59 protein-coding genes and 1 tRNA gene (1 of these 60 only partly in view) are annotated in these 53,378 nt (G+C 65.3%); 36 read left to right on the forward strand and 24 right to left on the reverse strand.

Translation table 11 applies throughout. The features are described 5' to 3' along the window. The 3 genes from ACNI3R_RS13955 to ACNI3R_RS13965 form a co-directional block, all read right to left on the reverse strand. On the reverse strand, positions 1–202 hold the start of the coding sequence (locus ACNI3R_RS13955; RefSeq protein WP_426184321.1) for an RcnB family protein. The gene continues 275 nt to the left of window position 1, outside the view; 202 of the gene's 477 nt are visible here — the first part of the coding sequence; it begins with the start codon at positions 200–202; its stop codon lies beyond the left edge, outside the window. 219 nt (positions 203–421) lie between these two features. Further along, positions 422–1,435 (reverse strand): RcnB family protein, encoded by a 1,014-nt coding sequence (locus tag ACNI3R_RS13960; RefSeq protein ID WP_426184323.1) that lies wholly within the window; start codon positions 1,433–1,435, stop codon positions 422–424. A gap of 118 nt (positions 1,436–1,553) precedes the next feature. Then, entirely contained in the window at positions 1,554–2,099 is a 546-nt protein-coding gene (locus ACNI3R_RS13965) for a (2Fe-2S)-binding protein (protein WP_426184325.1), read from the reverse strand. 207 nt (positions 2,100–2,306) lie between these two features. Between ACNI3R_RS13965 and rpsU the strand changes: the two genes are divergently transcribed. The 3 genes from rpsU to ACNI3R_RS13980 all read left to right on the forward strand — a co-directional run bounded on the left by rpsU (position 2,307) and on the right by ACNI3R_RS13980 (position 3,810). Continuing rightward, entirely contained in the window at positions 2,307–2,513 is a 207-nt protein-coding gene (gene rpsU / locus ACNI3R_RS13970) for a 30S ribosomal protein S21 (protein ID WP_029548939.1), read from the forward strand. A gap of 70 nt (positions 2,514–2,583) precedes the next feature. Then, a complete protein-coding gene (locus ACNI3R_RS13975; RefSeq protein WP_426184327.1) occupies positions 2,584–3,150 on the forward strand; it encodes an FKBP-type peptidyl-prolyl cis-trans isomerase in 567 nt (188 codons plus the stop codon). A gap of 111 nt (positions 3,151–3,261) precedes the next feature. Then, entirely contained in the window at positions 3,262–3,810 is a 549-nt protein-coding gene (locus ACNI3R_RS13980) for a hypothetical protein (RefSeq protein WP_426184329.1), read from the forward strand. Between the two features lie 30 nt (positions 3,811–3,840). Here ACNI3R_RS13980 and lepB read toward each other — a convergent pair whose 3' ends face one another. Genes lepB through pyrE form a run of 4 tightly spaced genes read right to left on the reverse strand, consistent with a single transcriptional unit; the run spans position 3,841 to position 6,474 of the window. Next, positions 3,841–4,713, reverse strand: coding sequence for a signal peptidase I (gene lepB, locus ACNI3R_RS13985; RefSeq protein WP_426184689.1), 873 nt, complete (start codon positions 4,711–4,713; stop codon positions 3,841–3,843). Between the two features lie 36 nt (positions 4,714–4,749). Beyond that, on the reverse strand, positions 4,750–5,151 hold the full coding sequence (acpS, locus tag ACNI3R_RS13990) for a holo-ACP synthase (RefSeq protein ID WP_426184332.1): 402 nt from the start codon (positions 5,149–5,151) through the stop codon (positions 4,750–4,752). Continuing rightward, entirely contained in the window at positions 5,148–5,882 is a 735-nt protein-coding gene (locus ACNI3R_RS13995; RefSeq protein WP_426184334.1) for a pyridoxine 5'-phosphate synthase, read from the reverse strand. Before ACNI3R_RS13995 ends, acpS begins: the two co-directional genes overlap by 4 nt. 1 nt (position 5,883) lies before the next feature. Next, a complete protein-coding gene (gene pyrE / locus ACNI3R_RS14000) occupies positions 5,884–6,474 on the reverse strand; it encodes an orotate phosphoribosyltransferase (protein WP_426184336.1) in 591 nt (196 codons plus the stop codon). 192 nt (positions 6,475–6,666) lie between these two features. On the opposite strand from pyrE, the gene coxB reads away from it, so the two are divergent. From coxB to ACNI3R_RS14050, 10 genes are all read left to right on the forward strand, one after another. After that, positions 6,667–7,677: a cytochrome c oxidase subunit II gene (gene coxB, locus ACNI3R_RS14005; protein ID WP_426184339.1), complete on the forward strand. Its 1,011-nt coding sequence runs from the start codon at positions 6,667–6,669 to the stop codon at positions 7,675–7,677. 11 nt (positions 7,678–7,688) lie between these two features. Then, a complete protein-coding gene (ctaD, locus tag ACNI3R_RS14010; protein WP_426184341.1) occupies positions 7,689–9,377 on the forward strand; it encodes a cytochrome c oxidase subunit I in 1,689 nt (562 codons plus the stop codon). Positions 9,378–9,461: 84 nt separating this feature from the next. Then, complete coding sequence (locus ACNI3R_RS14015; protein WP_426184343.1) at positions 9,462–10,370, forward strand: heme o synthase; 909 nt, start codon at positions 9,462–9,464, stop codon at positions 10,368–10,370. Next, positions 10,367–10,495, forward strand: a complete 129-nt coding sequence (locus ACNI3R_RS14020) for a hypothetical protein (protein WP_426184346.1) — start codon at positions 10,367–10,369, stop codon at positions 10,493–10,495. Before ACNI3R_RS14015 ends, ACNI3R_RS14020 begins: the two co-directional genes overlap by 4 nt. After that, on the forward strand, positions 10,492–11,058 hold the full coding sequence (locus ACNI3R_RS14025; protein WP_426184349.1) for a cytochrome c oxidase assembly protein: 567 nt from the start codon (positions 10,492–10,494) through the stop codon (positions 11,056–11,058). The genes ACNI3R_RS14020 and ACNI3R_RS14025 overlap by 4 nt, the downstream gene beginning before the upstream one ends. A 33-nt stretch (positions 11,059–11,091) precedes the next feature. Beyond that, positions 11,092–11,958: a cytochrome c oxidase subunit 3 gene (locus ACNI3R_RS14030; RefSeq protein WP_426184352.1), complete on the forward strand. Its 867-nt coding sequence runs from the start codon at positions 11,092–11,094 to the stop codon at positions 11,956–11,958. A 76-nt stretch (positions 11,959–12,034) separates the two neighbouring features. Continuing rightward, the gene (locus ACNI3R_RS14035; RefSeq protein ID WP_426184354.1) at positions 12,035–12,418 is read left to right on the forward strand and encodes a DUF983 domain-containing protein; all 384 of its coding nucleotides are present in this window, start codon (positions 12,035–12,037) and stop codon (positions 12,416–12,418) included. Then, positions 12,418–13,041: an SURF1 family protein gene (locus ACNI3R_RS14040; RefSeq protein WP_426184357.1), complete on the forward strand. Its 624-nt coding sequence runs from the start codon at positions 12,418–12,420 to the stop codon at positions 13,039–13,041. The genes ACNI3R_RS14035 and ACNI3R_RS14040 overlap by 1 nt, the downstream gene beginning before the upstream one ends. After that, a complete protein-coding gene (gene glf, locus ACNI3R_RS14045; RefSeq protein WP_426184360.1) occupies positions 13,026–14,171 on the forward strand; it encodes a UDP-galactopyranose mutase in 1,146 nt (381 codons plus the stop codon). The genes ACNI3R_RS14040 and glf overlap by 16 nt, the downstream gene beginning before the upstream one ends. A gap of 83 nt (positions 14,172–14,254) precedes the next feature. After that, a complete protein-coding gene (locus ACNI3R_RS14050; protein WP_426184363.1) occupies positions 14,255–15,322 on the forward strand; it encodes a glycosyltransferase in 1,068 nt (355 codons plus the stop codon). Between the two features lie 133 nt (positions 15,323–15,455). On the opposite strand, the gene ACNI3R_RS14055 is transcribed toward ACNI3R_RS14050, so the two are convergent. Continuing rightward, on the reverse strand, positions 15,456–18,158 hold the full coding sequence (locus ACNI3R_RS14055; protein ID WP_426184365.1) for an ATP-binding domain-containing protein: 2,703 nt from the start codon (positions 18,156–18,158) through the stop codon (positions 15,456–15,458). A 149-nt stretch (positions 18,159–18,307) separates the two neighbouring features. Next, positions 18,308–18,397 (reverse strand) — tRNA-Ser (locus ACNI3R_RS14060). Between the two features lie 148 nt (positions 18,398–18,545). On the opposite strand from ACNI3R_RS14060, the gene hspQ reads away from it, so the two are divergent. The 8 genes from hspQ (at position 18,546) to ACNI3R_RS14100 (ending at position 24,335) form a co-directional block, all read left to right on the forward strand. Beyond that, complete coding sequence (gene hspQ, locus ACNI3R_RS14065) at positions 18,546–18,914, forward strand: heat shock protein HspQ (RefSeq protein ID WP_426184691.1); 369 nt, start codon at positions 18,546–18,548, stop codon at positions 18,912–18,914. 161 nt (positions 18,915–19,075) lie between these two features. After that, positions 19,076–19,435, forward strand: a complete 360-nt coding sequence (gene rplU / locus ACNI3R_RS14070; RefSeq protein ID WP_426184368.1) for a 50S ribosomal protein L21 — start codon at positions 19,076–19,078, stop codon at positions 19,433–19,435. A gap of 27 nt (positions 19,436–19,462) precedes the next feature. Continuing rightward, complete coding sequence (rpmA, locus tag ACNI3R_RS14075) at positions 19,463–19,732, forward strand: 50S ribosomal protein L27 (RefSeq protein ID WP_165322770.1); 270 nt, start codon at positions 19,463–19,465, stop codon at positions 19,730–19,732. A gap of 175 nt (positions 19,733–19,907) precedes the next feature. Then, positions 19,908–20,480 (forward strand): GNAT family N-acetyltransferase, encoded by a 573-nt coding sequence (locus ACNI3R_RS14080; protein WP_426184372.1) that lies wholly within the window; start codon positions 19,908–19,910, stop codon positions 20,478–20,480. Positions 20,481–20,626: 146 nt separating this feature from the next. Beyond that, complete coding sequence (locus ACNI3R_RS14085) at positions 20,627–21,196, forward strand: TetR family transcriptional regulator (RefSeq protein ID WP_426184374.1); 570 nt, start codon at positions 20,627–20,629, stop codon at positions 21,194–21,196. A gap of 72 nt (positions 21,197–21,268) precedes the next feature. Further along, the gene (obgE, locus tag ACNI3R_RS14090; protein WP_426184377.1) at positions 21,269–22,306 is read left to right on the forward strand and encodes a GTPase ObgE; all 1,038 of its coding nucleotides are present in this window, start codon (positions 21,269–21,271) and stop codon (positions 22,304–22,306) included. Positions 22,307–22,308: 2 nt separating this feature from the next. Then, positions 22,309–23,433 (forward strand): glutamate 5-kinase, encoded by a 1,125-nt coding sequence (gene proB, locus ACNI3R_RS14095; protein ID WP_426184380.1) that lies wholly within the window; start codon positions 22,309–22,311, stop codon positions 23,431–23,433. Beyond that, on the forward strand, positions 23,430–24,335 hold the full coding sequence (locus tag ACNI3R_RS14100) for an NAD-dependent epimerase/dehydratase family protein (protein WP_426184383.1): 906 nt from the start codon (positions 23,430–23,432) through the stop codon (positions 24,333–24,335). The genes proB and ACNI3R_RS14100 overlap by 4 nt, the downstream gene beginning before the upstream one ends. A gap of 9 nt (positions 24,336–24,344) precedes the next feature. On the opposite strand, the gene ACNI3R_RS14105 is transcribed toward ACNI3R_RS14100, so the two are convergent. After that, entirely contained in the window at positions 24,345–24,887 is a 543-nt protein-coding gene (locus tag ACNI3R_RS14105) for a Pycsar system effector family protein (RefSeq protein ID WP_426184386.1), read from the reverse strand. Between the two features lie 259 nt (positions 24,888–25,146). On the opposite strand from ACNI3R_RS14105, the gene ACNI3R_RS14110 reads away from it, so the two are divergent. The 3 genes from ACNI3R_RS14110 to ACNI3R_RS14120 all read left to right on the forward strand — a co-directional run bounded on the left by ACNI3R_RS14110 (position 25,147) and on the right by ACNI3R_RS14120 (position 28,644). Continuing rightward, positions 25,147–25,389, forward strand: a complete 243-nt coding sequence (locus ACNI3R_RS14110) for an acyl carrier protein (protein WP_165325042.1) — start codon at positions 25,147–25,149, stop codon at positions 25,387–25,389. Continuing rightward, positions 25,386–26,597, forward strand: a complete 1,212-nt coding sequence (gene spt, locus ACNI3R_RS14115; RefSeq protein WP_426184693.1) for a serine palmitoyltransferase — start codon at positions 25,386–25,388, stop codon at positions 26,595–26,597. Before ACNI3R_RS14110 ends, spt begins: the two co-directional genes overlap by 4 nt. A gap of 61 nt (positions 26,598–26,658) precedes the next feature. Continuing rightward, positions 26,659–28,644: a response regulator gene (locus tag ACNI3R_RS14120; RefSeq protein WP_426184389.1), complete on the forward strand. Its 1,986-nt coding sequence runs from the start codon at positions 26,659–26,661 to the stop codon at positions 28,642–28,644. A 22-nt stretch (positions 28,645–28,666) separates the two neighbouring features. Here the strand turns inward: ACNI3R_RS14120 and ACNI3R_RS14125 are convergent, their stop codons facing one another. The 3 genes from ACNI3R_RS14125 to ACNI3R_RS14135 are packed head-to-tail and all read right to left on the reverse strand — an operon-like array spanning position 28,667 to position 31,094. Continuing rightward, a complete protein-coding gene (locus tag ACNI3R_RS14125) occupies positions 28,667–29,590 on the reverse strand; it encodes a hypothetical protein (protein ID WP_426184392.1) in 924 nt (307 codons plus the stop codon). 10 nt (positions 29,591–29,600) lie between these two features. Further along, entirely contained in the window at positions 29,601–30,572 is a 972-nt protein-coding gene (locus ACNI3R_RS14130) for a diacylglycerol/lipid kinase family protein (RefSeq protein WP_426184394.1), read from the reverse strand. Positions 30,573–30,575: 3 nt separating this feature from the next. Continuing rightward, positions 30,576–31,094: a DUF2141 domain-containing protein gene (locus ACNI3R_RS14135; protein WP_426184398.1), complete on the reverse strand. Its 519-nt coding sequence runs from the start codon at positions 31,092–31,094 to the stop codon at positions 30,576–30,578. Positions 31,095–31,211: 117 nt separating this feature from the next. Between ACNI3R_RS14135 and lptF the strand changes: the two genes are divergently transcribed. The 6 genes from lptF to ACNI3R_RS14165 all read left to right on the forward strand — a co-directional run bounded on the left by lptF (position 31,212) and on the right by ACNI3R_RS14165 (position 36,524). Beyond that, positions 31,212–32,417 carry an LPS export ABC transporter permease LptF gene (lptF, locus tag ACNI3R_RS14140; RefSeq protein WP_426184401.1) on the forward strand — a complete coding sequence of 402 codons (1,206 nt, stop codon included), beginning with the start codon at positions 31,212–31,214 and terminating at the stop codon, positions 32,415–32,417. After that, a complete protein-coding gene (lptG, locus tag ACNI3R_RS14145) occupies positions 32,414–33,511 on the forward strand; it encodes an LPS export ABC transporter permease LptG (RefSeq protein WP_426184404.1) in 1,098 nt (365 codons plus the stop codon). The genes lptF and lptG overlap by 4 nt, the downstream gene beginning before the upstream one ends. A gap of 158 nt (positions 33,512–33,669) precedes the next feature. Further along, a complete protein-coding gene (locus ACNI3R_RS14150) occupies positions 33,670–34,377 on the forward strand; it encodes a sterol desaturase family protein (RefSeq protein WP_426184695.1) in 708 nt (235 codons plus the stop codon). After that, the gene (locus ACNI3R_RS14155; RefSeq protein ID WP_426184407.1) at positions 34,377–35,525 is read left to right on the forward strand and encodes an N-acetyltransferase; all 1,149 of its coding nucleotides are present in this window, start codon (positions 34,377–34,379) and stop codon (positions 35,523–35,525) included. The genes ACNI3R_RS14150 and ACNI3R_RS14155 overlap by 1 nt, the downstream gene beginning before the upstream one ends. 44 nt (positions 35,526–35,569) lie before the next feature. Beyond that, positions 35,570–36,202 carry a LysE family translocator gene (locus ACNI3R_RS14160; protein ID WP_426184410.1) on the forward strand — a complete coding sequence of 211 codons (633 nt, stop codon included), beginning with the start codon at positions 35,570–35,572 and terminating at the stop codon, positions 36,200–36,202. A gap of 25 nt (positions 36,203–36,227) precedes the next feature. Beyond that, complete coding sequence (locus ACNI3R_RS14165) at positions 36,228–36,524, forward strand: DUF1244 domain-containing protein (RefSeq protein ID WP_426184412.1); 297 nt, start codon at positions 36,228–36,230, stop codon at positions 36,522–36,524. Positions 36,525–36,528: 4 nt separating this feature from the next. Here the strand turns inward: ACNI3R_RS14165 and ACNI3R_RS14170 are convergent, their stop codons facing one another. The 6 genes from ACNI3R_RS14170 to ACNI3R_RS14195 all read right to left on the reverse strand — a co-directional run bounded on the left by ACNI3R_RS14170 (position 36,529) and on the right by ACNI3R_RS14195 (position 41,101). After that, positions 36,529–37,266: a hypothetical protein gene (locus tag ACNI3R_RS14170; RefSeq protein WP_426184414.1), complete on the reverse strand. Its 738-nt coding sequence runs from the start codon at positions 37,264–37,266 to the stop codon at positions 36,529–36,531. 84 nt (positions 37,267–37,350) lie between these two features. Beyond that, positions 37,351–38,127 (reverse strand): exodeoxyribonuclease III, encoded by a 777-nt coding sequence (gene xth, locus ACNI3R_RS14175; protein WP_426184416.1) that lies wholly within the window; start codon positions 38,125–38,127, stop codon positions 37,351–37,353. A 59-nt stretch (positions 38,128–38,186) separates the two neighbouring features. Then, positions 38,187–38,522: an iron-sulfur cluster insertion protein ErpA gene (gene erpA, locus ACNI3R_RS14180; RefSeq protein ID WP_374649504.1), complete on the reverse strand. Its 336-nt coding sequence runs from the start codon at positions 38,520–38,522 to the stop codon at positions 38,187–38,189. 74 nt (positions 38,523–38,596) lie between these two features. Beyond that, on the reverse strand, positions 38,597–39,283 hold the full coding sequence (locus ACNI3R_RS14185) for a M23 family metallopeptidase (RefSeq protein ID WP_426184418.1): 687 nt from the start codon (positions 39,281–39,283) through the stop codon (positions 38,597–38,599). A gap of 76 nt (positions 39,284–39,359) precedes the next feature. Then, positions 39,360–40,190 carry a ferritin-like domain-containing protein gene (locus tag ACNI3R_RS14190; protein WP_426184420.1) on the reverse strand — a complete coding sequence of 277 codons (831 nt, stop codon included), beginning with the start codon at positions 40,188–40,190 and terminating at the stop codon, positions 39,360–39,362. Beyond that, on the reverse strand, positions 40,187–41,101 hold the full coding sequence (locus tag ACNI3R_RS14195; RefSeq protein WP_426184422.1) for a histone deacetylase family protein: 915 nt from the start codon (positions 41,099–41,101) through the stop codon (positions 40,187–40,189). Before ACNI3R_RS14195 ends, ACNI3R_RS14190 begins: the two co-directional genes overlap by 4 nt. Before the next feature lie 35 nt (positions 41,102–41,136). Between ACNI3R_RS14195 and ACNI3R_RS14200 the strand changes: the two genes are divergently transcribed. From ACNI3R_RS14200 to ACNI3R_RS14215, 4 genes are all read left to right on the forward strand, one after another. Beyond that, entirely contained in the window at positions 41,137–42,087 is a 951-nt protein-coding gene (locus ACNI3R_RS14200) for an alpha/beta hydrolase (RefSeq protein WP_426184424.1), read from the forward strand. Next, a complete protein-coding gene (locus ACNI3R_RS14205; RefSeq protein WP_426184426.1) occupies positions 42,084–42,557 on the forward strand; it encodes an RNA pyrophosphohydrolase in 474 nt (157 codons plus the stop codon). The genes ACNI3R_RS14200 and ACNI3R_RS14205 overlap by 4 nt, the downstream gene beginning before the upstream one ends. 70 nt (positions 42,558–42,627) lie before the next feature. Continuing rightward, positions 42,628–44,787 carry a TonB-dependent receptor gene (locus ACNI3R_RS14210; RefSeq protein ID WP_426184428.1) on the forward strand — a complete coding sequence of 720 codons (2,160 nt, stop codon included), beginning with the start codon at positions 42,628–42,630 and terminating at the stop codon, positions 44,785–44,787. Beyond that, on the forward strand, positions 44,784–45,848 hold the full coding sequence (locus ACNI3R_RS14215; protein WP_426184697.1) for a PepSY-associated TM helix domain-containing protein: 1,065 nt from the start codon (positions 44,784–44,786) through the stop codon (positions 45,846–45,848). Before ACNI3R_RS14210 ends, ACNI3R_RS14215 begins: the two co-directional genes overlap by 4 nt. Positions 45,849–45,853: 5 nt before the next feature. On the opposite strand, the gene ACNI3R_RS14220 is transcribed toward ACNI3R_RS14215, so the two are convergent. The 5 genes from ACNI3R_RS14220 to ACNI3R_RS14240 all read right to left on the reverse strand — a co-directional run bounded on the left by ACNI3R_RS14220 (position 45,854) and on the right by ACNI3R_RS14240 (position 51,518). Then, a complete protein-coding gene (locus ACNI3R_RS14220; RefSeq protein ID WP_426184430.1) occupies positions 45,854–46,315 on the reverse strand; it encodes a peroxiredoxin in 462 nt (153 codons plus the stop codon). 315 nt (positions 46,316–46,630) lie between these two features. Further along, positions 46,631–49,327, reverse strand: coding sequence for a bifunctional [glutamine synthetase] adenylyltransferase/[glutamine synthetase]-adenylyl-L-tyrosine phosphorylase (locus ACNI3R_RS14225; protein ID WP_426184432.1), 2,697 nt, complete (start codon positions 49,325–49,327; stop codon positions 46,631–46,633). Positions 49,328–49,648: 321 nt separating this feature from the next. Further along, positions 49,649–50,278, reverse strand: coding sequence for a sigma-70 family RNA polymerase sigma factor (locus tag ACNI3R_RS14230; protein ID WP_426184434.1), 630 nt, complete (start codon positions 50,276–50,278; stop codon positions 49,649–49,651). Between the two features lie 161 nt (positions 50,279–50,439). Next, positions 50,440–51,240: a response regulator gene (locus ACNI3R_RS14235; protein WP_426184436.1), complete on the reverse strand. Its 801-nt coding sequence runs from the start codon at positions 51,238–51,240 to the stop codon at positions 50,440–50,442. Positions 51,241–51,245: 5 nt separating this feature from the next. After that, complete coding sequence (locus tag ACNI3R_RS14240; RefSeq protein ID WP_426184438.1) at positions 51,246–51,518, reverse strand: hypothetical protein; 273 nt, start codon at positions 51,516–51,518, stop codon at positions 51,246–51,248. Between ACNI3R_RS14240 and ACNI3R_RS14245 the strand changes: the two genes are divergently transcribed. Further along, entirely contained in the window at positions 51,517–51,723 is a 207-nt protein-coding gene (locus ACNI3R_RS14245; protein WP_426184440.1) for a NepR family anti-sigma factor, read from the forward strand. The two genes, ACNI3R_RS14240 and ACNI3R_RS14245, sit on opposite strands and share 2 nt — an antisense overlap. Positions 51,724–51,784: 61 nt before the next feature. Beyond that, positions 51,785–53,329 carry a sensor histidine kinase gene (locus ACNI3R_RS14250; RefSeq protein ID WP_426184442.1) on the forward strand — a complete coding sequence of 515 codons (1,545 nt, stop codon included), beginning with the start codon at positions 51,785–51,787 and terminating at the stop codon, positions 53,327–53,329. Positions 53,330–53,378: the final 49 nt, after the last annotated feature.

The following is a 53,378-nucleotide window of genomic DNA, read 5'->3' on the forward strand; positions in this document are numbered from 1 at the left end:
GCGCTTCCTGACGTGCGTCGCGCAGCTCTTCGCGGGCCTCGCGCACGTCGCGGCGGTCGCCGTAACGCTGGGCTTCGCGCACATCGCGCTGCGCCTCACGAACGTCGCGCTGGCTTTCCCGCGCTTCGCGCAGCGACTGGGCCGACGCCATCGAAGGAATGGCCACGGCAGCGAGCAGGGCCAGGATGATCGGTTTACGCATGAGATATACTCCTCTCGAAATTCGCTTCGTCAAGACTCCGTGACGGGGGCCCTGTTCCTCCTCCGGCACTGGCATCTGATTCGCACAGGGGCGATGAACCGGGCGCGAACCCGATCGTCAGCGAAATGAAAGGTTGGGGTCGGCGACGGGACGCAACGAAAAGGGCCCGGCGGACGTGCCGCCGGGCCCCTCTCGGCCACTCTCTTGCCGGAGCCGTGATCAGAAGAAGACGTCGTAGATTATGTCGACGATCTCGCCCGACCGGAGGTCGACCAGAACCGCGTCGTCATAATAGCGCACCCAGCGATAGTCGCCGTAGGCCGGCGGCAGGCGATATTGCCACGGGTTGCCGATCCAGTAGCTCGACCCGTAGAACCAGGGATCGAAGCGATAGCCCGGGTACCAGCGTCGGTAACCGAAGCCGGCTCGAGGCGCGACATAGCGCGGCAGGCGATAGACGTTGCGATGGCTGTCCCGATAACCACGCCAGTCATAGCGGCGGTCGTCGCGCCAGGCGCGATCCCAGCGACGATCGTCGCGGCGTCCGTCATTCCTGTCCCACGAACGGCCATCGCGGTCGTGATCGGCATGGTCCCAGCCGCGGTCGTTCCGATCCCGCAATTCCCGGTCGCGGTCCCGGCGATCCTGTTCGAGGCGATCGGCGCCGCGGCCGTCCCAGCCTCGTCCTTCCCCGGCACGTCCGTCACGTCCGTCACGGTCGCGCCCATCCCAATTGCGCCCGTCGCGGTCGCGGCGGTCGCCGCCATTGTCCGGCGATCCGGGCGGAGGGGGCGTCGGGCGTCCGTCGCGCCGATCCTCACCGCCCCAGCGGCTACGATCGGTCGACCAGTTGCGGTCGCCGTCCCTGTCCCAGGTGCGGCGGTCCGAGGACCAGTTACGGTCGGGGGGCGTCGTGCCAGCTCCGGGGCGCGGGGTCGACGTCGCCTGCACAGGGGGTGCCGGGTGGCGGTCATCGCGGTTGCCTTCGCGATTCCAGTCGCGGGACGGGGCGGCCGGCGCAGGGGCCGGGCGGGGCTGCTCGGGCGCGCCCTGAGAGGCGCGATAGCGCTCCATTGCCTCGCGGCGGCTGTCGGCGTTCATCATCGCACCGCGCATGTCGCCCTGCCCGGCACGCGGACGGGGCGGCGGCGCATCCTGGGCGGCGGCCAAGGACGGAAGGACCAGGGCGGAACCTAGCAACAGGCCGGTCATCACCCGCGAAACGCTACGCATCGAAACATCTCCCGACGGCCGGCGCGATGCCTGCCTGATCTTCTTCTAACGGCGCGGGGCTTAGCGCCGGCTGAACCCGTGCGTCAGCCTGCCGAAAGAATCGGAGTCGGTTACGACCTCATTCGGTCGGCCTTGAATCGAGCGCCGGTACCGCCCGCGCGGCGTCGGCAGGGTCGATGCCGGGGGGCGGGGCGGCGGCGACCGTCTCTTCGCCTCTGCGAATCCGCGCGGCACGGCCGATCGCCCGACGGATGCGGGGATAGGTGCCGCAGCGGCAGATATTGGTGATCGCGGCATCGATCTCCGCATCGCTGGGCGAGGCGTTGCTTTCGAGCAGAGCCGCCGCCGCCATGATCATGCCCGGTTGGCAATAGCCGCACTGGGGCAGGTTTTCCGCGACCCAGGCCTGCTGCACCGGATGGCTGCGGTCGCGCGACAGTGCCTCGATGGTGGTCACGAAACTACCCTCGATCGAACCGATCGGCACGCTGCACGATCGCACCGCCTGGCCGTCGATATGGACCGTGCAGGCGCCGCACAGGCCTGCGCCGCAGCCATATTTGGTGCCGGTCATGTTGGAGGCATCGCGCAGCGCCCACAGTAGCGGGGTCGACGGATCCATCTTGTAATGGACGGGCTGGCCATTGACGGTGAACCTGGTCATGGCCCCTCATAACCCAGCGCCTGCGGGGACATAGCGAAAAAAGACATGCTTTCGCTTGAAGAATCACGGCTCCCTTGATAGGGGCCGCTCTTCACGGCGCGGAAAAAGCTTCCGCGACGACTAATGTTTTTGCGTCGTAGCTGGAGACTCCGTCGGATCGGCGGCGTGGATGGCTCGCTCCGCAGGATTTTGGAGACCGGTTTTTTTATGCAGATCATCGTTCGCGACAACAATGTCGATCAGGCCCTCCGCGCGCTCAAGAAGAAGCTGCAGCGTGAAGGCGTGTACCGCGAGATGAAGCTGCGTCGTCATTACGAGAAGCCATCCGAGAAGCGTGCCCGCGAGCGCGCCGCTGCGATCCGCCGCGCCCGCAAGCTGGAGCGCAAGCGGATGGAGCGTGACGGCGTTCGGTAAGAACGCTGTCGGGAGGCAGGCCCTGCCGCGCCTCCCTTTCTACATTCATGGCTGAGAGAGCGAAGCGTCTATGTCGGAAGTAACCGCCGTCCCCCTTCGTCCGATCGCGAAGGGATCGCTTACCAAATTGTGGGTAGGCATCGCGGCGGTCGTCGCTCTCGCCGTGGGTGCTGCTTATGTCAGCACCCAGAGCCAGGTCGTCATGGCGATGACCCCGGAAGAGTTTCTGGCATCGAATCGCGGCGGCAACGTCGTCGAGACGGCGTCCGGCCTTCAATATCGCGTGCTCGAAGAGGGCAGCGGTCGCAAACCGACGGTCAACGATCTCGTCCTCGTCGATTTCGAGGGCAAGCTCCCCAATGGCGACGTGTTCGAATCGAGCGCGCGCCATGGCGGTCCGTCGCCGATGCCGCTTCAGGGCATGATCGGTGGCTGGACCGAGGGGCTCCAACTGATGAACAGCGGCGCCAAATATCGCTTCTGGATGAAGCCCGAGCTGGCCTTCGGCCCCGGTGGCATTCCCGGCAAGGTTCCGCCGAACTCGATCGTCGTGTTCGACGTCAAGCTCAAGGAAGTGCTTTCGCCCGAGACGCTCGGCATGGGTGGCATGATGCCGCCCGGCCATGGCGGCATGTGAGGCCTGCCACTTCCATCGGATAGGAGAGGACGGGGGTCGCAGCGATGCGGCCCCTTTCTTTTTTCGCCTCTCGCCATCGCCTCCAGGTTGGCGGGGCTCACGGAGCACGCCATGTCGTTCATTATTCAGCGCCTCCCCATCGCCCTGTCCGTTCTCGCGGTGGCTTTGCCTGCCCGGGCGGCGGAGGCGCCGCTCCTGCCTGTGGTCTTGCGGGCGATCGACGGCTGCTGGACGGGCGAGGGACATGTGATGGGCAAGTCGGTGACAATGGCGATCCGGGCCCGGCCCGTCGCGCTCGACGCCTTGATGGTCGTGGACGCGGAGAGCCGTGCCATCGACGATCCCGCCGATCGCTACGCTGCGCATTTGACGCTGGGCGCTTCGGCGTCCGGAGGCGAAAAGGCCCAATCCCTGCTGACCGGCTATTGGGCCGACAGTTTCGGCGGGGGCTATGCCGCTGCCGGGCGCGGCATCGTCCGGGATGACGGGTTCGACATCGACTATGCCTATCCCGATGCGATCTTCGTCAATCGCTGGCGCCCGCAGGGTCAGACGCTGAGATGGGAGATCGTCGCGCGCTCGCCGGACGGCAGGGAAAAGCCCTTCGCGAACTATATGGTCCGCAAGACTGTCTGCGCGGAGACGGCGAAGAGCGAATGACGGCGGTCCGTGAGGACCGCCGCGACGCCGTCAGCGGCTTTCCTGCGGGTGCAGGCTGGTACCGGCGCGGCCACCGCGCAGGGCGGTAAACCAGCTGATCGGGTTCCACAGCTTGGTGCTGCCGTCGAGCGAGAAGGTGATGAACTCGGCGCGGCCGCCGATATTCTCGAACGGCACCGGACCGTCGAGGCCATTGCGATAGGCAGGCACGCGGCTGTCGGCCGACTGGTCGCGATTGTCGCCCATCACGAAGATATGGTCGGCCGGGATGGTGATCGCCGGATAATCGTCGATCGACTTATCATATCCAAGATCGAGCGTGTCGTAGCTGCGACCATTGGGCAGCGTTTCGCGGAAGCGGGGCAGCGCGCAATAAAGCTTGCCATCGGGCCCGACCGTGCGAAAGCCTGCGACTGCCGGGTCGCTGCAGCTGACATTGGCGTCGACCGCAATCATCGCCGGGCTTTCGGGCACCCGCTTCACGGGAACGCCGTTGAGCACGACCACGCCGCCGCGCACCTCGAGACGGTCGCCGGGCAGGCCGATGACGCGCTTGATGAAGTCGGTGTCCGACTGCGGCGGCTTGAGAATCACGATATCGCCACGTTCGGGCAGACGCCCGAACAGCCGTCCCTTGATGAAGGGCAGGATGTGGAAGCTGGGCGAGACATAGGACCAGCCATAGGGATATTTCGTCACCACAAGACGGTCGCCGGTGATCAGCGTCGGCATCATCGATTCGGACGGAATGTAGAAAGGCTTGGCGATGAAGCTGTGAAAGCCCAGCACCGCGAGGATCAGCCAGAAGATGCCGCGAATCTCGGCCCACCAGTCGGTACCCTCCTTCTTCGGCGCGGCCGGAGCCTCCACCGTGGGAACGGGAACGTCGCTGGCATTGTCCATGGGGTCACTCGGTCGATCGCTCACGCGATCTCCTCCTCACAAGGGGCGGGCATAGAGGATGACGAACGCCTGCGCCCAGGGATGATCGTCCGTCATCGTAAGGTGAACGTCCACGGCGTGGCCCGGCGGCGTCAACGCGTCAAGCCTTGCCTTGGCGCCGCCGGTCAAAACCAGCGTCGGCGCGCCGCTCGGCAGATTGGCGACGCCGATGTCCTTCATGAACACCCCCGCCTTGAAGCCGGTGCCGACAGCCTTGGAGAAGGCTTCCTTGGCCGCGAATCGCTTCGCATAGGTCGCGGCGCGGGTCAGGAGGCGGCGCTCGGCCTTGGCGCGTTCGGTATCGGTGAAGACCCGATTGACGAACCGCTCGCCGAACCGGTCCAGCGAGCCCTGGATGCGCTCGATGTTGCAGAGATCGGATCCGATCCCGACGATCACCGCGCCTCGTCCATCAACTGACGCATGCGCTGGACGACGGGGCCAAGCCCCTCGAAGATCGCCTCTCCGATCAGGAAATGGCCGATGTTGAGCTCGGCGATGTGGGGGATGGCGGCGATCGGCGTTACATTGTCGAAGGTCAGCCCGTGGCCGGCATGGGGCTCGATGCCGTTCTTGACGGCGAGCGCTGCGGCCTCCGTGATGCGCCGCAACTCCACCGCGCGCTCGTCGCCCTCGCTATGGGCGTAGCGTCCGGTGTGGAATTCGACGACCTGCGCTCCCAGCGAGGCCGCAGCGTCGAGCTGCCGGGCGTCGGGCTCGATGAACAGGCTGACGCGGATGCCTGCGGCGCGCAGTTCCGAGATCAGCGGCTTGAGGTGATTGTGCTGGCCAGCGGCGTCGAGCCCGCCTTCGGTCGTGACCTCCTCGCGGCGTTCGGGAACGATGCAGGCGGCATGCGGGCGGTGGCGCAGCGCGATCGCCACCATCTCTTCGGTCGCCGCCATTTCGAGGTTGAGGGGCAGGGCGATGCCGCCGATCAGCCCCGCAATGTCCTCGTCCATGATGTGGCGACGGTCCTCGCGCAGATGCGCGGTGATTCCGTCGGCCCCGGCCGCGCTGGCGATCTGGGCCGCACGGATCGGATCGGGATGAAGCCCGCCACGCGCATTGCGGATGGTGGCGACATGATCGATGTTGACGCCCAGGCGCAGCCGGTTCAACGCGGCCATGTCAGGCGGCCACCGCGGCGCGGCTGCCAGGCTTCACCGCAGGGATGGCGGCAAGCTCGGGCGGCAGTGCATCCGCCGAATAGGTGGGCACGTCGAGCCTGATCAGCGGGAAGAAGGGCACGCCCAGGTCGGCAGTACCGTTCGAGCGGTCGACCAGCGACGCGGCGGCGATGACCTCGCCCCCCGCCTCGGCGACAGCCTTGATGGCTTCCCTTGAGGACAGTCCCGTGGTCACGACATCCTCCATCAGCAGCACCTTCTGGCCGGGCTCGAGCCGGAAGCCGCGACGCAGATGGAAGACCCCGTCGGGCCGTTCGACGAACATCGCATCGAGCCCCAGCGCGCGTCCCATCTCATGTCCTGCGATCACGCCGCCCATCGCCGGCGCGACGACGGCACCCAGCTGAATCTTGATTTTATCGGGGATTTTCAGAGACAAAGCCTCTGCAAGGCGCGCCGCGCGTGCGGGGTTCATAAGCACCCGCGCGCATTGGAGATAGCGCGGGCTACGCAGTCCCGACGACAGGATGAAGTGGCCTTCGAGGAGCGCCTCGGCGGCCCGAAATTCGGCCAGCACCTGTTCGTCGTTCATTGTCGGGATCCTGTCTTGTGCTGCGAGCGCGCAGCAATGCGTCCAGATAGTGAGATGATATTATCGCTTCAACTGCTTGCATTCGGAGCCAAGCGGTGCTTGAGGCTGCGGGGAGCCGTGCCTATAAGGCACCGGAATTCGTAGGGCCCGACAACAGGATGGCACGCAAATGTCGTGCTTCACGGGGGTGAAATGAAGACGTTGAAGACTATCATGATGGCGCTCTCGCTGGCTTCGACGCCGGCGGCGCTGTACGCGCAGGAGGCAGCTCCGGCGGTGGCGACCACCGCCGAGGCGGCAGCGCCTGCCGCTGCGGCTCCGGCCGCCCCGGCTTTCCAGCATCGTGCGCCGGAAGCCGATATCGGCCAGCCGATCCCCGGCGGTTTCAAGCTTCAGCCCCAGGTGACGAAGGTCGGCGAAGACGCACAATGGCTGCATGACAGCCTGCTGATGCCGATCATCACGATCATCACGATCTTCGTTCTCCTGCTGCTGGTCTATGCGGTGATTCGTTTCCGCGCGAAGGCCAATCCGGTGCCGTCCAGGACGTCGCACAACACCATGATCGAGATCGTCTGGACGCTCGTCCCGGTTCTGATTCTGCTGGTGATCGCGGTTCCGTCGATCCGCCTGGTGGCCGCGCAATATGCCCAGCCCAAGGCCGACCTCACCATCAAGGCGATCGGCAACCAGTGGTACTGGACCTACCAGTATCCGGATAATGGCGACTTCGAGCTCGTCTCGAACATGCTGCCCGACGCCGAAGCCAAGAAGCGTGGCGAGCCGCGCATGCTGGCCGTCGACGAGCGTGTCGTCGTTCCGGTCAATTCGGTCGTGAAGATGATCGTCACGTCGAATGACGTCATCCACAGCTGGGCGGTTCCCGCCTTCTGGACCAAGATGGACGCCGTTCCCGGCCGTCTGAACGAAACCTGGTTCAAGGCCGATCGCGAAGGCCTCTATTACGGGCAGTGTTCGGAGCTCTGCGGTGCCCGCCACGGCTATATGCCGATCGCGGTCGAGGTGGTCTCCAAGGAAAAATTCGCGGAATGGGTCCGCTCCAAGGGTGGTTCGCTGCCGGGTGAGAAGGTCGCCGAGGCGACCGTCCCGGCGGTCCCCGCCGCTGCCGAGCCGGCCGCGCCCGCCACCGAAGCCGCTCCGGCGGCTCCGGCGACGTCCCAGCCTGCAACCGCGCAGAACTAAGGCACGATCCGATGACTGACATCACCGCAAACGCATCGCATTTCCAGGCGCATGACGATCATGCGCACCATGATGCCGATCACAAGCCGGCGTTCTTCCAGCGCTGGTTCATGTCCACCAACCACAAGGACATCGGTACGCTCTACCTGATCTTCGCGATCTTCGCCGGCATCGTCGGTGGCGCGATCTCGGGTCTGATGCGCGCCGAGCTCGCGCACCCCGGCATCCAGTTCCTGCCGATCTGGACGCAAATGATGGGCGGCGCGCCGGATATGGACACCGCGCTCCACATGTGGAACGTGCTGATCACCGCGCACGGCCTGATCATGGTCTTCTTCATGGTCATGCCCGCGATCATCGGCGGCTTCGGCAACTGGTTCGTTCCGATCATGATCGGCGCGCCGGACATGGCCTTCCCGCGCATGAACAACATCAGCTTCTGGCTGATGATCCCGGCCTTCACGCTGCTGCTCGGTTCGACCTTCTTTGCGGGCGGCACCGGTAACGGCGCGGGCACGGGCTGGACGGTCTATGCTCCGTTGTCGACCAGCGGCTCGGTCGGTCCGGCCGTCGACATGGGCATCCTCGCCCTCCACCTTGCCGGCGCCTCGTCGATCCTCGGTGCGATCAACTTCATCACCACCATCTTCAACATGCGCGCGCCGGGCATGACCCTGCACAAGATGCCGCTGTTCGTCTGGTCGGTGCTGGTCACCGCCTTCCTGCTGCTGCTGGCCCTTCCGGTCCTCGCTGCCGCGATCACGATGCTTCTGACCGACCGCAACTTCGGCACGACCTTCTATGACGCGTCGGGCGGTGGCGATCCGGTCCTGTACCAGCACCTCTTCTGGTTCTTCGGTCACCCCGAAGTGTACATCATGATCCTGCCGGGCTTCGGTATCGTCAGCCACATCATCTCGACCTTCTCGAAGAAGCCGATCTTCGGCTATCTCGGCATGGCCTATGCCATGGTCGCGATCGGCGTCGTCGGCTTCGTCGTGTGGGCGCACCACATGTTCACGACCGGTCTGTCGGTCGACACCAAGATGTACTTCACCGCCGCGACGATGGTCATCGCGGTTCCGACCGGCATCAAGATCTTCTCGTGGATCGCGACGATGTGGGGCGGCTCGATGACCTTCAAGACGCCGATGCTCTGGGCGATCGGCTTCATCTTCCTGTTCACCGTCGGCGGCGTCACGGGCGTCGTCCTCGCGAACGGCGGCGTCGACAACTATATGCACGATACCTATTATGTGGTCGCGCACTTCCACTATGTGCTGTCGCTGGGCGCGGTCTTCTCGCTCTTCGCCGGCTTCTACTACTGGTTCGGCAAGATGTCGGGCCGCATGTACAACGAGTTCCTGGGCCAGGTTCACTTCTGGCTGTTCTTCGTCGGCGTGAACGTCCTGTTCTTCCCGATGCACTTCCTGGGTCTCGATGGCATGCCGCGTCGTATTCCGGACTATCCGGATGCGTTCGAGAAGTGGAACTCGCTCGCGACCCACGGCTATGAGATCATGGCGTTCAGCATGATCTTCTTCTTCATCAACGTCTTCTGGTCGTTGTTCGCGGGCAAGAAGGCCGAGGGCAATTATTGGGGCGAAGGCGCGACCACGCTCGAGTGGACGCTGTCGAGCCCGCCCCCTTACCACCAGTTCGAGAAGCTGCCGCAGATCGGGGACGATCACGGCCACTGATCGACGGTGATTTCCTGACGATGAACCGCCGCTTCGACCTCCAGCGTCAGAGCGGCGGTTTCATGTAACGATGATTGAAGAGCAATGGCGAGCAAGGCTTTCCCGATAGACATGGTCGCAACGGCCGAGTGGCGCGATTTCCTTGCGCTAACCAAGCCGCGCGTGTTGACGCTCGTAGTCTTCACCGGCCTCTGCGGCCTGCTGGCCGCGCCGCAGGCGATCCATCCCGTGCTCGCCTTCACCGCCGTGCTCTGCATCGCGCTGGGCGCCGGTGCGGCGGGGGCGCTCAACCAATGGTACGAAGCCGACATCGACGCGATGATGGCGCGCACGGCACGCCGTCCGCTGCCGTCGGGCCGGATGGATCCCCAGTCGGCGCTGCACTTCGGCGTTGGTCTGGCCTGTTTCTCGGTCCTGCTGATGGGGCTGGCGGTCAACCTGCTGGCTGCGTTCATCCTGCTGGTGTCGATCCTGTTCTACGTCGTGGTGTACACCGTCTGGCTGAAGCGCCGGACCCCGCAGAACATCGTCATCGGCGGTGCGGCCGGCGCCTTCCCGGCGCTGATCGGCTGGGCAGCGGCGACGGGGCGTGTCGATACGCTTCCGGTCCTGCTGTTCTTCCTCGTATTCCTGTGGACCCCGCCGCATTTCTGGGCGCTCGCGCTGTTCGTGAACCCCGACTATGCCCGCGCCGGTGTGCCGATGCTGCCGGCTGTCGTCGGCCAGCGCGTCACGCGGCTGCAGATCATGCTCTATACCGTACCGATGGCGGCCACCGCCGTGGCGCCCTGGCCGCTCGGGCTGGCCGGCGCGATCTACGGCGTCGGTGCTTCGTTGCTGTCGGCCTTCTTCCTGCTGCTCGCCGTTCGCGTGGGGCTCAGCCGCGAAGCCGATCCCGCGAAGATGAAGGCGGAGCGCCGGCTGTTCGGCTTTTCGATCCTCTATCTGTTCATCATCTTCGGCCTGCTCGTGGCCGACAAGGTGCTGGCGTGAGCTTCACCCCTGAAGAGCAGAAGGAAATCCAGCGGCGGCAGAAGTCGCGCGCGCTGGTGACCGCCCTGATCCTGGGCGGCATGGTGGTCCTCTTCTACGCGATCTCGATCGCGAAGATGCTGTGATCGCGCCGGAAGCCCGTAACAAGCGCGTGGGCGCGATCGCGCTCATGATCGCGCTCGGCATGCTGGCGCTCGGCTATGCATCGGTGCCGCTCTACCGGATGTTTTGCCAGGCGACCGGCTTCGGCGGTACGACCCAGCGCAGCGAAACGGGGGTCGCGCCCGGCGCGGTCGTGGGCAAGCTGATCGACGTCCGCTTCGATGCCAATGTCTCGCCCAGCCTGCCCTGGCAGTTCGGACCGGAAAAGAAGGTCGCCCGCGTCGCCATCGGTGCGCGCCAGATGGCCTTCTTCACCGCGACCAATCTCAGCGACCACGCGATCACCGGCACCGCTGCGTTCAATGTCACGCCCGAGATTGCCGGTGCCTATTTCACGAAGATCCAATGCTTCTGCTTTACGCAGCAGACTCTGAAGCCCGGCGAGACGATCCGCATGCCGGTGATCTATTATGTCGACCCCGCCATCCTGACCGACAAGGAAGCCGGGAAACTCAACGAAATCACGCTGTCCTACACCTTCTACCCCGACAAATCCGCTGTGGATTCCGGACGGGTGGGCGGTTAAGGACGTTCCAGCAAAATATCAGGGGCACGGAAAATGGCCGGAGCGAAGAGCCACGATTATCATATCCTACCGCCTAGCATCTGGCCGTTTTTCGGCTCGATGTCGGCGCTGGTCATGGCGTCGGGCGGGATCATGTGGATGCACAAGGCTGCCTTTGGCGGCTATGTCTTTTTCGCCGGGCTGCTCGGCGTCCTGTTCACCATGTACAGCTGGTGGGCGGAGGTCGTTCGCGAGGCGCATGCCGGCGACCACACCCCGGTCGTCCAGCTCCACCTGCGCTATGGCATGATCCTGTTCATCGCCTCCGAGGTGATGTTCTTCGTCGGCTGGTTCTGGGCCTGGTTCGACTTCTCGCTCTTTCCGGTCGCCCTCGAATATAATGAGGGTGTTACCTCGATCATCGCCGGTCCGAACAGCGTGACCCAGGCTGCCGGCCTGTGGCCGCCGAAGGGCCTCGAGGTCATCGACGCCTTCCATCTGCCGCTGCTCAATACGCTGCTGCTGCTCTGCTCGGGCACCACGGTGACCTGGGCGCACCACGCGTTGCTGCACGGCGATCGCGACGGCCTCAAGAAGGGCCTGTGGCTGACGATCATCCTCGGCCTCGTGTTCAGTTCGGTGCAGGCCTATGAGTACATGCACGCGCCGTTCGTCTTCAAAGGCCTGAACTACAGCGCCGCCTTTTTCATGGCGACCGGCTTCCACGGCTTCCACGTGCTGATCGGCACGATCTTCCTGATCGTCTGCCTCGTCCGCGCCTATAAGGGCCACTTCACCCCGCAGCAGCATTTCGGGTTCGAAGCAGCTGCCTGGTATTGGCACTTCGTCGACGTCGTGTGGCTGTTCCTCTTCATCGTCGTCTATGTGTGGGGCGGCTGGGGCGCGCCGGTTCACGGCTGATCCGACGCTTGTCGAACAAGGGGCGCGGCGGCGGGGCAACCTGTCGCCGCGCCTTTTCTATTTGCGGGGTAAGCGAATGATCGAGCCGTCCGAGGGCACGGCGCCACAGCCGCTTCAAGCTGCCCTGCGCGGGCTCTGTCCGCGATGCGGCAGCCCGGGCCTGTTTGCCGGAATGCTGCGCTTCTCCGAGCGCTGCCCGCGATGCGGTCTCGATTATGGTTCGTTCAACGTCGGCGACGGTGCCGCCGCCTTCCTCATCCTGATCGTGGGTGCCGTGGTCAGCCTGCTCGCCATCCTCGTCGAGCTGCGCTGGGAGCCGCCTTTTGTGGTCCACCTCATCCTGTGGCTTCCGCTCACTCTGGGATTGACGGTGGTGCTGATGCGCTTTGCCAAGGGACTGCTGCTCGCGCTGGAGTTTCGCAACGCCGCGCGCGAGGGGCGGATCGTGAAGGACGATTGATGCGCAGACTTCCGATCCTGCCGACGCTGGTCGTCCTGCTCGCCGTCGGCGCGATGATCGGGCTCGGCCTGTGGCAATTGCAGCGCGCCGAGTGGAAGGAGGGGCTGCTTGCCCGATATCGCGCGGCCGCGACCGCACCGCCGCTCGCCGGACTGCCGGCCGGGACTTTGCCCGATTCGCTCGGCTTCCGGAGGGCGTCGCTGGACTGCGTCGTGGCCGGCGCCCCGATCCAGCTCGGCGGGCAGGGGCCGGATGGCGCTCCTGGCTTCCGTTCGATCCTGCCCTGCCGTCTGGCCGATGGTCGCGAGATGCTGGCCGATATCGGATGGCAGCGGGTCGGCAGCGCGCTTCCTGCTCCGGCTTCGGGCGCGACGCTGTCGGCGGCCGGCGTGCTGGTTCCTGACGAAGTGCTTGCAGAGCGTTTTGCCGGTCGCCCTGTCGGGCCGATGCCCTGGCTGATCGTGCTCGAAACACCGCTGCCCGGCTATGCGCCCAGCAAGCCGCCCGCTATCGAGACGATCCCGAACAACCATCGCGGTTATGCGGTGCAATGGTTCCTGTTCGCCACCGTGGCGCTGGGCATCTACGGTCTGGCGATCAGAAGACGGTGGCTCGACCGGTGATGCGGCGCGTCAGCCAGGCGGAGATCGGTGATCGGCGATGGGATGTGCTCGTCGTCGGGGCGGGCTTCGCCGGGGCGGTGATGGCGGAACGCTTCGCCGCCGATGCGGGGCTGAGCGTTCTGGTCATCGACCGGCGCGAGCATGTCGGCGGCAATGCCTATGACGAGCGCGACGCTGCCGGAATCCTCGTCCATCGCTATGGCCCGCATATCTTCCATACCAACAGCCGCGATGTGTTCGACTATCTCTCGGCCTTCACCGACTGGCGTCCCTATGAGCACCGCGTGCTGGCCGAGGTCGATGGCCGCTGCCTGCCTTTCCCGATCAACCGGACGACGCTGAACCTGCTCGAAGGCCTGTCGCTGACATCCGACGACGAAGCGGAGGCCTATCTCCAGACCATCGCGGAACCGGTGGAGCCGGTGCGGACGTCGAAGGACGTCGTGGTCGGGCGGATAGGGCGCGCGCTCTACGAACGCTTTTTCCGGGGCTACACGCGCAAGCAATGGGGGCTCGACCCGTCCGAACTCGATGCCTCGGTCACGGCGCGTGTCCCGGTGCGGACCAATGACGACGATCGCTATTTCACCGACAGCTTTCAGGCGATGCCGGCCGATGGCTATACGGCGCTGTTCGAGCGTATGCTCGACCATCCGAATATCGCGGTGGCGACGGGCGTCGACTTCTTCCGAATCAGGGCCCAGCTTCGCTTCGACCGTCTCGTCTACACCGGCCCGATCGACGAATATTTCGGCCGCTGCCACGGGCCGCTGCCCTATCGCTCGCTCAGTTTCCGGCACGAGACGCTCCCCGTCGAGCGCTTCCAGGCGGCGGCGGTGGTCAACTATCCCGATGAGGCCGTCCCCTACACCCGGATCACCGAGTATAAATATCTGACCGGGCAGCAGTCGCCTTCCACCAGCATCAGCTACGAATATCCGTCGGCCGAGGGCGATCCTTATTATCCGGTGCCCCGGCCGGAGAATCAGGCGCGCTTCCGCGCCTATCAGGCAATGGCCGATGCCTTGCCGGATGTCCTGTTCGTCGGCCGGCTGGCGACCTATCGCTATTATAATATGGACCAGGTGGTGGCGCAGGCGCTCGCCAGCTATCGCCGCGCGCGCCGGTGACTCCGGCACGCGAGCGCCTGCGCCGGTCGTTCGGTGGCGTCATGGCTTTGGCCGGTGCCGGATTCGTCCGGCCCAGGACCCGGATGCTCCTGCTCAGCGATGGCCGTGAATATACCAGCGAGCAGCAATTCGCGCCGATCTGGCGTCATCGCACCCGCCTGCGTCGCGACCTGGGGCTGGCGGTCGACTGGCGGCTGCTCGAAGGGCAGGGGCACGCGGTCGGTCCCGGCCTTGCCGGCTATGACGTCATCGGGCTCAAGCTCTCCTTCCGCTGCCGCGGAACTGAGGTGCTGGATATCGTCCGCCAGCTCCGCGAGGCCATCGGCCCCGGCAGCGATACCCGCCTCGTCTATTTCGACGGCGACGATGACAGCGCGGTGCTGTGGCCTGAACTGGTCGAGCGGGTCGACCTCTATGTGAAGAAGCATCTCTTCGCGGACCTGGCCGACTACCGGCGCGCCTTCATCGGCAAGAGCAACCTGACCGACCATGCGGCGCGAATCGCAGGCCTGTCCTTCGCCGACGACATCATCCCGGTCGGACAGCCGCAGCCGGTCACGACGCCAGCCAAGCTTCACCTTGGCTGGAACATCGCGCTCGACGACAAGATCGCCGGGCTGCCCGCCGTCTCGCCCGCCATATCGCGCGAGATCGACATTTGCGGGCGCGTGCATGTGTCGCCGGACAGCTGGCTCGGCGCCCTGCGCGCGCCCGCCATCGCCGCGCTCGAATCACTCGCGGGGCGTTGGCGGGTTGCCGTTCCGCGCGAGCGCGTTTCCCAGGCCGCTTACGATGCCGAACTGCGCGCGGCGCGAATCTGTGTCAGCCCCTTCGGCTATGGCGAACTGTGCTGGCGCGATTTCGAGGCGATCCAGGCGGGCTGCCTGCTGGTGAAACCCGACATGGGCCATATCCGCACCGCGCCCGACCTGTTCGAGGCTGGCGTCACCTATGCGCCCGTTCGCTGGGACTATGCCGATCTGGAAGAGGTCTGCTCACGCTACCTGTCCGACGAGGGCGCACGGATCGCGGTCGTCGAGGAGGGGCAGCGCCGCCTGCGCGAATCGCTCGGTCCGCGATGGTTCGTGAGCTGTGCGCGGGCATTTCTTGCTGCGCTCGATCCGCCGGCGCGCAATAGGACCCGAAAATAAGGGAATATGGCGGGTCACACCCGATGAAGATGAGCACTATACCTACGCTATTGCACTACGATAGACCGAGTGGGCCTCATATCACGGTTAGGCGGAAAGGCGGATGCATACCTTCTTGGCCCGCTTGTCCCTGCTAGATCGGCTTCCAGTCCGTCGACAGGAGTCCCCTGAGCACCTCAAGGCGACTCGGCAAATGCCGATTGCACGTGATGCCCAGATAGGTCGCGGCGCGCGTCGCGCCGACGTAGAGATATTTGTCGAACAGATCAGGCTTCGCATCGGCCAGCGCATCGATCGCCACGAAGAAGACCGCCTCGAACTCAAGCCCCTTGATGTGCTTGACATCGAAGACCCTGATTTCATCGTCGTTGCCGATGATCCGGCCATCGACGCAAGCAATGGCGCGCAGGTTGGTGTCGGTGAAGGCGCGGTTCAGGGCGTCGGTCATCGGCCGGACGGCCGCTTCCTCGTGCACGAGCACCGCGACGGTCGGCAGGGGTTCCCCCTTCATTGCGCCTTCGATCTCGGCAATTCGGGCAAACAGCCAGGCAGCGACGTCGTCTAGGTCTGGCGTGTCGAGCAGCAGGATTGGATCGACGGCGTCGTTGTTCATTTCGGGAGGCAGTTCGACCTCGCCGTGGTTTTCGAACAGCGCTGCAAGCGCGCGGGCGAAGTCGAACAACTGCCGGCTCTGCCGATACGAGATCGACACCGGTCTTATCTCGATCCCGGGGCTGACCCATTCAAGGTCGGAGCGACGCTTGCTGCCCCAGGGCGTTATCCGCTGATCGAAGTCGCCGCACGCGAAGAAGGAGTTCGTCCGGTATGAGGCGAGCGCCCGCATGCAGCCGAGCTGGACGGGCGAGAAATCGGTCGCTTCATCTACGAGGATCTGGTTGCGCTGCGCGCCTAGCATTGACGCGAGCGCCGCATAGGCCGGTTGGTCGGCTGCGCGTGAGATACGCGCGTCGGCGAGCAGGCCGTTGGCGGCGCGAAGGATCGCCAGCAGGATGATGTCGATCTCGAAGTCGTCAGCGAGGCGCCCGGCGCCGGCCTCGGTGTACCAGCGATTCTCCGAGCGGCGGATTCGGCGAAAGCGTGCGTATCGCGTTGCTACGCCGCGCACGAGGGCGCGCACTGGGTTGGAGAACCGGCGCAGTGCCTGGAGCAGAAGTAAAGTGCGGCCGACGGTCTCGCGCTCGCCCTCGGCGAAGCCGCGGTCTCCGAGCCATTCGAGCACCTGAGCAGCTACGCTCCGTCCCGGACGGCGGCGGGTGACGTGCTGGCGGGCCTGCCTGCGCAGTGCGTCGTTGAAAGCCTTTCGCGCCGCAGCCGGGCCGGTGACGGCCCGGGCGGGTTCTTCCTCGTCTTCGTCACCGTCATCATCGTCGGCGTCGTCGATCTGATCGCCCACGTCGGCCAAGCCGTTCATAAATTCGGTCAGCTTGGCGAAGAACTGCGGATCGGTGCGCATTTGCGCGGTAAGCGCGCGCTTATAGGCCTCATCAATTTCGCTGTTGAGCTGCTCAATGAGGATTCGGATTTCGGCATTGAAGCTGACGAGCGCGATGATCGTCGATGGCGTATCGGTCGTGGCCGTGCGACCGAGAATGGCCTTCAACCTGCCTCCAATGGACGAGACATCGTTGGCGCTCGCCTCGGCTAGAAGATCGGCGGCGGTCGACAGATCGGCCCAAAACGCCTCGGTCTGCCACGTGTTGAAGTCTTCGAACCAGGCGATCTGGTCGGCCGCGTCCGGCAGAAGCGTCCCGGCGTTCTCGCGCGCGATGAAGCGGCCGCCACTGCCGCCGCTGGTCCTCAAGAGTGAGAAGCTGTTGCCAGCGAGGTCGCGCCGATGGACCGTCCAGGTCCGGACGACGTTGTCGCTTGCCGGTACGTTCTCGCGGCTGAACGCTTCCTTCAGATAGGAGCGCAGCAGATCGGTCGGCGTGAACATGATCCAGCTGCTGCCGTGCGGCACGACCGAGGCGGCAGTATCGATCGTCGCCTTCTCCTCTTCAGGCAACTCCACATAGTTGAGCTTCTGGCCGAGCCGCCTGATCAGTGTCGTGGTCTTGCCCGTGCCGGGACTTCCAAGGATCACCAACTGGCTGTCGATGGGAAGACGGAATATCTCGCTCTGGTACCGGTCGAGGACAGCCTGGTCGCGCAGTTCCGCTTTTCTGATAATGTTGCGGACCCGCCCCTCGATGACATTGTCGCCAGCCTCGGCCGCCGCGATCAGCTTTTCGATCGCGGCCAGCGGATCATCTTCCGGCAGTGCCTCTGTGAGCAGGCGGAGCAACGATTGTATCGTGATCGTCCCAAGCTGATCGGCCTGGAATTCGGTGTCGAACGAATCCCAGCCGTCGCCGGTCTCGGACGGATGGAGGAGCGTGCGCTCGATGACCTCAAGCGTTACGACCCGATCGCCCTTGCGCAGGTCCAGCGTTTCTCCGGGGGGTATCGAGGCCAGCCCGCCGGCGGGCGCGTAGTGACTGCAATAGTGCTGGCGGCCCTCCGATTTCATTGAGGATGCGCCACGTGAGATGAAATAGATGGCCTCATTGTCTTCGTCGTCGACCGCGACTACACGCGCGATAGCCGGTTCCTCGGCGAGGCGCGCATTGCTTTCGGCGACTTCGCGCGCGATCCGATTGAAGGAATCGATCGTAGCGGGCGTATTGAGCGTATTGCCTTGCGCTAGCTTGTCGGCCGAAATAGCGTTGCGCTTACGAAGCTGTTCGCGGGCTTCTTCGGCGATCCGCTTGAGGATCTGCAGTATATCGGCCGACAGGATCTTGATTTGCTCTTGCCGCTGCTCGTCCAATGCCATCATTTCCCCCTTTGTCGATGAAGGTATGATGGTTTGGCTGCGCTACCGAATCTAGTGATTAATCGAATCAAATGGTCGCGCCTGCCGCGTCGGCGTAGCCGCTGTGGCCCATGAGCGGGAAATGGCGGGATACGACGACAAATGGTGGCTGGCGGAGAGGGTGGGATTCGAACCCACGGTACGGTTGCCCGCACAACGGTTTTCGAGACCGCCCCGATCGACCACTCCGGCACCTCTCCGCAGAGGTGGAACGAACGGGCCGTGAAGCCGTCCGCCAGTCGACAGGGGCGGGCCATTAGCCCAGAGTTTCGCGCTTGCCAAGCGCCTGCTTGCATGTGGAGGAGACTTCCCTACATTATTCCTGTGATTGAGAAGACCATTTCCGCCATGCCGACCCCCGGCATCCTTCCCCAGGGAATTACGCCTCCGCCCGTGGCGCACGCCCGTTTCGCGATCGGCGACGTGGTCCGGCACCGGCTGTTCGAGTTTCGCGGAGTCGTGTTCGACGTCGATCCGGTGTTCGCCAACACGGACGAATGGTACGAATCGATTCCCGCCGACATGCGGCCGGCCAAGGACCAACCCTTCTACCATCTGTTCGCCGAGAACAGCGACAGCAGCTACATTGCCTATGTCAGCCAGCAGAATCTGATGCGCGACGACAGCGACGAACTGGTCGACCACCCGGCGATCGCGGGGCTGTTCGAGGGTTTCTCGGAAGGGCGCTATCAGCTGCGTCGCCAGCACCGGCACTGATTCGCTGAGGCCGGGCCAAGGGCCTGCGGGGTTTTTGCCGGAGAGTCGCATAAAGGTTGACTTTCCGACGTCCCACCTCTAGCGAGCCGCTTTCCTGTGTGGGGTGATGGCCTGGTGTCTTCGCATCCGCGCTAACAGCTTTTGAAGAAGTGATGAGGGCCATGTTCGCTATCGTGCGCACGGGCGGCAAGCAGTATCGCGTTGCCGCGGGAGACAAGATCGTCGTGGAGAAGATTCCGGGTGACGCGGGTTCGACCGTGTCGCTGGACGACGTTCTTCTCGCGGGTGAGGGTGCTGAGCTGAAGGACGTGAAGGGCCTCAGCGTTTCGGCGGAAATCATCGCTCAGGCGAAGGCCGAGAAGGTCATCGTCTTCAAGAAGCGTCGCCGTCATAATTATCGTCGCCGCAACGGCCATCGTCAGCAGCACACGATCCTGAAGATTCTCTCGATCGGCGGCGAAGCCCCGGCAAAGAAGGCTTCCAAGGCAAAGGCCGCCGCTCCGGCCGCCGCCGAAGCCTGATCGAAGAGCCAAACGGAGTAGTTTGAGATGGCACATAAGAAAGCAGGCGGCTCTTCGCGCAACGGTCGTGATTCGGCTGGTCGTCGCCTTGGCGTGAAGAAGTTCGGTGGCGAAACCGTCATCGGTGGCAACATCATCGTCCGCCAGCGCGGCACGAAGGTCTATCCGGGCCGCAACGTCGGCATCGGCAAGGATCACACGCTGTTCGCGCTCGCCGAAGGCCGCGTCGAATTCCACAGCGGCAAGCTTGGCCGCAAATATGTCAGCGTCGCGGCGTTCGCCGAGGCGGCTGAATAAACGGATGATCCGTCGCGGGTCGTCCGGAGAGGCGACCCGAGGGTCCGGCACGCCGGACCGATGAGGGAGAGGGTCGCACCTCTCCCTTTTTATTTTTCTCCCTCAGAAAACTGTCGCCCCGCTGTAACCTTTTGGGTTCAAAGGCGTTTCCGGGGCAGCGATAAGGGAGAATGAAATGTTCGCTCGTACCCCGCGGCTGTTGCTGCGTCCCGGTTGGAGAGAGGATGGCCCGGCTCTGGCAGCGGCGATCGGCGATTTCGCCATCGTATCGCGGCTCGCTCGTGCGCCTTGGCCCTACACGCTGGGCGACGCCGAGGCTTTTCTGGCGGCTGACCATGGTCCGCTCCCCAATTTCCTGATCTTCGCGCGCACGCTTGGTGCTCCGCGTCTCGTCGGCGGCATCGCTTTCGATGCGACCGACGAAGGCGTCGAACTCGGTTACTGGATCGCGCGCTCCTATTGGGGCCTGGGCTTTGCGACCGAAGCCGGCCGGGCGATGATGGACATCGCCGACAATTGTCTTCGCCTGCCGAAGCTGCGTGCCGGTCACTTCGCCGACAACGCCGCATCGGGTCGTGTGCTGGCCAAGCTGGGCTTCCAGCCGACCGGCAGCGTCGGTACGCGCGTCTGCCGGGCGCGGGACGCGGTGGTGAACAGCGTCGAGTTCGAACGGCGCGCCTTTGCGACGACGCGCGTCGATGAGGATGCCAGCATCGGCTACGACCGTGAGGATGCGCTGGCTGCCTGAGCCGTTTTCGGCGCAGCGCCAAAGCCTTGCTTGCTTCCATGACAGAAAATGCTGGGCCCGCCCGGCGGCGGCTATGCTAGTGCGACGAGAGCGGCGGTCGGGCTGGTTGGCCGCTTTTCGCCGGGACGGCCTAAGGGGGGCCGCTGATGCCACATAGCCGTCTGCGCCTGTCCACCGAGGAGATGCGGTTCCGCGCAATCGATGCGGCGCGCACCATCCTGATCGAGGAAGGTCCGCAGGCCGTAACCCTGATGGCCGTCGCCAAGCGCATCAACCGCACCCACGCCAATGTGCTGCATCATTTCGGATCCGCCGGCGACCTTCGCCGCGCGATGGCGGAGATGGTGGTCAGCCGCGCGGTCGCAGAAATCGAGCAGAAGGTGATCGAGGCGCGGCGTAGCGAGAGCGACTTGCGCGAAGTCGTCGACATCACCTTCGACATTTTCGAGAAGCAGGGCCTTGCCGCACTCGTGTCCTGGATGGTCCTGACGGGCGAGCGCGAAGGGCTGGTGCCGATCCTCGAAGCTGTCCACACCGTCGTCGAGGAACTCGGCGAATATCGCGGTGCACCTCTGAGGCAGATCACACATCTCCTCGTGCTCACCGCGCTCGGTGAAGGGCTGCTCGGCGAGTCGATTGCCGAAGCGCTCGATCTGCCGCGCGATTCGGCGCGTCAGACGCTCGCCCAGCAACTGCGGGTGATGCGCGGCTGGTAACAGTCTCCCCTATTCTTGCTCTCGCTGATGCCGACGGGTTCTTTTCGCCGCCAATTGGTATAAAGGCGCGCGATGCATTTTCTGGATCAAGCGAAGATTTTCATACGCTCGGGATCGGGCGGGCCCGGGGCTGTCAGCTTCCGGCGTGAGAAGTACATCGAATATGGCGGCCCCGACGGCGGCCATGGCGGCAAGGGTGGCGACATCATCTTCGAAGCGGTCGCCGGTCTCAACACGCTGATCGACTTCCGGTATACGCAGCATTTCAAGGCACAGCGCGGCCATGGCGGCGCCGGCTCCAACCGTACCGGTGCCGGCGGCAAGGATCTGGTGATCCGGGTTCCGGTCGGCACGCAGATCTTGTCCGAGGACAAGTCCGAGGTGCTGGCCGATTTCATCGTCGCCGGACAGCGCGAGGTGTTCCTTCGCGGCGGTGATGGTGGCCGCGGCAATGCCAGCTACAAGACGTCGACCAACCGCGCGCCGCGGCAGCATGGCACCGGTTGGCCGGGTGCTGAAGCCTGGGTCTGGCTGCGTCTGAAGCTGCTCGCCGATTGCGGCCTCGTCGGGCTGCCCAATGCCGGCAAGTCGACCTTCATCAACGCGGTGTCGAATGCGAATGCGAAGGTCGGTGATTATCCCTTCACGACCGTCAGGCCGCAACTTGGCGTCGCCAGCCACAAGGGACGGGAATTTGTCGTCGCCGACATCCCCGGCCTGATCGAGGGCGCAGCCGACGGCGCGGGCATCGGCGACCGTTTCCTCGGCCATATCGAGCGGTGCCGCGTGCTGCTGCATCTTGTCGACGCGAGCGGAGACGACCCGGTCGACGCCTATGAGATCGTGCGCGGCGAACTTGACGCCTATGGCGCGGGTCTGGCGGACAAGCCGCAGGTGTTGGCGCTCAACAAGATCGATGCGGTCGAACCCAAGGCGCTCGACAAGCTCGCCAAGAAGCTCGCGAAGAAGAGCGGCACGAAGGTGATGCTGCTGTCGGGCGCGAGTGGAGAAGGGCTTCCCGCCGTGCTCGACCAGATCATCGAGATTCTCGGGCCGGCGCCCGAGACGACCGCCGCCAACGAGAATGACGAGCCCTGGTCACCGATCTGACGATGTCCGCCAGCCACTTCGCTCCCGCCGCCTGTTCCCGACTGGTCGTGAAGATCGGTTCGGCGCTGCTCGTCGATCCCGATGGCAAGGTCCGGCGGGATTGGCTGGAGGGCGTCGTCGCCGATCTCGCCACCCGGCATCGGGCGGGGCAGCAGATCGCTGTGGTGTCCTCGGGCGCGATCGCGCTGGGCGCACGGCGGCTCGGCCTGGCCAAGGGCGGACGCGCGAGTCTTGAGGATGCGCAGGCGGCTGCCGCGACCGGGCAGATCGCGCTGTCCCATTGCTGGGCCGAACTGCTGAATCAGCAGGGACTGACCGCGGCGCAGATGCTGGTCACGCTCGACGATCTCGAGGATCGGCGGCGCTATCTGAATGCGGCCTCCACGCTCGATCGCCTGCTGAGCCTCGGCGTCGTCCCCGTGATCAACGAGAATGATTCGGTCGCGACCGAGGAAATCCGCTTCGGCGACAATGATCGCCTCGCCGCCCGGATCGGGCAGGCGGCGGGAGCCGGCGGCGTGATCCTGCTGTCGGACATAGACGGACTCTACACCGCCAACCCTCATCGCGACCCGACGGCCCGCCTGGTGCCGGAGGTCGCGCGGATCGACTCGCGCATCCGGGCCATGGCCGATGGCGGATCGGCGTCTGGGATGGGCTCGGGCGGCATGATCTCGAAGCTGGAGGCCGCGCGAATCGCGCAGCGGTCGGGCGCCCATCTGGCGATCATCTCGGGCAAACGCGACCATCCTCTGGCGGCCTATGATGCCGATGGACGCGGTACGGTGTTTGTCGGCAGCCGCGTCGGCAGCGCACGCAAGGCGTGGCTTGCCGGCCGGTTGACGGCCAAGGGCAAGGTCATGGTCGATGCCGGCGCGGCGGCGGCGCTGCTCGAAGGGCGCAGCCTGCTGGCGGCGGGAGCGACGGGCGTGCAGGGACGCTTCTCGCGCGGAGACGTCGTCGATATTTGCGGCCCGGAAGGTGAAGCCTTCGCGCGCGGCCTCGCCGAATATGACGCGGACGATGCGGCCAAGATCGTCGGTCGGCGGCGCGAGGCGCTGGAAGATCTGCTCGGCTATGCGCCGCGCTCGGCGCTGGTCCACCGCGATCATATGGTGCTGCTGTGATCGTCGCCGTCACCGGGGGCACCGGCTTCCTGGGCGGGCATGTGCTGCGTCTCGCGGCCGAAGCGGGCCATGAAGTGCGCGCGCTGACCCGCAGAGCGCAGTTGCCGCAGCCCAATGTCGAATGGCTGCGCGGGACGCTCGAGGATCATGTCGCGCTCGGCGAACTGGTCGATGGCGTGGACGCGGTCATCCACGTCGCGGGCGTGATCAACGCGCCGACCCTGGCAGGCTTCGTCGAGGGCAATGTCACCGGGACGGCCTCGCTGATCACTGCCGCCGAAGCCGCCGGCGTGCGCCGCTTCGTTCATGTCTCGTCGCTCTCTGCGCGCGAGCCGGATCTGTCCGACTATGGCTGGTCGAAGCGCGCGTCCGAGGCGATGGTCGTCCAGTCCTCGCTCGACTGGACGATCGTGCGGCCGCCGGCGATCTACGGCGCGGGCGACCGCGAGATGCTGGAGCTGTTCCGCGTCGCTGCACGCCGGGGAATCCTGCCGCTGCCACCGAAAGGGCGCCTGTCGCTGATCGAGGCCGGCGACCTGGCGCGGCTTCTGGTCGCCCTTGTGGATGCGCCTGAAAGCCACGCGCAGATCTACGAGCCGGACGACGGTGAGACCGGCGGATATTCGCACGAGCAATTCGGCCGGATGATCGGTGCAGCCGTAGGTCGGCCCAGGCTCCTCACCTTGTCCATGCCGAAGCTGCTTTTGCAATTGGCGGCCTTCGTCGAACGGCACAGGCTCGGCGACAAGGCTAAGCTGACCGGCGATCGTGTCCGATATTTCTGCCATCCCGACTGGGTCGCGCGGACCCGTCCTCCGGCATCGATCTGGCGGCCGGAGGTGGCTGCCCGGCAAGGCCTCGACGCTACCGCGTCATGGTATCGCGCGCAGGGCTGGCTCTGAACCTGCCGTTCAGCCGAAATTGGCCATCAATTGCGCCATGAAGGCGATGAAGCTGAGGATAAGTCCTCCCAGCATGACCCGATAGGCATAGCCCAGCAGCCGGTACTTCTTGCGGGCGAGCACGCGGCCATTCTGGTAGATGTCATGGGCGAAGGCCGCATAGACCGCGTCGCTGTCGGTGACCGTATCCAGCACGAACTGGACGAATTCCTCCTCCTCGATCTGCGTGAAGGAGCCGAAGAAGAGCATGTTCGCGGGACCGTTGGCGCGGGGCGGGACCTTGGTCGAGGGCAGTACCGCCATCACCGCGAGCAGCGCCGAAAGAAAGGCTGCCGCACCAAGGATCATCAGCGCGACGGGGGCCTGGCCGCCGGCTTTCAGCTGCCCGACCGTGATCGTGAAGATGACGAAGGTGGCGCCCATCAGCATATTGGCCTTCTGATCGGCCATCTGGCTCAGCTGATACTGGATCTGCTGGGCGGTGCGCAGGAGATGGACCGCGTCCGGCGCGAACTGTCCTCGCGGTGGAGCTCTTGTCTCGTCGGCTGCCATTTTCCCCCCTGCTTGCCGGCATCGGTAATGGCACGAGCCATCCAAGCGGCAAAGAGACATTCTCGTGACACATCGGCCGAAAATTGGCTCCCGCCTCCGCTCTGCCGCGAAGCCGCCGCAATCGCTTGGCAAGCGCGGCTCTGTCATCCTAGAGCGGACGGAACGGGCAATGCCGGTGCCGCGCTTGTGGATCGCCATTTCGCCGCGTGAGGCGATCGGTCCCAGGGGGACGGTCGCGCAATCGCACTGAGGAACGATGATGAGCAGCAGAGACGATACCTTCACCCGCGTGGCCGAGCAGATCGAGCCCTTCAACAAGAAGGGGATCGACCTGACCGACGCGACCAGCTTCGCGGGCGATCTCGAGTGGGACAGCCTGACGGTGATGGACTTCGTCGCTGCGGTCGAGGACGAGTTCGACATCATCATCACGATGAACATGCAGGCGGAAATCGAGACTGTCGGACAGCTCGTCGATGCCGTCATGAAGCTGCGGGGCTGACCTTGGCGACCGATCTCTTCTCGAAGTTCGATCCGCTCATCGCCGAGCGGGAGGCGTTGCTCGCGACCGGGGTCCGCGATCCCTATGCGATCGTCATGGAAAAGGTGCTGTCGCCCACCGAGGCGCTGATCAACGGCAAGAAGACCATCTTGCTGGGCACCTACAACTATATGGGCATGACGTTCGACCCCGATGTCATCGCCGCCGGCAAGGCTGCGCTCGACGAATATGGCGCGGGTACGACCGGCAGCCGCGTGCTCAACGGCACCTATCAGGGCCACCGGGAGTGCGAGGAGGCGCTGAAGGAATTTTACGGCACCAAGCACGCCATTGTCTTTTCGACCGGCTATCAGGCCAATCTCGGCATGATCTCCACCCTGGCGGGCAAGGGCGATTACATCATCCTCGATGCCGACAGCCACGCGTCCATCTATGACGGCTGCTGGCTGGGCGATGCCGAGATCGTCCGCTTCCGCCACAATTCGGTCGAGGATCTCGACAAGCGCCTCGGCCGCCTGCCGGTCGAGGCGGGCAAGCTCGTCGTGCTCGAGGGCGTCTATTCGATGATGGGCGACATCGCCCCGCTGCCCGAGATGGTGGCGGTCGCGAAAAAGCATGGCGCGATGATCCTGTGCGACGAGGCCCATGGCATGGGCTTCTTCGGCGAACATGGCCGCGGCGTGTTCGAAGAAGCCGGCGTCGCCGACGACATCGATTTCGTCGTGGGCACCTTCTCCAAGTCGGTCGGCACGGTCGGCGGTTTCTGCGTCTCGAACCATCCGAAGTTCGAAGTGCTGCGCCTCGTCTGCCGGCCCTATGTCTTCACAGCCTCGCTGCCCCCGTCGGTGGTCGCGACCGCCGCGACCTCGATCCGCAAGCTGATGCATGCGGGCGAGAAGCGCGCCCATCTGTGGAAGAATTCGCGCCGGCTGCATCAGGGGCTGCGCGACATGGGCTACAAGCTCGGCACCGAGACCGCCCAGTCGGCGATCATCGCGGTGATCCTGACCGACATGGCGCAAGCCGTGGCGCTGTGGCAGGGGCTTCTCGAAGCTGGCCTCTACGTCAACACGGCGCGGCCGCCAGCGACGCCAGCGGGCACCTTCCTGCTGCGCTGCTCGCTCTGCGCCGAGCATACGGACGAGCAGGTCGACCAGATTCTTGCGATGTTCGAGAGCGCGGGACGGGCGATCGGCGTCATAGCCTGAGCGGCGCGGGACGAGCCGGGATGGACTATCCCGGTCGCTCCGGGTGCGATACAAGACGGTCATGACGTTCAACGCTTCCGTCGCGTGGATACGGAACCTGTCGCAGGGCACGCGGCGATCGATCGCGGTTGCCCTGCTGGTCGTGGTGGCGATCGGCCTGTTGGTCGCCGTCGTGACGATGGTCGCGCGGTCGAACGACGCCCGCGATGCGGCCTTGCAGCGGGAGCAGCACAGCTACGACATCATGGTGCTCACGCGATCGCTCGATGCGTCGATGGCGCGCTCCGAAGCGGCGCTGGCTCGATATGTCGTCAGCAGCGATCGCAAGGTCGGCACGATCTTCTACGACGAATGGCGCAGGGCGATGAGCCAGCTGCGCCAGCTCGATCGGCTGACGTCGGGCCAGCCCGGCCAGCAGCAGCTGGTCCGCAAGCTCGAAGCCCTGGCCGCCGATCGCGAGAAGGAACTCGCCGCCGCCGCCGCCTTCGCCAATGTCGGCAAGGGCTGGTACGCGATCGGCATGTTCAGCAAGGCGGGCAAGTCGCCCAATGTCCGCGCCATATCCGAGACGCTCGAACAGATCGCCGCGCGCGAGCGCGAGCGGCTCGGGCAGCGATCCGAAGCAACGCTTTTCTCTGCCGAGCGCGCCAACTGGTTCGCCACCCTTCTGTCGGTGCTCGGCCTCTCGCTGATGGGCCTCGCTATCCTGATGGGCTGGCTCGCGGCGGCGGCCGTGGCCCAGCGCGCCCATGCGGCTGAAGCCATGGAAGTCGAATTGGATCGGGCGGCGCAGCTGGAGGCGGCGGTCGCCGAGCGCACCCGGGAGCTGAGCGAAGCCAATCGCCGCCTGCTCGAAGAAAGCGAGACGCGCGCCCGGGCCGAAGCGCAACTGGCGCAGGCGCAGAAGATGGAGGCGGTCGGCCAGCTGACCGGCGGCATCGCGCACGACTTCAACAATATGCTCTCGGTCGTGGTGGGAGGCCTCGATCTCGCCCGGCGGAAGCTGGCGAAGCAGCCGGCCGAGGCGGGCATGTATATCGACGGCGCGCTGGAAGGCGCCGACCGGGCGGCGGCGCTGACCCGGCGGCTGCTGTCCTTCGCGCGGGCCGAGCCGCTCTTGCCCGATGCGGTCCAGCCGGCGAAGCTGGTGTCGGGCATGAAGGTGCTGCTCGACCGAACGCTGGGCGAGCGGATCGTCGTCGAGGTCCATCCGACCCGCGCGGCATGGCCGATCTGGGCGGACTCGCACCAGCTGGAAAATGCGATCCTCAATCTGGCGGTCAATGCCCGCGATGCGATGGAGGGGGCTGGCTGCCTGGACATCATGGTCGAGGATATCACGCTCGATGCGACGACGAGCGGCGGGCTCAAGCCGGGCGATTATGTCCGGATCAGCGTTGCCGATACCGGTTGCGGCATGTCGCAGCAGGTGATGGAGCGCGCCTTCGAGCCCTTTTTTACCACCAAGCCGGTCGGCAAGGGGACGGGCCTCGGCCTCAGCCAGATCTTCGGTTTCGTCCGTCAGTCGATGGGCGACGTCCGCATCGCGTCCGAACTGGGCAAGGGGACGACCATCTCGCTGCTCCTGCCGCGCCATCATGGCGTGGCGGCGCAGCGCAGCGCCATGGACATGACCGTCGCGGCGCGGCCCGATACTGGCGCACTCGATATCTTGCTGGTCGAGGATGATCCCCGCGTCCAGGCGTCCACCCGGGCGGGCCTGACCGAACTCGGCCATGTCGTGCGCGCCTGCAGTTCGGGCGAGGAAGCGCTCGCCATCTTGGCCGAAGGGCAGAGCTTCGATCTCGTGCTGACCGATGTGATGATGCCGGGGATGACCGGGCCCGAGCTGATCGCGACGATCAGCCGCGACTATCCCGACATCTCGGTGCTGTTCGTCACCGGCTATGTCGGCGAGGCCGGGCAGAGCGAGGATTTCGCGGACCATGAGGTGCTGCGCAAGCCCTTCACCATTTCGGCGCTCGGCAACGCGATCGGCCGGGCGATGGGCCGGCATACTGGCCGGGCGGCATCTCAGGCGGCCTGAACGACCGGAAAGGCGCGCTGGTTCAGCGCACCGCGCCGCGCAGGATCAGGCGGGGGAGCAGCGCCAGCGCGCCCAGGATCGGCCAGCGCCGCTGCCACGGCTTTATCTCGATCGCGGCGCCCGCATGGCGGTTTATCTTCCAGGCGAGATAGTCGATGCCGCCAGCATAGGTGGTGCTGGCCTTGGCGAGCCGGACCAGCGTCAGCGCCTTGCCCTCGCGCCGGCGCTGGCGCCAGATGGTCTCACCTGCCTTGCGTTCGGCGGAGCTTATGGTGTCGGCGAAGCTGACGATGTCGCCCTCGACGGCAGCGCCGAGGCCGGCGGCGGCGAGAGCAGGGGCGGTGAAACGCGCATAGCGTGCGGGATCGGCCCCCACGACCGAAGAGGCCCGCCCCTTGCGCTCGGCGCGGAGTTCGGCGCCATAGGTCAGCGCGAAGGCGCCCTCCCACAGCGCGGCGACGCTGAGCCGGTCTGCAAGGAGCGGCCGGGCGGCCGACAGCAGAGCAGGGGCCGCACCGGCAATCGCCATCGCGGCATGCATAGCGGCGCTCTCATCGGATGCCCAGACTAGGCGTGACGGCTGGGCGAAACGGGCCCAGACCGACACGTTCCGGGTGGCAGAGGAGGCGAGGCGGACAAAGTCGTTCTCGCTCAGCACCGCATATTTGGCGATCAGCCCGTCATGCTCGAATGGGAAGACATTGGGCGGGACATGGCGGTTGGCGAAAGCCAGCCAGCCGGAGCCATAGGCCGCGCGATAGTCCGACACGATCAGGTAGAAGTCGAGCATCAGCCCGTCGAGATTGGCCTCGCGCAGGCAGGACCCGTAGAACAGCACCGATCGGGCGGCATCGGGATAGCGTGAGGCCAATGCCTCGGCCATGGCCGCGACCCGAGGATCGACAGGCTCGGCCAGCTCCGCCGCGACCAGCTTTTCGAGCGACATCAGGCTGGGATCAGGCGGCCAGGCGCAGGAAGGGGACGGGCGGGGTCGTCTTGAGAATGATCGGCTTGCCCGCATCGGCCTGGAAGATTTCGCCGTCGAGGATCACGCTCGAACGTTCGCCCTCGATCTGAATCTCGTCGCCATATTCGAAATGGACACCGTCCATCCGGTCGCGGCCGACCCGGCCGAAGATTCCGGCGAACAGCGCGCGGAGCAGCGGCAGCGGACGCTGCTCGACGACCATCAGCTGCAGCGCACCCGATGCGGCGCTGCCGCCGGTGCTGCTTCCGAGCAGCAGCTTGTGCAATGTGGTGACGATCAGCAGCGAGAAACGCCCCTGGATCTGCCCGGCGCGCATCATCGATACCTTCAGCGGGCGCGCCGCCGGTGGCAGAAAGGCGGTCCGGATGCCCAGGATCAGCGTGACCATCACCGCGATTGCGGTAAGGAAATGGCTGATCCCGTTCGGCAGCCCGAGCGGGTAGATCTTGTTGCGGCAATAGAGGATCGTATCGGCGAGGCCGGCCCCGCCGAGGAACATGCCCAGCACCGGGCGCGATCCGTCCGACCCGTCGGACAATGCGATCAGTTCGCGGACGACCACATGCTCTTCTATGCCGCTGCGCGCGATGTCCATGACCCGCTGAAGCGCGGCGATCGGATCGCCGACCGCGCCGAGATCGAGGGCGATCAGGTTGGTCTTGCCATTGGGCAGAACGGCGACCGGTGGCGGCGAACCGTCGAAATGATTGCCGAGATAGAGTTCGGTCAGCGCGGCCTGGACGGTGCCGTCGCCGCCGTTGACGACGAGTACCTTGGGATTGACCCGGGCAATGGTACGTAGCGCCTCGCCGATCTGATCGACCGACTCGACCTCATAATGAAAGATGTCGCTCTGCGAGGCGCAGAAACTCCGCATCCGCGGCAGCATCGACAGATTGCCCGTCGAGCGGGGATTGGAGAGGAGCGCTACGGCCGCCATCGCTCAGCGAGCCGCCATGGCGACGGGGCCGAAGGATCCGCCCTTCACATAGTTCATCACGACCGACACCTTCGTCATTCCGGCTACCTCGATCTGAACCCGTTGCGGATCCGGCTTGCGCTTGAAGAGGACGTCGAACAGCGACAGCCGGGGGTTGCCCGACATGCCACCGCCATCCTCCATGCCGGTCTTGCCCGACCCGTCCACATCGTGGCGGACCGAGACCGCATAGGCGCCGGCCGCAGGAACCTTGACGCAGATGTCGACCGGACCCGATGCGGGAACCGGGACGTCGATGCGGCGGAGGTAGCTGCCTTTGTCGAAATAATGTTTCGGATTGCCGCCATAGGACTGGACGCGCAGCGTGCCGCTGCGCTTCTTCAAGCCCTCGACATGCACGAGAATTGCAGGCGAATTACCATTGCAGACGGCTGCGTCGGGGCCGAGCACGGCGGCACCGGCCGCGACGGGCATGCCCATCGCGATCATCAGTCCAGCCATCCCCGCCACAAGTTTCGACATGACCTCATTACTCCTGGAAGCTATAGCCAAGCGCGAACGCATGGCCGGCACATGCCCCCATGAGTCGGAAAGTGGGCTGCGATTGCGGCCAGAACATGGTCATGGGGCGTCGAAAAGTTGAGATTTGACACGCTTACGGACCGCTATCTCGCCCGTCTCGTCGCCACGCCGCTGATTGCGACGCTGGTGATCGCAGCGATGCTGCTCACCCTCGACAAGATGCTGCGTCTGTTCGATTTCGTGGTGTCGGAGGGTGGGCCGGTCAGCGTCGTGTGGCGGATGCTCGCCAATCTGATTCCCGAATATATGTCGCTCGGCATCCCGATCGGGCTGATGCTGGGCTGCCTGCTGGCCTTCCGCAAACTGGCCATGTCTTCCGAACTCGACGTGTTCCGCGCGGTGGGAATGAGCTATGGCCGCCTCCTGCGCGTGCCCTATTATTATGCGATCGGGCTGGCGCTGATGAACCTCGCCATCGTCGGCTTCATCCAGCCTTATTCCCGCTATAAATATGAAGGCCTGCGCTTCGAACTGCGCTCGGGCGCGCTGGGCGCGTCGATCAAGGTCGGCGAGTTCACCAGGCTCGGCAAGCGCATGACGATCCGGGTCGAGAGCAGCCGGGATGGCGGACGCGAGCTCACGGGCATCTTCCTGATGACCGAGGGGACCGACGGAAAGAGCCTCGCCGTGACCGCCGAGCATGGGCAGTTCCTGGCGACCGACGATCCCGACACGATCATCCTGCGCCTGCAGAAGGGCGTGCTGGTCCATGACGCGCCCAGCTTCAAGGAGCCGCGCGTGCTCCAGTTCGTCGGGCATGACCTGCCGATCGACCTGCCGAAGATGGAGGCGTTCCGCCAGCGTGGCGGGCGCGACCTCGAGATGACGATGCCCGAGCTGGTCGTGACCGCATACCAGCCGCAGACCCCGGCAAAGCAGAGGGCCCAGTTCCGCTCCGAATTCCATTTCCGGCTGGTCGAAGTGGCGACGATGTTCCTGCTGCCGATGCTGGCGCTTGCGCTTGCGGTGCCGCCGAAGCGCTCGTCCTCGGCGCTGGGGGTGTTCCTGTCGATCGTGATGATCGTGACCCAGCACAAGATCAACGAATATGCGGCTTCGGTCGCGGCGCTCGGCCGGATCGATCCGCTGATTGCGCTGTGGGTGCCTTTCCTGCTGTTCGCCGGGCTTGTCTGGTGGATGTACCGCACGATTGCCTATGTGCCGGGCGGGCAGCCGATCGGCGCGCTGGAACGCGCCGCCGACAAGGCGGCCAAAGCGGTCGCCGGGTGGATTCGTCGAGTGGGCGGAAAGGGTCGCGCATGAGCGGTGCCAGCTTCTTCGCGTCGCGGACGATCACCTTCTACATGGCGCGCATGTTCCTCGTGCGCTTCGTCTCGGTGCTGGCTGCGCTGGTCATCGTGCTGCTGGCGCTCGACCTTCTCGGCGAATCGGGGGACATCCTCGCCTATCCCGGCAATGGCAATGCGGAGCTCTGGCTCTATGCGACGTTGCGCACGCCGCAGATCATCGCGCGCTTCCTGCCGTTCGCGGCGCTGCTGGCGACGCTGATCACCTTCGTCACGCTCAACCAGAACAGCGAGATCATCTCGATGAAGGCGGCCGGCGTGTCGGCGCATCAGATCCTCGCGCCGCTGGTGGTGGCAAGCCTGGGCGTCGCGGCCCTGTCCTTCATGTTCAACGAGCGGGTCGTCGCCCGCTCCACCGCCACGCTTACCGCCTGGCAGAACGCCAATTATGGGCCGATCCCGCGTGACCGGGGCGTGGTGTCCAATGTCTGGGTGCGCGACGGCGACGACCTGATCCATGCCATGGCGGCCCGTGGTCGTGGGGCGCAGACGCAGCTCGACCAGGTCACGATCTACGATCGCGACGGTGGCCGCCTGCTCTCGATCGTGAAGGGCAAGTTGGGCGTGCAGAAGGCCGGCGGCTGGCAGATTGCCGATGCCAGCCGCTTCGACGTCACAGTGGGCACCACCTCCACGCTGCCGGTCTTCGCCTTCGCGCAGGGCGTGACGCCCGACCGCTTCACCCTGTCCAGCGTCGATCCGGCGTCCAAGTCGATCCTTCAGTTGCGTTCGGCGATCCAGGATCTCGAGGCGGCCGGACGGCCGACGGGGCCGTTGCGCGCAGGGCTGTGGCACAAGCTGTCGGGACCGATCTCGGCGGTGCTCATGCCGCTGCTGGCGGCGGTCGCAGCCTTCGGCCTCGCCCGTTCCGGGCGGCTGTTCATTCGCGCGGTGATCGGCATGGCGCTCGGCTTCGCCTATTTCGTTGCGGACAATTTCGCGCTCGCGATGGGCAATCTCGGGGCCTATCCGCCTTTTCTCGCCGCCTGGGCGCCTTTCCTGCTGTTCCTCCTGATCGGAGAAACGGTGCTGATCCGCACCGAGGAATAGCTTTCGTCTCGCGAGCGTCGCAAAAGCGCCGCATTGCCAATCCAGATCGCAATGCCATATGTGGTCCCACGAGGGGCCGACATCATTCATTGAGGTTAAGCGTGAAGCTGTCCGCCATTAAGCCTGGCTTCTGGTCGAAGGAGCACCATCTCGATCGCATGACGCTCAAGGAGCTATGGGTCGCCTATTTCCAATATCCGGCGATCATCGGCTATCTCCTTTGTGCAGCCATCTCGATCGGGCTCTATTTCCGCTATCCGGCGCCGCTGGTGCCGACGCTGGCCGCGATCGGCGTATCGGTGTTCGTCTATCCGCTGGTCTGGTACTGCCTGCACCGTTGGGTGCTGCACAGCCGCTGGATGTTCAAGGTGCCCTTCCTGGCCGCAACCTGGAAGCGGATCCATTATGATCATCACCAGGACCCCAACCGGCTGGAGATCCTGTTCGGCGCGCTGCACACCACGCTACCCACCATCGCCATCGCGACCGCTCCGATCGGCTATGCGATCGGCGGCGTCGGCGCTGCGCTCGCAGCGTTCGCCACGGGGCTGATCACGACCTGCGTGTACGAGTTCTTCCACTGCATCCAGCACCTGGCCTACAAGCCGAAGATGAAGTGGGTCATGACGATGAAGGCGCGCCACATGGCGCACCATTTCCATGACGAGCGCGGCAATTTCGGCATCACAAGCTATTTCTGGGATCGCCTGTTCGGCACCTATTACGATCGCATCCTGAAGGATCGTAAGAGCGAAACGGTGTTCAACCTCGGCTATACCCCCGAGGTTGCCGAGCGCTATCCGTGGGTCGCACAGCTTTCCGGCGGCGTCGCCATGGGCCATCCGAGCCAGCGCATCCCGCACTGATGACTGTCACCGTCCGGTCCGTCTCCGGCAAGGGCGACCGCAAGCGGTTCGTCGATCTCGCCTATATGCTCAACAGCGGCGATCCGAACTGGATCCCGCCGTTGCGCATGGAGGCGATGGAACTCGTCACGCCCGGCAAGAATCCGTTCTACGAGCATGCCGATCAGCAGCTGTTCCTGGCCGAACGCAGCGGTAAGCTCGTCGGGCGGATCTCGGCGCATATCGATCATCTCTGGCTTACCATGCCCGCCGACCAGGGCGGTGGGCCCGGCATCGGCAATTGGGGCATGATCGAGGCGGTCGACGCGGAGGTCGCCAGGGCGCTGATCGAGCGTGCCGAAGGCTGGCTGCGCGACAAGGGCATGACCAGCGCTATGGCGCCGCTCAGCTGCTCGATCTGGGAAGAGCCGGGCCTTCTGATCCAGGGTCACGATCATCCGCCGACGGTGATGATGGGCCACGCCAATCCCGCCTATCAGGGCTGGGTGGAAGCGCTCGGCTATCGGGGCGTCAAGGATCTGCTGACCTTCGAGATCGACATCACGAAGGATTTCCCGCCGCTCGTCCAACGGATCGTGAGCTCCGGCGAGCGCAATGCGCGCATCCGCATTCGCAAGGTCGACAAAAGCCGGTTCGATGATGAAGCGCAGCTGATCCTGTCGATCCTCAACGATGCCTGGTCGGACAATTGGGGCTTCGTTCCCATTACGCCGGCCGAGATCGCGCACACCGGAAAGAAGCTCAAGCCGATCGTGTTCGAAGATCTCATCCGCGTGGCCGAGGTCGATGGTGAACCGGTCGCCTTCATGATGACGCTGCCGGACCTGAACGAGATGACCGCCGATTTCGGCGGAAGCCTGTTCCCGTTCAACTGGATCAAACTGCTCCGCCGTCTGCGCAAGCCCCGGGTACGGACGATGCGCGTGCCGCTGATGGGCGTCGTCAAGAAGCTGCAGGCGACCCGCCTCGCGTCGCAGCTGGCCTTCATGATGATCGAATATATCCGCCGAGATTCGGTCGCCGACTATGGTGCGACGCGCGGCGAGTTCGGCTGGATTCTCGAGGACAATCAGGGGATGCGCTCGATCGCCGAGACGATCGATGGTCGCATCAACAAGGTCTACCGCATCTATTCCAAGGACCTGTAAGCCGTCCGTCCAGGGGGCGGTTCGGTGCGAGAGCGGGGGCGCAGATGTCGTTGCAGAACTGGTGGGTGTTCGTCGTGGCGACCTTCTTCGTGTCCGCCATGCCGGGCCCGAACATGCTCCACGTCATGACGCAGAGCATGCGGCATGGTTTCGTGCGGGCTTTCGCGACCATGGCGGGCTGCATGCTCGCTCTGCTGCTGCTCTTCGGTGTCTCGGCGATGGGCATGAGCGCGCTGCTGTCCGCGCTTCCCGAGCTTCTGACCGCAATCAAGCTGGCAGGTGCGGCCTATCTGATCTGGATCGGCATCAAGAGCTGGCGCGACGACAGCGCGCCGGTCGAGCTTTCGGGCGAGGCGTCTGCCGGGCCGGTCCTGCGCCCCGCCGACCTGTTCCGCTCGGGCTTCCTGATCAGCATCAGCAATCCCAAGGCGCTGATCTTCGCAGCAGCCTTCTTTCCGCAATTCGTCAGCCCGGCCTTGCCCAAGGCCCCGCAGTTCGCGATCCTCGTCGCGACCTTCGTCGTGATAGAGACCGCCTGGTACATGACCTATGCGACGGGCGGACGCACGCTGGCGCGCTATCTGAAAAGGCCGGAATGGCAGAGGCTCGTCAACCGCGTGAGCGGGGCGCTGTTCATTGCCTTCGGCCTCTCGCTGCTCGCATGGCGGCAGCGCTGACATCCGCCCGATCGGGAGAGAGACGATGACCATCGACGATATCGACGACCGCCACGCCGCCGCCGCTTTCCGCCGGCTGATCCGCCACCTCCAGCATCGCGACGACGCGCAGAACATCGACCTCATGGGGCTGGCCGGCTTCTGCCGCAATTGCCTCTCCGACTGGCTGGCCGAGGCGGCTGCAGGCGAGATCGGCAAAGAGCAAGTCCGTGAGGCGGTCTATGGCATGCCCTATGCGGAGTGGAAGGCGCGCCAGCCCGCCGCGACCCCCGAGCAACTCGCCCGGATGGAGGCGAGCGTGGCGCGCAACCGCAGCGAATGAGGGTCTAGCCGACCAGTCCTGCCGCCCATCGGGCGAAGGCGAGCCAGGGTTCGGTTTGCCACACCGCAAAGCGCGCGACCTGCGAGCCGACCATGATCCCGCCGCCGATCAGCGTGGCACGATGGATGCTGCCGCGCTGCTTCAGGTCCCAGCCGATCAGCGCCATCAGGAACAGGTCGCTGAACCCGAAGATCACGACCGGACCGGGCACGAAGGCGGGCCAGGGCCAGCGGCCGAAGCCGGGGCTGGTCATCTCGATCATCGCCAGGAACATGTAGCGCTTGTGGCTGGCCGAATCCCATCGCCTGGCGAGGCCTGCGCCGATCAGCCCGGCGAAGACCGGAACGCTGATCAACGGAATGGCAAGCCAGCTCAGCGGCGAGACGATCGGCGGCCCCGAGGCGCGGCCGACCTGATAGAGCGCAGAAACCAGAGCGATCGCGATCATTGCTGGGAGAAGCCCTACGGTCGCCATGCCGAGACGGCGATGCAGATCGCGGCGGTCTGCCGACACCAGCAGCACCTGCGTCACGTAGAGCAGCATCCAGGCGGTGAAGATCAGCCCGTGCAGGTGGACGAGCGGGGTGAGCGACGGGATAGGGTGGCCGGGATCGATAACGCCACGCAGATAATAGGACGGCAGGAAGCCGATCACGATCGACGCCGCCATCGCGATCGCCGTTCCCCCGAAGAACCACCGCTCCGCGCTCATCGCCCGCGCGGCATCCGCCCTGCTCGCCATCTCCGTCCCCCTTTCGCATCTCTGTGCCGATGTACCGCAGGAAAGACGTTATGGTTGCGCCGATACCTTGGCGCCGCTGTCCTTCTACCGCAGCTTCAGCCAGGTCGGCGCGTGGTCGCTCGCCTTTTCGAGGCCGCGCGTGTCCTTGTCCACGCCCGCATCGACCAGCCGGTCGGCCGCCGCCGGGCTCAGCATCAGGTGGTCGATCCGGAAGCCGGCGTCGCGCTGCCAGGCGCCGGCCTGATAGTCCCAGAAGGTGTAGACCGGCCCGTGCGGATGCACGGTGCGGAGCGCATCGGTCCAGCCGGCGGCGCAGAGGCGGCGGAAGGCCGCGCGGCTCTCGGGCTGGGTGAGCGCATCGCTGGCCATCGCCCGCTCCGAAAAGACGTCGTCGGTCGAAGGGGTGGGGATGACATTATAGTCCCCCGCCAGCACCACCGGCTTCTCGGTCGCCCAGAGCGCGCCGGCATGGTCGATCAGCCGATCGAACCAGGCGAGCTTATAGTCGAATTTAGGCCCCGGAACCGGATTGCCGTTCGGCAGATAGATGGAGGCGACGATGACCCCGTCGACCTCGGCCTCGATGTAGCGGCTGTGGCTGGGGTCGGGATCGTCGGGCAGGCCCTTGCGCCGTTCGACCGGTTGCGCGCCGCGCGCGAGGATGGCGACGCCGTTGAAGCCCTTCTGTCCATGCCAGATCGCGCCATAGCCCGCCGCCTCGATATCGGCGATCGGGAAGGTCTCGTCGGAGGTCTTGATCTCCTGCAGGCAGGCGACATCCGGCGCCTTCTGCTCGAGCCATTCGATCAGCCGGGGGAGACGGGCCTTGATCCCGTTGATGTTGAACGTCGCAATCTTCATGGTGTCGGGATAGCGCGCTGCAGCGCCGACGTCACCCGTGCTGAAGTGCGATCAGGGGATCAGATCGAGAAGCTCGATCCGCAGCCGCAGCCGGAAGCCGCGTTGGGGTTGGTCACCCGGAAGGCCGCGCCGCCGAGCGACTCGACATAATCCACCGCGCCGCCCCGGACGAGGTCGAGGCTCATCGGGTCCACCACCAGCGAAACGCCGTCGCGAACCGTGACGATGTCATCGTCGGCGGGAGCATCGGCGAGTTCGAACTTATACTGGAAACCGGCGCAGCCGCCGCCATCGATCGCGAGACGCAGGATCGGCGGTTTGCCGGTCTTGGTGGCGATCATCGCCACCCGTGCTGCGGCGGACGGGGTGAGGTCGATGTCTGTGGTTGCTTCCATGGCCCTAAGATAGGCATGAAAAAGGCCGTCGACAATCGCCGGCGGCCCTTCTCCCCCCTTATATTCCGTATGTCTTATTCTTCGGGGCCACCGAGCGCGATCGCCTGGCTCTCTTCGCGGGCCGCCATCAGATAATTGGCCGACTGGAGGAAGGGCAGCGGGTTGACGGCGCGGCCGTCGATCCGGACCTCATAATGAAGATGGTTGCCGGTCGAACGGCCAGTCGAGCCGACATAGCCGATCAGGTCCCCGCGCTTCACGCGCTGGCCGTCCCGCGCGGCGATGCGCGACATATGGCCATATCGGGTGGCGACGCCCTTGCCGTGGTCGATCTCGACCATGTTGCCATAGCCGCCGAACCACTCGGCGCGATCGACGACGCCGTCGGCAGTCGCGTAGATCGGCGTGCCGGCGGGCGAGGCGAGATCGATGCCAGCATGCATGGCGGCGGCGCCACGGAACGGATCCGAACGCACGCCGAAGGCGCTGGTGAAGGTGAAATTGGCGATGGGCTGGATCGAGGGGATCGAGATCGCGCCGGCTGCACCACCGACATTCACGGCATCGAGCTTCTTCCACGACTGGAAGATCGCCTGGAACTGGGCCGCCGCACGGGCGTTGTCCGACATATCGTCCTGCGCAAGCGCAGGCTGTGCCGACGCCGCAACGAACAGCGATGCGGCGATGATCTTGATCTGTGCCTGGGAAATGGAGCGGGCAAGTCGGCGGGCGAAACGAACGGCAGTGTCAACTAGGTGCATAATTCCCCCGCGACCGGATGACTCGAACCGGAGAACCGGTCGACCCTGTTTCGCCGCTGTCAGGAATTGCCCCCCCTCACGCGACGTCGTTCTTGTGTTGGAGATCACAGGGAGCGGCAACCCCGGCCATCATTGCTTTCGTTAAACCGGCCCGCTCGCGCGCCGAATCGTTGAACGGAGCCTTAACCATTCCTCGGAAGTGGCGGCTGACGAGCGTTTTCCACTGATCCGCATAATCGAATCGCTGCTGGTCGCACAGGTGCCGGAACCAGCGCACGCCGGCTGCCACATGGTCGACTTCATCCTCCGCGATGCGGCGCATCACGCGAGTCGACCACAGGTCCCCCGCTGCCTCGAAACGGCTTATCAGAGAAGGGGTTACGTCCAGGCCTCTGGCCTCGAGCACCATCGGCACGACAGCCAGTCTCGCCATCGGATCATGTGCCGTTGCGGCCGCCGCCTCCCACAGCCCGTCATGCGCCGGCAGGTCGCCATAGGAGGCGCCGTAGCTTCTCAGGCGTCGCTCGATCAGGGCGAAGTGCATCGCCTCCTCGGCGCCCACAGTCATCCATTCGTCGACGAAGGCGGTTGGAAAATGCGCGCCGAACCGTCCCACCAGATCGAAGGCGAGGTCGATCGCGACATATTCGATATGGGCGAGCGCGTGGAGCATCGCGACGCGCGCGCGGGGAGAGCCGGCCCGACCCCGCTTGGGCATGCGCGAGGGCGGCAGCAGGGGAGGGCGTCCGGTGCGGGCGGGATGGTCGGGCATGGCGGTGCCGAAGCCCCAGGCGAGACGACCCAGCCGCCAGTCGCGGGCGGCCTTGCGGGCGGCTTTCACCTTTTCGGCCGGCGACGGCTGGTCGAGCACCGACCGGCAGGCCTCGGAAACATCGCTACCGGTCACGCCGTCGTCGGCCCCTCACAAAACTCGCTGTGGAGCGCGAGTATGGACCGGGCATGTCGCCCGGCTACCGCGCTGCGGTCGTCGCCATAGCCGCCGCCCAGCGCGCTGGCGAGGGGGATGCCGCGCTCGCGCGCGACCCGCATGACGAATCGATCGCGCCGCTCCAGCCCTTCGTCGGTGAGCGCCAGTCGGCCGAGGCGATCGTCATGATGCGGATCGACGCCCGCCTGGTAGAGAATGATGTCGGGTGCGTGGGTATCGACCGCTGGCACCAGATGGTCCGCAAGCGCCGCCATATAGCTTGTGTCGTTGCTCCCGTCGGGCAGGCCCAGGTCGAAATCGGACCGGGCCTTGCGCGCCGGGAAATTGCTCTCGGAGTGGATTGAGAAGGTGAAGATGTCTGGCCGGTCGTGCAGCAGTGCGGCGGTCCCGTCGCCCTGATGGACGTCGAGATCGACGATCATGACGCGCGCGACATGACCCTCGGCAATCAGCCTGTTCGCCGTGATCGCCAGATCGTTGAAGACGCAATAGCCCGCTCCATGGGCCGCCTGCGCATGATGGCTGCCGCCCGCTGCATTGGCGGCGAAGCCGTGGCGCAGCGCGAGCATCGCCGCGAGCCAGGTCCCGCCGGGGGCCAGGACCGCGCGGCGGGCGACATGGGCTGTGACCGGAAAGCCGATGCGCCGCTCGATCGCCGGCGGGACCTGACAGCTGCGGACCTGTTCGACATAGGCCGGGTCGTGCAGCGCCTCGATCCAGCTTGGAGGCATGGGCTCGGGTTCATGAATCTCGATCTCGACGCCGCTCCGTTCGAGGGCTGTCATGACGAGCTGATATTTATCGAAGCTGAAACGGCTTCCCGCAGCCGGCGGAGAGACATAATCAGGGTGGTGGACGACGCGGAGCATCCTGCGACGCTAGCGCCTTTTGCCGATGGAAAGCCATGAACGAAGAATTCATCCGTCCCGATGTCCGCGCCTTTCTCGACGACATCAATTCGCGGCCGGGACCGAAGACCTATGAGGTCGATCCGGCAACCGCGCGCGTCATGTCGGCGCGTCTGCGCGACCTGGCCGATGTCGACAGCGCTCCCCTCGCCACGCGTGAGGATCTGCTGATCCCGACACATGACGGCCGGACCATTGCGGCGCGCTTCTATGATTCGCGCGCCGAGCGCGACGACGGACCGCTGGTGATCTTCTACCATGGCGGCGGCTTCGTGCTCGGCGACCTCGATCTGTACGACGCGGCCGCGACCGACATCGCGATCGGGCTCGATCTGCCCGTATTGTCGGTCGACTATCGGCTTGCTCCCGAACATCCCTGGCCGGCGGGGCCCGACGATTGCGAGATCGCGACGCGCTGGGCGGCCTCGCAGGCCGTGCTGTTCGGTCGCCGCTTCGATTCGCTCGCGCTGTGTGGCGACAGCGGCGGCGGGACGCTCGCCATCGTCACCGCCATGGCGCTGCGCAACGAACCGGCCGCGCTGCCGGTGATCGCGCTGTGGCCGCTCTATCCGGCAGTCGACCTGCGCAAGCGCTTCGCGTCGACCGAGCGGCTGGGCAGCGGCTATATGCTGACGCTCGATACGCTGCGCTGGTTCAACGAACATTATGCGCCCGATTTCAACCATTGGCGCGCTTCACCGGGCCGCGGCGACCTGCGCGGCATGCCGCCGGCGCTGGTCGGCGGGGCGACGCTGGACCCGCTGCTCGATCAGGCGCGCGCCTATGCGATCGCCTGCGTGGAAGCGGGGGTGCCCGTGACCTATCGCGAGGCCCGGGGCAATATCCATGGCTGGCTCACGCTCCGTCGGGGGATACCGTCCTCCGAACAGGATCTGCAGAGTTCGCTCGCGGCGTTCCGCAATCTGATCGAGGAATATCGCCCGTGAAGCCGACGCTGCCCTATCGCCCCGCCGCGGCGATCATGCTGCTCAATGCGGAGAACAAGGTCTTCGTGGCCCAGCGCATCGATAATCTCGCCGAGGCCTGGCAGATGCCGCAGGGCGGCCTCGACAAGGGCGAGGACCCGCAGGCCGGCGCGCTGCGCGAGTTGGAGGAGGAGACAGGCATCCCGCCGCACCTCGTCAAGATACTGGCCAAGGCGCCAGAGGAGCTGCTCTACGATCTGCCGCCCGAGCTGGTCGGCAAGATCTGGGGCGGCAAATATCGCGGCCAGGCGCAGCATTGGTTCGTCGCCCGCTTCCTCGGACGCGACGAGGACATCGATCTGGAGACCGCCGAGCCCGAATTCCGCGCCTGGAAATGGGCGGACGCAGACCAGCTCGTGGATATGATCGTGCCGTTCAAGCGCGATCTCTATGCGCGCGTCGTCGACCTGTTCAGGCCCTATCTCACCTGATCACTATTGATAATCACTTGCATTAGTAAGGTTGACGCAGTAGCCGCTCCCCGAAATGAAGGGGAATGTCATGCGCCACCTGTCCCGCCTCCTGACCTCGGCCGCGTTCATGCTTGCTGCACCGGCCTTTGCCGAGGATGCGCCCGATCTCGACGACAGCGGTCGCGACATCGTCGTGACGGCGGCGCGCAGCATCCTGCCGGCCAACGCCCTTCCGCTGACCGTCGATGTCGTCGGCAAGGCCGATCTCGACCAGCAGATCGCCATCTCCGGCTCGGTTACCGACGCCATCGCGACGCTCACCCCCTCCTTCTCGCCGACGCGGCAGAAGCTGTCGGGGGCGGGCGAGACGCTGCGGGGACGCAGCCCGCTCTATGCGATCAACGGCATCCCCCAGACGACCCCGCTGCGCGACGGCAGCCGCGACGGCTTCACCATCGACGGCTTCTTCGTCGACCGCGTCGAGCTCATTTACGGTTCGAATGCTCTGCAGGGCATCGGTGGGACGGGCGGTATCGTCAACCAGGTGACCGTCGGTGCCCCGACGAAAGAGGGGATCAGCGGTCGGGTCCTGTTGCAGGGCAATGCCGATGACGGCTTCACCAAGGATGGCATCGGCGGAAAGGCCGCCGGCCTGCTCCAGTACAAGCAGGACCGTTTCGACGCTTCGGTGGGTGCCGCTTATGAGAAGCGCGGCGTGTTCTACGACGGCAAGGGGCGGCGAGTGGGCATCAACCTGACCCAGGGCGAGACGCAGGATTCGGGCAGCTTCTCGCTGTTCGGCCGCTTCGGCTATCAGCTGGGCGACACCGGCCGCATCGACCTGATTGCCAGCCGATACGAACTCAAGGTCGATGGCGATTACATCGCGGTGGCCGGCAACCGGAACACCGGACTGCCGACCAGCGCCCGGCGCGGCACACCACCGCTCGATCCCGCGCAGAGCCGCACCGAGAGCCTGGCGCTGTCGGTCACCGACACCGATCTGCAGGGCGGCAATTTCGTCAGCCAGATATTCTTCAACCGGACCCGCGATACCTTCGGCGGCGAGCCGGCGCCGATCGGCACCTTCCAGGATGTCCGTATCGCACCGCTCGGCACCCTGCTGGACCAGTCGCAGAACCGGTCGCGCAAGCTGGGCGCCAAGTTCAGCTATGAGCGGGCCATGCCGGGGTTCGAGGCGCTGACCGCCACGGTCGGCTTCGATGCGCTGGTCGACAAGACCGAACAGCGTCTGATCGCCACCGGCAGGACCTGGGTTCCGCCGACCGACTTCCGCAGCCTCGCGCCCTTTGCCCAGGCCAATCTGGCGCTGTTCGACAAGAAGGTCCGGCTCGCGGCTGGCGCACGCTGGGAAAATGTCCGGATCAAGATCGACGACTATGTCACCCTGGCCTCAACGACGACGCCCGCCGGTGGCGTTGCGGTGTCGGGCGGCACACCGAGCTTCGACGATGTGCTGCTCAATGGCGGTGTGGTCGTCGAGCCGTGGCAGGGCATACGCGCTTATGCCAGCTATGCCGAGGGCTTCACCGTCGCGGATATCGGCCGGATCACGCGCGCGATCGGAAAGGCGGGGGTCGACCTCGACAATTTCCTCGATATCAGCCCAGTGATCTCGAACAACCGGGAAGTCGGTTTCGAGGTGAAGCGCGGGCCGCTGGACGCGAGCGTCACCTATTTCTGGTCGAGCAGCAAGCAAGGCCAGATCCTCGTCGCCAACGCCGACGGCATCTTCAACGTGCTGCGCCAGCGCGTCGAGATCGAAGGGCTCGAGATCAATGCTGGCGTGCAGATGCCGGTGAAGGGCCTGAAGCTTTCGGTCGGTTATGCGCAGCTCAAGGGGCGCTACGACGCCAGCCCGGTCGCAGACGGCAAGGTTGGGACAGACTTGGACGGTGCAAACATCTCGCCCGACCGGGTCAACCTCGCGGCGATCTATCAGCAGGGTGCCATTTCCGCGCGCATCCAGAGCAATTTCTATCTGAGCCGGACCTTCAAGAGCAATGAGATCGCGCTCGACCGACGTAATGATTTCGGGGGCTATAATGTCACCGACGCGAGCATCCGTTATCAGACGGGGATCGGCGGCTTCACCTTCTCGGTCCAGAACTTGCTCGACAAGCAATATATCGACTATGCCAGCGACACCCAGCGCGCGACCGACAATTTCTTCTACTTCGCCGGTCGCGGCCGCAATTTCACCCTGACCTGGGACTATCGGTTCTGAGGCTGCTCGATCAGCTCCATCGCTGGGCCGGCGGGCTGCTGGGCATCCTGCTGCTCGTCCTCGGTCTGTCGGGGGCGGCCCTGGTCCATCGCGACGCCTGGATCGGCCTGCCCCATGCGGGGGATGCACGCGTGGCCGATCCTGCCGCGCTGGGCGCATTGACGGCGCGGTTGATGGCGGATCCTGCCAGCCGGCCGCAGAGCATCCTGTTCGCCAGCGACACGCTGGGGCTGGTGCGCCTGTCGGGGAAGGGGGGATCGGGTGCCTATGCCGACCAGAGCGGCGCGATCGTCACCCGCTGGTCGAGCCAGTGGGAGCGGCCTGAGCTCTGGCTGTTCGACCTGCATCATCATCTGTTGGCGGGCGACGTCGGCGAGACGATCATCGGGGTGGCGGGGGCGGTCGGCCTGTTCTTCGTGATCTCGGGCGCAATCCTGTGGTGGCGGACGCGCAAGAGCTTCGCCTTTCGGCTGTGGCCGGCGCGGATGACCCGACCGGCGATCCTGCGTCATCATCGCGACCTCGGCGTGCTGGTAGCCCCGATGCTGCTGCTGTCCTTCTACACCGGAGCAGTGCTGGTTTTCCGCCCCTTCGCCGCGTTGACCCTGGGGCCGGGTGCCCCTGCCGCGATCGAGGCGGCCTTGAAGCCGCCTCCTGCCAGCGGTGCCAAGCTGTCCGACGCGATCGACTGGCGAGCGATCGTCGCCACCGCGCACAAGCGTTTTCCCGAGGCGGAACTCCGCCTCGTCTCGCTGCCGCGCAAGGAAAGCGGCCTGATCGGCGTGCGGATGCGCCAGCCGGAAGAGTGGCTCCCCAACGGGCGGACGAGCCTGTGGTTCGCGGCGGACAGCGGGAGGCTGGTCGCTGCGCGCGACGCGCGCGACCTTGGATGGCAGGCCAAGGCCTTCAACCTCTTCTACCCACTCCATGCCGCCAAAGTCGGTGGCTTAGCCTGGCGGCTGGTGATGACGATCTCAGGGCTCGCGCTCGCGCTGCTCGGCGGCTTTACCTGCTGGAGCTTCTGGTTCGCCCGGCGCAGGACGCCGATACGCCGGGCCTGATCGCGTCAGAGCGCCCGTGCGGCGGCCAAGACCTCTTCGGCGTGGCCCTTGACCTTCACCTTGCGCCAGATGCGGGCGATCTGCCCATCCTTGTCGATCAGGAAGGTGGCGCGGTCGATGCCCATATAGGCGCGGCCATAGAGGGTCTTCTCGATCCAGGTGCCATAGGCTTCGCAGACGCTGCCGTCATTGTCCGACGCCAGACGCAGCTTCAGGCCATGCTTGCCGATGAACTTGGCATGGCGCGCGGCATTGTCCTTCGACACGCCGATCACCGACGCACCGGCGGCCGCGAAATCGTCGGCCAGTGCTGAGAAGGCCTGCGCCTCGGTCGTGCAGCCCGGCGTATCATCCTTAGGGTAGAAATAGAGGATGAGGGTCTTGCCCGCTTCCGCCGAAACGCTCGTGCTGCTGCCATCCGGCAGATCGAGCTTTACGTCCGGTGCCTTGTCGCCTTCGTTGAGCATCGCCTGTCTCCCTTGCTGATCCGTCATTAGGACGGCGGGCGGGGGGCTTTCAACCTTCCCCAGCGGACAGCGCGAGGCGGGCAGTCAGGTGGCGGTGCGACCAAGGCCATGAGGAGGGGACTGGGGGCGCCCCGTTACGCTGGGGCGCCCTTCGGTGAATACGACCACCGGTCCACTTACGCTTACGCAACACACTCTTGATGCTGCCTAGAATAGCAGCCAGTCTTTAAGCGAGCGTCGATCAGCCTGGTTAACTTCCGGAAACCCTGATTATTCTTTAGGCTTAGTCCCAAGGCGGCAGGGCCCGGAATTCCGTCATTTCGCAAGGCGCGCCGCTCTTTCCCATTCGCCGCGCACCAGCGCCCGCGCGCTTTCATAGCTTTTAACCAAGGCCTGCCAGTCGGGCTCGCCGCAGCTGCGTGCGACGAGGTCGCGCGAGGCGGGCGGCGGCTCAGCCGACGCCGGGGACACAAGGCGCTGGGTCACCAGCAGCCGGGTCAGCAATTCGTGCGCCGGGATCAGCGCGGGATCGATCAGCCCCTCTTCGGCTAGCGTGCGCATGGCGATGCGCAGGCGCGGGCTGAAAGCGCAGCGGTGTCGCAGCTGCAGCAGATGTACGGTGAATTCGCAGTCGACGAGGCCGCCCTCCACCAGCTTGACGTCGAACGGGCTCGATGGCGGCTTGTGCCGGGCGATGTCGCCGCGCATCTTGGCCACGTCGGCGGTCAGGCTTTCGTCGACGCGCTCCTGACGCAGCGTTTCGTCGATGATATGCTGAACGTCCGCGCACGCTTCGGGTGATCCGAAGATCGGACGGGCGCGGGTGAGCGCCATATGCTCCCATGTCCAGGCACTCTCGCGCTGATAGCGCTCGAAGCTTTCGATCGACACCGCGAGCGGCCCCTGCGTGCCCGAGGGGCGTAGCCGCGTGTCGACCTCGTAGAGCGGGCCGGCCGCCGTAGCTACCGACAACGCGGCCGACACACGCTGGGCAAGGCGGTTGAAATAGGTGGTCGCGCCAAGCGGACGCTGGCCGTCCGACTCGGTCATGATATCCCCGCTGAAGAGGTAGATGATATCGAGGTCGGAGGCATGGGTCAGCGCGCCGCCGCCGAGGCGGCCGAGCGCCACGATGACCAGCTCTCCGCCTGCGATCTTCCCATGGGTCGCCTCGAACTGGGCAACGGTGGCCCGTGCCAGCACGTCGAGAGCCGCCTCGGCGACGCGGGCATAGCCATGGCCCACCTCGATGGGATCCGAGGCCGCCTCGATCAGCTGCACGCCAAGCGCGAAGCGGCGTTCGCCGACGAGTTGGCGGACCCGGTCGAGCAGCAACTCGTAATTTTCGGACCGCTCGCCATGGGCGAATTCGCCGATCAGCGCCTCGACCGACGGCGGTGGCTCGAGCGCGGTCGCGTCGATCAGCCCGTCGAGCAGCGCCGGGCGGCGGCCCAGCGCCTGTGACAGCGTCGGGGCATGGCTCAGCACGTCGATCAGCGCGCGGGCGAGGGCAGGGCGCGCCTGGAGGAGCCGGAACAGGTTGATCGCGCTCGGCAGCCCGGCGACCAGATCTTCGAAGCGACTCAGGGCGTCCTGGGGTGCGGGCGCCTTGCCCAGCGCGCGAACCAGCGTCGGCAGCATCGCCTCCAGCGCCTGCTGGGCAACCGAGGTGCGCAGCGACCGGCTCTTGCCCTCGCGCATCGTCTCGATCCGCAGCCGCGCCGCTGCGGGATCAGCAAAGCCGGCGGCGGACAGCTCCGCTTCGAGCTTCTCCGCTTCCATCGGCAGCCGCTCTTCCGCGTCGCCGTCCAGACCGTCATAGACCGCTCCGACCCGCTCGACATGGGGGCGCAGCAGATCCGTCAGCGCCGCGCCGTCGCTCAGGCCATGCAGCCGCGCGACATTGTCGAGCGCCGCCGGATCCTTCGGCAGGCGGTGGGTCTGCATATCGTCGACCATCTGCAGGCGATGCTCGATCGTGCGGTACAGCCGGTAAGCCACCGCCAGGTCGCGGGCTACCTCCGCGTCGATCCGGCCTGCCTCGCCGAGCGCAGACAGCGCGTCGAGCGTCGCCGGCGCACGCAGCGCGGGCTCCCGCCCGCCGTGGATCAGCTGGTGGATCTGCGCAAAGAACTCGATCTCGCGGATGCCGCCCCGGCCGCGCTTCAGGTCGTAACCGGGTCCGAGCAACTGGCTTTGTGCGAAATGGTCGCGGATGCGGCGCGATATCTGGCGGATTTCCTGCACCGCCCCGAAATCGAGCGACCGGCGCCAGACGAACGGACGGATCGCCCCGAGAAATTCGGTACCCAGTGCGACATCGCCGGCGGCGGCGCGGGCGCGGATGAAGGCGGCGCGCTCCCAGGGCAGGGCTGCGGATTCATAATAGCTGAGCGCAGCGTCGATCGGCAGGGCCAGCGGCGAGGCTTCGGGCGACGGGCGCAGGCGCAGGTCGACGCGGAATACATAGCCGTTCGCGTCGCGGGTCTGGAGCAGTTCGAGAACCCGGCGGGTGATCCGCACCGCAGCTTCGACCGGTTCCTCGCGGGCCCGGTGTGGCAGGGTCGCGGGGTCGAAGATCAGGATCGGATCGATGTCGGAGGAATAGTTGAGCTCGCGGCTGCCATGTTTGCCCAAGGCGAGCGCGGCCATGCCTCGAGGTTCCTCGCCGGGCGCGCGTTCGAGGATCGCCGCGCGGATCGCGCAGTCGAGCGCATGGTCGGCAAAGGAGGACAGCTGGGCGACCACCTCCTCGAACGAGGCGATGCCCGCGAGGTCGGCGAGAGCGGTGGCGAGCGACACCACCTGTCGTTGCATGCGCAAGATCCGGCCCACATCGTCATCAGCGGAAGCGTCGGCCAAGCCCAGAGCGATCGTCTCGGCCAGGCCGAAGTCACCGAGGCGCTGGACGGTGTCCGAATGTCTGGTGATGAGGCTCGCGAGGAAGGGGGAATGCGCTCTTGCTCTCCGCAGGGCGTCATCCAGCTTATTGTGCCGGTTCTGTACATCCATAATGGATCGATAGGGTATTTGAACGGGAGTGCAACATCCGGAAACTTGCGCGGTTCAGTGCGTTATCTCCTTCATGGAAAAGCGTCCCTCCTCCGATCCTGCCACGATGGCGCGGCTAAGCCGCGGTCGAATCGTGCAGCCGCCGCAGCGGCACGAAGGCCTCGGCAACGCTCTGCGCTCCGCGTTCGACCCGGCGAGCTACGGCATACCGGACGATATGCGGCGGTTGCTCGGCAAGCTCGACGGCCAATAAGAAAAGGGCCTCTCCAGCGATCGGAGGGGCCCTTTTTCATCTCCCTAGATAAGATCTGCCGAAATTCTTCAGTCTCTGCTCAACTGATCCACGTCGGCCATGATCTGTTCGAGCGTCGAAGTCGACGGATCGGTATGATGCTCGCGACGCGACGGCAGCTGGCCATGGTCGAGCAACTGTTCAAGTGCGGTACGACCGCGCGCCACCCGGCTCTTGATCGTGCCAACCGCGCAGCCACAGATGTCCGCCGCTTCTTCGTAGGAAAACCCGCCGGCGCCGACGAGGATCAACGCCTCGCGCTGCGGCTGGGGCAGGTGCAGCAAAGCGCGCTGCATGTCCGCGAGTTCGATATGGCGATCCTGCGCGGCGGGGGCGGAGAGCAGCTTGGCGGCCGCATTCTCGTCCCATTCGCCGCGGAAACGGGCGCGCCGCATCTGCGACAGGAACAGGTTGCGCAGGATGATGAAGGTCCAGGCGCGCATGTTGGTGCCAGCCTGGAAGCGAGCACGTGCCGCCCACGCCTTCATCAGCGTTTCCTGCACCAGATCGTCCGCCAGGTCCCGGTTGCCCGACAGCGAGCGGCCGAAGGCGCGCAGATGCGGGATCACCCGGGCGAGTTCGGTCTTGAACTCGTCATCGGAAAGCGCCGCGTGGGGCACCACCTCGCTGGCTTCGACAAGATTGTCTTCGTCGTCCATGTGGTCAGGCACCCTGTTCGGCTTCGAAACTGCCGCTACTTTCGCCAATATAGCCATCGGCTCCCCGTTGGTTCGGCGGGGACTTCACCATCTCCGCCACGCCGCACCAACGACGAGGCTGCAGGCGAGTTCCCACCGAAACGGAAACGAAACGGATTTCTTCAGGCCTCGATCGTTGCGGCGTTGAAGAACAGCGCCTGGCTGATGGCAGCCTTCACCGTCGACCGCTGGAACGGCTTGGTGATCAGGAAGGTCGGTTCCGGGCGCTCGCCGGTCAGCAGGCGCTCGGGGAAGGCGGTGATGAAGATGACCGGTACGCTGAACTCGGCCAGGATGTCCTTGACCGCATCGATGCCCGAGCTGTCGTCGGCCAGCTGGATGTCGGCAAGGACCAGGCCGGGCCGCTGGGCATGGGCCTGCGCCACCGCCTCGTCGCGGGTCACGGCAACGCCGCTGACATTGTGGCCTAGATCGCGGACGATCGTCTCCAGATCCATCGCGATGATCGGCTCGTCCTCGATGATCAGCACCTCGGTCTGGGTCTGGCGGTCGATCTCCGCAATGGCCTCGGCCACGAGCGCGTCGACATCTTCGGGAGTCGTTTCGATCAGATAGGCCGCATCCTGAACGGTGAAGCCTTCCATGGCGGTCAGCAGCAGCGCCTGGCGCGACAGCGGCGTGATCCGGCTCAGTCGGGCGTTGGCGATTGCCTCGCGCTCGACGTCGGTGCCGACTGCGGCTTCTGCGAACTCGTCATAATGCGCGGAATTCCAGATAGCCTGGAAGGTGCGGTACAGGCCGACGCGCACGTCGACGTCCTTGGGGAAATCCTCGGGCGCTGCGACGATCGCTTCCAGCGTGGCGCGGACATAGGTGTCGCCGTGCTGCTGGCTGCCGGTCAGCGCGCGGGCGTAGCGACGGAGGAACGGCAGGTGCGGGGCGATTTTCTGACCGAGCGACATGTGTATCAACACTCCCTGAAGATATGAAAGCGGGAGACCGCCGTCGTACCGATAGGGAAGGTAGCAGCCCCACCGGTAACGCGGAAGTCGTCCGCCGCCTCAGATTCGAACTCATGAAAAAAGAGGCGCTCGGAGATGGGAACAATCGTCAGAGTTTTTTGTTTCATCGCCGACACGCACATTTTACCAGCACCGGGAAAATGATACGTGTCCGGATCGATCCAGGCGGGGCGGAGTCCATCGGCACCGTTGCGTGGGAGAACATTGGACAACCACATGCAGGTCAGGGGCCAAAGCCGGTTGGCAAAGGAAAGTTCAGGGACGCCCGAGGGCGACAAGAGTGGCGGCAAGTCCACGCAGCGGCGGCGGGAGGAATCCCCGCGCGACGCGAACGTGGGCGATGCCTTGCGTTCCGTCTATTCGCAGGCGGTGGACGAGCCGATTCCCAACGAGTTCCTGGATCTGTTGAACAAGTTGAATTGACCATGTCCGCAGAACCTTCCGTTCCCCTGCGGATCCGCGTCAGGGGCCGGGCAGGCTTCTGATGCGCGGCTTTCCTGATCGTCTGTCCTTCGCGCGGCTACCCAGCGGCACGAAGATGCTCATCATCATGTCGGCGGCGATGCTGCCGCTCGGCCTGATCGCCTTGCTGACCTCGCTGGACATGGCGCGCTCCGCTTCCGCCGAACGGCGCGCGGCAGCGCAGACTGCTGCAGCGCTTTATGTTTCCCAGATCGAAGCTCGCATCAATCGCGGGCTTGACGCGGTGCGCATGGCTGCGGCCAGCGCGCAGGACGCTCCCTTTCTCTGCGCGGCGATCGCCCGCCAGGCCCTCGCCACCCCTTCACGGCCTCCGGTAGCGTTGTTCGACGAGGCCGGGCGCAAGATTTGCCAGTCGCACGGCCCACCCATCCAGCAGGTGGCTGCCAGCCATCCCATGGTCGACCATGTGTGGCTGGACGCGGCGCGCAAGACCTTTCGCCTGACGGCGGTGCGGGACGACGGCAGTTTGCTGGCCGAGGCCGATGTCCCGATCGAAGACGTGCGGCGGGACGTCGCCGGCGATGTCGGTGTTCGTCCGACGAGCGTCACGTTGCGGCAGGGCGACGCCGAGGTCGAGATGTTCGGCGGTGCTTCGCACGTGCCGGACGGTGCACCACTTGTGATATCGCTCCCCGTCAGCGACGGCCGCCTTGCGCTCGTCGCCGAGTTTGCGCCCGCGTCGACCGGTGCACGCACGCTGCTCCTGATCCTGCTTCCCTTGCTGATGTGGGCGGCAGCGGCCTTCGCCGGCTGGTACATCATCAACCGTCTTCTGCTGTCGCCACTGGCCCAGATCAAGCGCTCGATCGAGGCGTGGGAGGGATCGCGGGGCACCTTTCCGCTGCCGCGTATCAACACGCCCAGCCACGAGATCCGCGATCTTGCAGAGAGCTTCGCCTCAGTCACCGCGCGCATCCAGCAACATGAGGCCGAACTGGAGGAGGGGCTTGCCCGCCAGACGCGTCTCACGCGTGAAGTGCACCATCGGGTGAAGAACAATCTCCAGGTGGTCTCCAGCCTGATCAATCTGCACGCGCGCGGTGCGGAGGGCGAGGTCGCCACCGCCTATGGCGCGATCCAGAGGCGCGTCGATGCATTGGCCGTGGTCCACCGCAACCATTATGCGGAGCTGGAGGAGAATCGCGGCCTCGCCATACGCGGGCTGGCCGGCGAGTTGGCTGCGTCTTTGCGCGGTTCGGCGCCTCCCGCAGCGGCAGGCATGTCGATCGCGCTCAACATGGCTGATCTCTACGTGACCCAGGACGTTGCGGTTCCGGCCGCCTTCCTGATCACCGAGGTGGTCGAGATGATGATGCACTGCAATCCGCACGGCTCGATTCTCATTTCGCTCGAACCGACCGAAGCAGCCGATCGCGCCAGGCTGAAGATCGAGACCTTCGGCATGGAGTCGGGCGCGATCGCGGGCTATCCTGCGATCGTCCGGTTCGAGCGGGTCGTCACCGGTATCGCGCGCCAGTTCCGCGCGCCTCTGGTGGAAGATCGCGAGGCGGGCCGATACGAGATCGAGATCGCCGCGCACCGCTGATCCGAAAAAAATCCTCTCACCCTCGGGAACCCGGGAAACGGTGATACGT

Source organism: Rhizorhabdus antheiae, from assembly GCF_049889055.1.
In the GTDB taxonomy this organism is placed as follows: Bacteria; Pseudomonadota; Alphaproteobacteria; order Sphingomonadales; family Sphingomonadaceae; genus Rhizorhabdus.

What these genes read in the sequence shown, in the direction of transcription:
- ACNI3R_RS14080 (WP_426184372.1), top strand. Translation starts at nt 19,908, where the DNA reads ATGTTCGCTCGTACCCCGCGGCTGTTGCTGCGTCCCGGTTGGAGAGAG.
- ACNI3R_RS14195 (WP_426184422.1), bottom strand. Translation starts at nt 41,101, where the DNA reads ATGCTCCGCGTCGTCCACCACCCTGATTATGTCTCTCCGCCGGCTGCG.
- ACNI3R_RS14160 (WP_426184410.1), top strand. Translation starts at nt 35,570, where the DNA reads ATGTCGTTGCAGAACTGGTGGGTGTTCGTCGTGGCGACCTTCTTCGTG.
- ACNI3R_RS14130 (WP_426184394.1), bottom strand. Translation starts at nt 30,572, where the DNA reads ATGGCGGCCGTAGCGCTCCTCTCCAATCCCCGCTCGACGGGCAATCTG.
- ACNI3R_RS14230 (WP_426184434.1), bottom strand. Translation starts at nt 50,278, where the DNA reads ATGGACGACGAAGACAATCTTGTCGAAGCCAGCGAGGTGGTGCCCCAC.
- ACNI3R_RS14085 (WP_426184374.1), top strand. Translation starts at nt 20,627, where the DNA reads ATGCCACATAGCCGTCTGCGCCTGTCCACCGAGGAGATGCGGTTCCGC.
- ACNI3R_RS13980 (WP_426184329.1), top strand. Translation starts at nt 3,262, where the DNA reads ATGTCGTTCATTATTCAGCGCCTCCCCATCGCCCTGTCCGTTCTCGCG.
- xth (WP_426184416.1), bottom strand. Translation starts at nt 38,127, where the DNA reads ATGAAGATTGCGACGTTCAACATCAACGGGATCAAGGCCCGTCTCCCC.
- ACNI3R_RS14030 (WP_426184352.1), top strand. Translation starts at nt 11,092, where the DNA reads ATGGCCGGAGCGAAGAGCCACGATTATCATATCCTACCGCCTAGCATC.
- ACNI3R_RS14150 (WP_426184695.1), top strand. Translation starts at nt 33,670, where the DNA reads ATGACGCTCAAGGAGCTATGGGTCGCCTATTTCCAATATCCGGCGATC.
- rplU (WP_426184368.1), top strand. Translation starts at nt 19,076, where the DNA reads ATGTTCGCTATCGTGCGCACGGGCGGCAAGCAGTATCGCGTTGCCGCG.
- ACNI3R_RS14055 (WP_426184365.1), bottom strand. Translation starts at nt 18,158, where the DNA reads ATGGCATTGGACGAGCAGCGGCAAGAGCAAATCAAGATCCTGTCGGCC.
- ACNI3R_RS14110 (WP_165325042.1), top strand. Translation starts at nt 25,147, where the DNA reads ATGAGCAGCAGAGACGATACCTTCACCCGCGTGGCCGAGCAGATCGAG.
- ACNI3R_RS14170 (WP_426184414.1), bottom strand. Translation starts at nt 37,266, where the DNA reads ATGGCGAGCAGGGCGGATGCCGCGCGGGCGATGAGCGCGGAGCGGTGG.
- ACNI3R_RS14210 (WP_426184428.1), top strand. Translation starts at nt 42,628, where the DNA reads ATGCGCCACCTGTCCCGCCTCCTGACCTCGGCCGCGTTCATGCTTGCT.
- ACNI3R_RS14035 (WP_426184354.1), top strand. Translation starts at nt 12,035, where the DNA reads ATGATCGAGCCGTCCGAGGGCACGGCGCCACAGCCGCTTCAAGCTGCC.
- ACNI3R_RS14225 (WP_426184432.1), bottom strand. Translation starts at nt 49,327, where the DNA reads ATGGATGTACAGAACCGGCACAATAAGCTGGATGACGCCCTGCGGAGA.
- ACNI3R_RS14015 (WP_426184343.1), top strand. Translation starts at nt 9,462, where the DNA reads ATGGCGAGCAAGGCTTTCCCGATAGACATGGTCGCAACGGCCGAGTGG.
- pyrE (WP_426184336.1), bottom strand. Translation starts at nt 6,474, where the DNA reads ATGAACGACGAACAGGTGCTGGCCGAATTTCGGGCCGCCGAGGCGCTC.
- lepB (WP_426184689.1), bottom strand. Translation starts at nt 4,713, where the DNA reads ATGGACAATGCCAGCGACGTTCCCGTTCCCACGGTGGAGGCTCCGGCC.
- ACNI3R_RS14165 (WP_426184412.1), top strand. Translation starts at nt 36,228, where the DNA reads ATGACCATCGACGATATCGACGACCGCCACGCCGCCGCCGCTTTCCGC.
- ACNI3R_RS14185 (WP_426184418.1), bottom strand. Translation starts at nt 39,283, where the DNA reads ATGCACCTAGTTGACACTGCCGTTCGTTTCGCCCGCCGACTTGCCCGC.
- ACNI3R_RS14240 (WP_426184438.1), bottom strand. Translation starts at nt 51,518, where the DNA reads ATGTGGTTGTCCAATGTTCTCCCACGCAACGGTGCCGATGGACTCCGC.
- hspQ (WP_426184691.1), top strand. Translation starts at nt 18,546, where the DNA reads ATGCCGACCCCCGGCATCCTTCCCCAGGGAATTACGCCTCCGCCCGTG.
- coxB (WP_426184339.1), top strand. Translation starts at nt 6,667, where the DNA reads ATGAAGACGTTGAAGACTATCATGATGGCGCTCTCGCTGGCTTCGACG.
- ACNI3R_RS14125 (WP_426184392.1), bottom strand. Translation starts at nt 29,590, where the DNA reads ATGTCGCTCGAAAAGCTGGTCGCGGCGGAGCTGGCCGAGCCTGTCGAT.
- lptG (WP_426184404.1), top strand. Translation starts at nt 32,414, where the DNA reads ATGAGCGGTGCCAGCTTCTTCGCGTCGCGGACGATCACCTTCTACATG.
- ACNI3R_RS13960 (WP_426184323.1), bottom strand. Translation starts at nt 1,435, where the DNA reads ATGCGTAGCGTTTCGCGGGTGATGACCGGCCTGTTGCTAGGTTCCGCC.
- ACNI3R_RS14250 (WP_426184442.1), top strand. Translation starts at nt 51,785, where the DNA reads ATGCGCGGCTTTCCTGATCGTCTGTCCTTCGCGCGGCTACCCAGCGGC.
- ACNI3R_RS14235 (WP_426184436.1), bottom strand. Translation starts at nt 51,240, where the DNA reads ATGTCGCTCGGTCAGAAAATCGCCCCGCACCTGCCGTTCCTCCGTCGC.
- ACNI3R_RS14220 (WP_426184430.1), bottom strand. Translation starts at nt 46,315, where the DNA reads ATGCTCAACGAAGGCGACAAGGCACCGGACGTAAAGCTCGATCTGCCG.
- ACNI3R_RS14245 (WP_426184440.1), top strand. Translation starts at nt 51,517, where the DNA reads ATGCAGGTCAGGGGCCAAAGCCGGTTGGCAAAGGAAAGTTCAGGGACG.
- ACNI3R_RS14155 (WP_426184407.1), top strand. Translation starts at nt 34,377, where the DNA reads ATGACTGTCACCGTCCGGTCCGTCTCCGGCAAGGGCGACCGCAAGCGG.
- erpA (WP_374649504.1), bottom strand. Translation starts at nt 38,522, where the DNA reads ATGGAAGCAACCACAGACATCGACCTCACCCCGTCCGCCGCAGCACGG.
- ACNI3R_RS14200 (WP_426184424.1), top strand. Translation starts at nt 41,137, where the DNA reads ATGAACGAAGAATTCATCCGTCCCGATGTCCGCGCCTTTCTCGACGAC.
- ACNI3R_RS14135 (WP_426184398.1), bottom strand. Translation starts at nt 31,094, where the DNA reads ATGTCGAAACTTGTGGCGGGGATGGCTGGACTGATGATCGCGATGGGC.
- obgE (WP_426184377.1), top strand. Translation starts at nt 21,269, where the DNA reads ATGCATTTTCTGGATCAAGCGAAGATTTTCATACGCTCGGGATCGGGC.
- ACNI3R_RS13965 (WP_426184325.1), bottom strand. Translation starts at nt 2,099, where the DNA reads ATGACCAGGTTCACCGTCAATGGCCAGCCCGTCCATTACAAGATGGAT.
- ACNI3R_RS14040 (WP_426184357.1), top strand. Translation starts at nt 12,418, where the DNA reads ATGCGCAGACTTCCGATCCTGCCGACGCTGGTCGTCCTGCTCGCCGTC.
- ACNI3R_RS14105 (WP_426184386.1), bottom strand. Translation starts at nt 24,887, where the DNA reads ATGGCAGCCGACGAGACAAGAGCTCCACCGCGAGGACAGTTCGCGCCG.
- proB (WP_426184380.1), top strand. Translation starts at nt 22,309, where the DNA reads ATGTCCGCCAGCCACTTCGCTCCCGCCGCCTGTTCCCGACTGGTCGTG.
- rpsU (WP_029548939.1), top strand. Translation starts at nt 2,307, where the DNA reads ATGCAGATCATCGTTCGCGACAACAATGTCGATCAGGCCCTCCGCGCG.
- ACNI3R_RS14050 (WP_426184363.1), top strand. Translation starts at nt 14,255, where the DNA reads ATGCTCCTGCTCAGCGATGGCCGTGAATATACCAGCGAGCAGCAATTC.
- ACNI3R_RS13995 (WP_426184334.1), bottom strand. Translation starts at nt 5,882, where the DNA reads ATGGCCGCGTTGAACCGGCTGCGCCTGGGCGTCAACATCGATCATGTC.
- rpmA (WP_165322770.1), top strand. Translation starts at nt 19,463, where the DNA reads ATGGCACATAAGAAAGCAGGCGGCTCTTCGCGCAACGGTCGTGATTCG.
- ctaD (WP_426184341.1), top strand. Translation starts at nt 7,689, where the DNA reads ATGACTGACATCACCGCAAACGCATCGCATTTCCAGGCGCATGACGAT.
- ACNI3R_RS13975 (WP_426184327.1), top strand. Translation starts at nt 2,584, where the DNA reads ATGTCGGAAGTAACCGCCGTCCCCCTTCGTCCGATCGCGAAGGGATCG.
- ACNI3R_RS14120 (WP_426184389.1), top strand. Translation starts at nt 26,659, where the DNA reads ATGACGTTCAACGCTTCCGTCGCGTGGATACGGAACCTGTCGCAGGGC.